Here is a 55,547-nt window from a genome sequence, read left to right on the forward strand (position 1 = left end):
CGCCCCCCCCACACCCCCCCCCATAAAAACCCCCGCCCCGGGGCGCGCGGGGCGCGGCTTCAGTCACGCCTCGACAATTACTTGTTGACGGCGTCGCTCAGGCCTTTGGCCGGTACGAACTTGACGACTTTCTTGGCCGCGATTTCGATGGCTTTGCCAGTCGAAGGGTTACGGCCGGTACGGGCAGGACGCTCGGAGACTTTCAGTTTGCCGATGCCTGGGAGGGTGATTTCGGCACCGTTCTCCAGTTGGTCGGCGACGATCTGTCCCAGTTGCTCCAGCGCGTTGCGCGCGGTGGATTTCGGCGCGTCGATGGCTTCGGCGATGTCGGCAATCAGTTGGTCTTTGGTCAATGCCATGGTGGTGTTCCTTCCCTATCAAATCAGAGGTATGCAGTGTGTTTCGTCGCTATCGGGCCTGCACGGACACGCCGGCCAGCCTCGCCAATCGCGAATGTAGATGCGCAAATCGGCGTTTGGTTCGACACGAGGCGAGCGAACTGCCAGCAATGCGCCACCCCAAGGGGCGCAAGACCGCGCCACGCTAACACAGGCCAGGGCAAATATCCGCTTGCTGCGTTGTTTTTATTGAGGATTTTCGGGAGCTTAGGCAAATGGCGCGAGTTTTTGCGCAAAAAACGCACAAGACCTGCCGGTAATGCCATTGGCATCTTCATCGGCGCCCACCTGCGTTAAACTGGACGACTTTGCCGCGCGGCTCTTCACCGCCCATCATTTTCAGAGAATTCCATGCCAATCCGTCATTGCATCGTTCACCTGATCGACAAGAAGCCCGATGGCAGCCCCGCCGTGCTCCATGCGCGGGACACCGAACTGGCTGCATCGGACGCCATCGAAAACCTGCTGGCCGACCTCAACGACAGCTACAACGCCAAACAGGGCAAAGCCTGGGGATTCTTCCACGGCGAGTCGGGCGCTTATCCACTGAGCGGCTGGCTCACCCAGTACCAGAACCAGGAGCAGGACTTCACTGCCTTCAGCCGCATGGCGGTGGAGCACCTGCAGAAGCTGATGGAGGAGTCCAACCTCTCCACCGGTGGCCACGTCCTGTTCGCCCATTACCAGCAGGGCATGACCGAGTACCTGGTCATCGCACTGCTGCACCACAGCGAAGGCGTGGCGGTGAATGCCGAGCTGGACGTGACCCCCTCGCGACACCTGGACCTGGGTCAATTGCACCTCGCTGCCCGCATCAACCTGTCGGAATGGAAGAACAACGCCCATTCGCGACAATACATCTCGTTCATCAAGGGCAAGAACGGCAAGAAGGTATCGGATTACTTCCGTGACTTCATCGGCTGTCAGGAAGGCGTCGACGGCCCTGGCGAGACCCGCACGCTGCTCAAGGCCTTCAGCGACTTCGTCGAAAGCGAAGACCTGCCCGAAGAGGCCGCGCGGGAGAAGACCCAGACACTGGTGGACTATGCGACCAGCCAGACCAAGCAGGGCGAGCCGATCACCCTCGAAGAACTGTCGAGCCTGATCGACGAAGACCGCCCCAAGGCGTTCTTCGATCACATTCGCAACAAGGACTACGGCCTGTCGCCGGAAATCCCGGCGGACAAGCGCACCCTGAACCAGTTCCGCCGCTTCACCGGCCGCGCCGAAGGGCTGTCGATCAGTTTCGAGGCGCATCTGCTCGGGTCGAAGATCGAATACGACGAAGAAGCCGGCACCCTGGTGATCAAGGGCCTGCCGACCCAGTTGATCGATCAGCTCAAGCGTCGCAAGGATTGAGCGCGCTATCGAGGTGAGTCACACCATGGGAGGCCACTAGCGCCTCCTTGGCCGACTTGCGCAACTTCTTCACCAGCCGCTCCTGACGCAGCGCCTGGCCCTTGTCCGGCCACCGCTCGACGTACACCAGCGCCTGCGCCGGGCTGGTCTTGAAATAGCGCGCGCCCTGCCCCTTGCAGTGCTTCAGGAAGCGGCGCTGCGGGTCGTCGCTGATACCGCAGTACAGCGAGCCATTGGCTGCCCGCACCAGGTACAGGTACCAGGGCTTGGTCTCCCCAGCAGGAATTGCATCACTCGCCACAACCATCGTCCGTGTCACTAGTGTCGAGAGCCCATGAATGTCGAGGGCTCAACCATGTTCAAGAAATCGACGACGCTGCTGTTCGTCGCCACGCTGATGACGATTCGGGCTGCCGAAGCCGCACTGGGACCAGAGACGGCGGCGCAGATGCAGTACCATTACGACACCACTGCGAGCGACTGCGGCGGCCCGGCCGAGCCTGCCCACCACTGTTCGGGCCTGTTGCTGCGCGCCACCAAACCCTCGCCCAACTACCACACCTGGCATCATAGCCCGAACAGTCGCGAAAAAGGCGGCGTCTCCTTCACCTATCTGCGCGCCGATCTGCCCATCACGGCACTGGCCGCCGACGCCCGCAGCGGCTTCAGCCTGCATCCGCACATGGAGCGCCCGCGCGGTTCGCTCGCCTACCAGGTGCTGTGCAACTGGCCTACCGATGGCGACACCTGGACACGTGATCGCCAGGGCTGCGGGGACAACAGCACCACAACAGACAACGAGCGCTTCTGTCACGAGCAGGGCATCGACACGGCCCAGGCCTGGATCGAACACTTCCGTCGCACCGGCGACTACAAGCAGCAATGCGCCTTCGATGGCCGCCAGACCCGCGGCAACGAGCGCGCTGACAGCTTCGCACAGGCCTTGGCGGTCCAGCGGCAATACGCCAGTGAACTGCCATTTCCCTGGAACGAAGTCATTGTGCAGGCCTGGGACGAAGAGCAGTCGCAGCACCTGCCCATCCAATCGTTTTTCCATGTCGAGGGATTGAGTGGCGCCTTGGAGCAGGCACAGGCGGATCAGAAGGACTGGTACGCCACGTATGGCACCTATGTGCCGATCATTCGCCTGAAACTCCCCAATGACGCCGAGGAAAAAGCGCGGTTCAGCTATCACCCCGAGGAGCAGGCCGTGCCCGCCTCGTGAGCGTCGATCACTGCCCCTGGAACGCGCGCAGGCCACTCAAGGCCTGCGCCCGGACCTTGTTGCGCAGCAGCGGCGTCCAGCCCAGCAGGAGGCCGGGCGTGCCGAGTGCCTGGCGCGACCAGCGCCACAAATCGAAGTGATCCTCGTGCCGGCAGATCAGGCCGTCGCGAATCACGAAACGTGCCTGGATATCGTTCGTCACCTGCCGCCCGCTCGGGCCGAACAGGTAGGTCGCCACCCAGTGCGCGCTACCACCCTGGGCATCGGCACGCACGGTGTCGAACACCAGCGAAAAATCCTTGGCCCGGCGCGTGAGCATCCGCCACATGTCGCCGACGTCCTGGCCGTGCAGCGTGCCGAATGCCGGATCGCTGAACATGATGTCATCGCTGTAGCAGGCCACCATGGCCTCGGCGTCGAGGCGCTCGAAGGCCTGGTAGAAACGGGTGATCAGATCACTGTGGGCATCGGTCATGGCGCAGGTCCGTGGACGGAATCGATGGCGTCACGATAATCCGCACAGCGTCCGCGCGCCATGTTCATTTGCCGGCTGAATGAACGGCCGGGCTGCGCAGGCTCAATCAGCAGTGCGTTCGCTGGTCACCTGCACATGCAAGGCCCTTCCGGCTCCCAGTCCGAAGACGATCGCCCCCAGGCCCAGCACGGCGAAGATCCAGCCGATCGCCGCCCAGCCACCGGTCAGGTCATGCACCAGCCCAACGGCCAACGGCCCCAGCGACGCCAGGGTGTAACCGACGCCCTGGGCCATGCTCGACAGGTTCGCCGCCACGTGCGAGTCCTTCGAGCGCAGGACGATCAAGGTCAAGGCCAGGGCGAAGGTTCCGCCCTGCCCCAGCCCCAGCAGCACCGCCCAACCCCACAGTCCTGAAACTGGCGCATAGAGGCAACCGAACAGGCCGCACAGGGTGGTCAGCATCACTACCACGATCATCAGGCGCTGGTCCTTGCCCCGGGTGGCCAGCCAGGGTGCACCGAGGGAACTGATCAACTGCACCAGCACCGATCCGGACAGCACCAGGCCTGCCTCGGTCGGACTAAGCCCTCGGCCGATGAGGATCGAGGGCAGCCAGCCGAACACGATGTAGGCCAGCGACGACTGCAAGCCCATGTACAGCGTGACTTGCCAGGCCAGCGGGTCACACCACAGTCCCCGCACTCGATAGGTCGCCCGGTGCGCGCCATGGCCGTGGCGCGCCTGAGGCGACCACACCAGCATCGCCAGTAGCGCCGGTAGCGCCCAGATACCCAGCCCCCACGCCCAGCTGTCGCCCAGCGCACGGCTCAGCGGCACGGTGCTGCCTGCCGCCATGGCCGCGCCGAGGCACAACGCCATGGTGTAGACGCCGGTGAGTGTGCCGGCATGGGCGGGAAAGTCGCGCTTGACGATACCTGGCAGCAATACACCGATGATGCCGATACTGGCCCCGGCGATGACGCTGCCGAAAAACACCCCGCCAACCCCGAGGGTGCTGCGTACCAGCATGCCCAGCGCCAGGATCACAAGCACTCCGAGAATCACCCGCTCACTGCCCAGGCGCCGCGCCAGCACCGGCGCCAGCGGGGCGAAGAGCCCCAGGCACAGCACCGGCAACGTGGTCAGCAATCCGGCTGCCGAGCCGCTCAGGCCCAGTCCTGCCGACACCTCGCTCAGCACGGGCGCCATGCTCGACAGCGCTGGACGCAGATTGAGCGCCACCATCACCAGGCCCAATAGCAGCAGCCAGGGCCGGCCAGCCTGAGTCAGCTGGTTCTGGACTTGCTGATCGTCCGCCTCGGCATCGATCAGCCATTCAGGTTCACGGGTGGATGCACCCGACATGGATCGTTCGGACATGGAAATTCTCGTTCTCAAGAGGCGATGAGCTGGCGGCTGAGCCGTTTGGCGCCAGGGGTGTCGCGGCGTTCGATGGCATCGAGTATCTGCCCATGCAGTTCGAACACCGCCTGGCAGCGCGGGGTGGTGGACAGGTTGTGCTGCAAGGCCGCCGCCACCACCGCGGAGAAGTAGCGGTAGAGCTCGCTGAGCGCGGGATTGTGGGCGGCGTCCACCAACCGCTGGTGAAACACCAGGTCACGCTGGACGTAGGCGTGGATGTCGCCCTGATAGTGCGCGGCGCTCTGCGCCAGCGCCGCGCGCAGGCTCAGCAGGTCGTCTTCGGTCCGCCGCTGTGCGGCCAGGCCAATGGCTTCGGCCTCGAGAATATGCCGAGTCTCGCGGGCGTGCTCGACGCTGCAGGCCGCCATCGCCTGAACCGCCAGCAATGGATCCTGAAGTGCGCGCAGGTAACTACCGTCACCCTGGCGGACCTCCACCAGGCCGGCGAAAGCCAGCACGCGTATCGCCTCACGCACGGTATTGCGGCTGATGCCCAGTTCGCTGGCCAGCTCGGGCTCGGTCGGCAGGCGCTGGCCAACGCTCCAGCGCTCCTGCCGAATGAGGTCGCGCATCCGGTCCACCGCAAGCTCCACCAAGGACCGCCGTACCAGTTCGACAGGTGTGCCACTCATCCAGTCACCCAATCATCCGATGAATTTTTTAGTTTAGCGCATTCACCTCACTCACCCCAACTGACGTTTCTGCCAGTTGAGCCAGGGCATGACGTCCACGCATGCTCGATCGGAAACCTCTCGGAGCGTATAGCGATGTATCTGCCACTGATCCGACTCATGGCAGCCGTGCTGTTGGTTGCCTGTAGCGCCGCACAGGCCCAGGCTGGGCAGGAAAAAACCCTGATCATCGGTATCGACGGGGTGCAACTCAGCCAGTACGAGCGGCTAGGTCCTGATGCCAACCTGCACCGCCTCAGCTACGCCAAGGCCTATGCCGGCGGCGTCATCGGCAAGCCCACGCAACAGCCGACGCTCAGTGGCCCCAGCTGGATCACGCTGCTGACCGGTGTCTGGGCCGACAAGCACGGGGTGATGTCGAACGATGCACAGTGGCGACTGGACCCCCGCTACCCCAGCGTGCTGAAGCGCCTGCGCCAGGCACGGCCCGACGCGCACATCGCCAGCGTGGTCAATTGGTCGCCGATCAACAGCGCCTTTCTGGCCGATGAAGTCGCAGCCTTCGACGTCGTCGAAAGCGGGCTGTCGGATGATCGCGTCGTCGAGCGCGTCACCGCGATCCTGTCCTCGACGCCCGCGGACCTCACCTTCGCCCATCTCGACGAACCCGACTCCGTGGCCCATGAATACTGCTTCGGCGACGCTTATCAGACTGCACTGGCCAATAGCGATAGACGCCTGGGAATGCTTCTGGACCAGGTTCAGGCGCGCCAGCAGCGATTACCGAAAGAGCGCTGGCTGGTCCTGTTGACCACCGATCACGGTCGTGACCCGGCTGGCTGTGGGCACGGCGGTCAATCCGAGTCGGAGAAAACGGTATTCATCGCCGCCAATCAAAGCCTGAACGCTGAGCTGACCGACCCTCGTCCGCCAGCGGACAACCCAGGCCCGAATGGCCTCTACGGCTACGCTGCGCAGACGTCCTTGGCGCCGACGGTGCTGCGCCACATGAACCTGGAGCCACGGCGGGCCTGGCTGCTGGAGGGCTCGCCACTGCTCGGCGCCACCGGCGTGCGCAAGCTGCGGGTCGATGAGGCCAGCCACCAGTTGCGCTGGTTCAGCGAGGCCAGCACCCGCGTGCAGATCTTCAGAAACGGTCGACGGGTGGCCCAGCCGGAGGCCGCAAGACAGGTCTGGACAGACCCTGACACCATGGCTGGGGTCAACGACTATGTGGTGGAGCTGGATGACACCCCGGTAGCGGTACGCAACGCGGCCGCGCCATCCGAGCGGGCGAAAACACCATCGGACGACGCTGGTCGATGAAAAAACCCCGCCAAGGCGGGGTTCGCTTCATGCGCCGTGCCCGTCAGGGCAATGCGTCGAGCAGCGCCTGGTTCATTTCCGGCGTGCCGATGGTGATACGCAGGAACTGGGCGATGCGCGCCTGTTTGAAGTGACGCACGATCACGCCCTGCTCGCGTAGACGTGCCGCCAGTTGTGCAGCGTCATGCTGCGGATGACGGGCGAAGATGAAGTTGGCCGCCGAGGGCAGCACCTCGAAACCTCGCTGGCTCAGTTGTTCGATCAACGCCTCGCGGCTGTCTATCACCTGGCGACAGGTCTGTTGGAAGTACTCGTGATCGTCGAAGGCGGCCGCCGCGCCGGCGATCGCCATGCGGTCCAGCGGGTAGGAGTTGAAACTGTTCTTGATCCGCTCCAGCGCCTCGATGAGGTCCGGGTGCCCGACCGCCAGACCGACCCGCAAGCCGGCCAGCGAGCGCGACTTGGACAGCGTCTGGGTCACCAGCAGGTTGTCGTAGCGCCCCACCAGGGCGATGGCCGTTTCGCCACCGAAGTCGATGTAGGCCTCATCGATCACCACCACCGAGTCGGGGTTGGCCTGGAGCAATTGCTCGATCGCCGGCAGTCCCAGCAGGCAGCCGGTCGGCGCATTGGGGTTGGGCAGGATGATCCCGGCATTGGCACGCTGGTAGTCACCGACGCGAACCTGGAAGCCCTCGTCCAACGGCACGGTCTCGAACGGGATGCCGTAGAGCCCGCAATAGACCGGATAGAAGCTGTAGCTGATGTCCGGGAACAGCAACGGACCTTCATGCTGGAACAGGCCGTGGAAGATGTGCGCCAGCACCTCGTCCGAGCCATTGCCGACGAAGACCTGCTGCGCAGTGACGCCATAGTAGTCGGCGACCGCCTGCTTGAGCCGGTCACCGTTGGGGTCGGGATACAGCCGCAAGTCGTCGTTGAGCGCCTCGCGCATGGCCAGCAGGGCCTTGGGCGAAGGGCCATAGGGGTTCTCGTTGGTATTGAGTTTCACCAGACGCGCCAGCTTGGGTTGCTCACCGGGTACGTAAGGCACCAGATCCTTGACGAACGGGCTCCAGAAACGGCTCATGTTCACTCCCCTTGCTTGTCGAGAATACGGTATTCGGCACTGCGCGCGTGGGCGGTCAGCGACTCGCCACGGGCCAGCACCGAGGCCGTGCGGCCCAGCTCGGAAGCGCCCTGCTCGGAGCAGAAGATGATCGACGAACGCTTCTGGAAATCGTACACGCCCAGAGGCGAGGAAAAGCGCGCGGTACCCGAGGTCGGCAGTACGTGGTTGGGGCCGGCACAGTAGTCGCCCAGCGCCTCGCTGGTGTGGCGCCCCATGAAGATGGCGCCGGCGTGGCGGATCTGCCCGAGCCAGGCCTGCGGGTCGGCGACCGACAATTCCAGGTGCTCGGGGGCGATGCGATTGGCCACCTCGATGGCCTGCTGCATGTCGCGCACTTGAATCAGCGCGCCCCGACCGTTGATCGACTTGGCGATGATCTCGGCACGTTCCATCGTCGGCAATAGTTTGTCGATGCTCGCAGCCACGCGCTCGAGGAACTCGGCATCCGGACTGACCAGAATGGCCTGGGCGTCCTCATCGTGCTCGGCCTGGGAAAACAGGTCCATGGCGATCCAGTCCGGATCGCTCAAACCGTCGCACACCACGAGTATCTCCGAGGGGCCGGCGATCATGTCGATCCCGACCTGGCCGAAGACATGGCGCTTGGCCGTAGCAACGTAGATGTTGCCGGGACCGACGATCTTGTCCACCTGCGGCACGCTCTCGGTACCGTAGGCCAACGCCGCGACCGCCTGGGCGCCACCCACGGTGAACACGCGGTCGACACCGGCGATGCAGGCCGCGGCCAGCACCAGTTCGTTGATTTCGCCACGGGGGGTCGGCACCACCATCACCACTTCGCCGACGCCGGCGACCTTGGCCGGAATGGCGTTCATCAGCACGGATGACGGGTAAGACGCCTTGCCGCCCGGGACATACAGGCCGGCGCGGTCCAGCGGTGTGACCTTCTGTCCCAGTACCGTGCCGTCGGCCTCGGTGTACTGCCAAGAATCCTGCTTCTGTCGCTCGTGGTAGGCCCGTACACGGCCGGCTGCGGTCTCCAGCGCCTCGCGCTGGGCCGGGCTGATGCGCGTCAAGGCCAGCTCGAGGCGCTGGCGATCGAGGATCAACTCATCGATGGAGGTGGCCGTCACGCCGTCGAAGCGCTGGGTGAACTCGACCAGCGCCGCATCGCCGCGCTCGCGCACGGCCTTGATGATATCCAGCACCCGCTGGTTGACCGCCTCGTCGGACACGCTTTCCCAGCTCAGCAGATGATCCAGATGGCGCGCGAAGTCCGGATCAGCGGCGTTGAGACGGGCTATTGCAGTGGACAGGGTCATGGCGAGGGCCTCGTTATGAATGACGGATGCTCAGGCGCCCTAGGCTAGCAGTCCATCCGCGCGGGCACCTGAGAAAGTGGTCGGAACGCGCGAGGACCGGCGCGACAGCGGAGGTCGCGCGCAGAAGTCAGCCGCGGTGTCGGGATTCGACAGCCTGGCGCAGGGTGTCGATCAGATGCTGGATGCGGGCGTGCTGCATTTTCATCGACGCCTTGTTCACCACCAGGCGCGAGCTGATCGTCGCGATCAGCTCCTGGGGCTCCAGGCCATTGGCGCGCAGGGTGTTGCCGGTGTCCACCACGTCGATGATCTTGTCGGCGAGGTTGATCAGCGGTGCCAGCTCCATCGAGCCGTACAGCTTGATGATGTCGACCTGACGCCCCTGCTCGGCGTAGTAACGCTTGGCGACGTTGACGAACTTGGTGGCCACCCGCAGACGCCCCTTGGGTTCGGCAGCGCCGACCACGCCGGCGGTCATCAGCTTGCACTGGGCGATCTGCAGGTCCAGCGGCTCGTAGAGCCCCTGACCGCCGTATTCCATCAGCACGTCCTTGCCGGCCACGCCCAGATCGGCAGCGCCGTGCTCGACGTAGGTCGGCACATCGGTAGCGCGCACGATCAGCAGGCGCACGTCATCCTGCGTGGTGGGAATGATCAGCTTGCGGCTCTTGTCCGGGTTCTCGGTCGGCACGATGCCGGCTTCTGCCAGCAATGGCAGGGTATCGTCGAGAATACGGCCCTTTGAAAGCGCGATGGTCAACATTGCAACGTTAGTCCTCAAGCAGCGACTGGCGACCGGGTCCATGACCCGATCGTGTTCGATTCGGCAGGCACTTCCCTGTGCCGATCACTTGCAGAGGGCGACTCAGCCCGGCACTCGGCGGATCTTGGCGCCCAGCATCTGCAGCTTCTCTTCGATGCACTCGTAGCCGCGGTCGATGTGGTAGATCCGATCGATCAGGGTATCGCCCTCGGCGACCAGCGCCGACAGCACCAGGCTCGCCGACGCACGCAGATCGGTGGCCATCACCGGCGCACCCTTGAGCGCAGTGACGCCCGTGACGATGGCAGTGTTGCCTTCGACCTGGATCTGCGCACCCATGCGGTGCATTTCATAGACGTGCATGAAACGGTTTTCGAAGATGGTCTCGATCACCGCACCGGTGCCCTCGGCAACGGCGTTCAGGGAAATGAACTGCGCCTGCATGTCGGTAGGGAATGCAGGATAAGGCGCGGTACGCAGGTTCACGGCCTTGGGCCGCTTGCCATGCATGTCCAGCTCGATCCAGTCGTCGCCGGTGGTGACCTCGGCCCCGGATTCCTTGAGCTTCTCCAGCACCGCTTCGAGAATGGTCGGATCGGTGTCCTTGACCTTGACCCGGCCGCCAGTCACTGCGGCGGCGACCAGGTAGGTACCGGTCTCGATACGGTCGGGCATCACGCGGTAGGTGGCCGAGTGCAGACGCTCCACGCCATCGATGGTGATGGTGTCGGTGCCGGCGCCGTGAATCTTCGCACCCATGGCGATCAGGAAGTTGGCCAGGTCGACCACTTCCGGCTCACGGGCGGCGTTCTGCAGCACGCTGCGGCCTTTGGCCAGGGCAGCGGCCATCATGATGTTCTCGGTACCGGTCACGCTCACGGTGTCGAAGAAGAAGTGCGCACCGCGCAGGCCGCCTTCTGGCGCCTTGGCCTTGATGTAGCCGCCCTCCACCTCGATGTTCGCGCCCATGGCCTCCAGCCCGCGAATGTGCAGGTCGACAGGACGCGAGCCGATGGCGCAACCGCCCGGCAGCGCGACCTCGGCTTCGCCGAAGCGGGCGACCATCGGCCCCAGCACCAGGATCGAGGCGCGCATTGTCTTGACCAGCTCATAGGGCGCGACCAGCGTCTTGATGGTGCGCGGGTCGATCTCCACGGCCAGCTTCTCGTCGATCACAGGCTCGATGCCCATGCGACCGAACAGCTCGATCATGGTGGTGATGTCGTGCAGGTGCGGCAAGTTGCCGACGGTGACAGGGCCATCGGCCAGCAGGGTCGCCGCCAGGATGGGCAACGCCGCATTCTTGGCCCCGGAAATGCGAATCTCGCCATCGAGACGCGCGCCACCAGTAATAATCAGTTTGTCCATTTCAATCTCGCCGCCAACGTTGGCTCAGGTGCGCTCAGCCCAGGCTGCGCTGCTGAAGAATTTCATCGTTACCGCATGGATGCTGCCGTTGGCGATCCACGGATTCAGGTGAGCATAGATCGCCTGCTGGCGCTTGACCGGGCTCTGGCCGGCCAGCTCGTCGCTGATCACGTTCAATTGGAAGTTGCAGCCTTCACCCTCGACTTCGACACGGGTTCCCGGCAGTTTCTCTTCAAGAAAGCTCTTAACTTCTACGGCCTGCATGCTCAACCTCAATCGGCGCCCAACGCGCGCGGGTCGGCCATGATACAAAAAAGCCCCTCGCCTGCGAAGCCCATACATGGACGCGCTGACCGAGGGGCCCTATCCCATCGCACGGCACTCAGCCGGCCAATACCGCGTCCAGGTCGTAGACTTGGGCAATTTCCTGCATGCCGGCGGGCATGCCACGCACTTCGCAGACCTTGCCGCCGCCCTGCCCGTCACGGATGAAGGCCAGCAGCAGGGACAGCCCTACGCTGCTGGACTTGCTCACCCGAGAACAATCGAGCACCAGACGAGGCCCCTCACTGGCGGCGATCAGCGCCTTGCCCTGCTTGCGCAGGGCCGGTCCGCTGCGATAGTCCAGTACCCCGGACAGGCACAAGGTACCCGGTTCGGCCATGCTCACCGAGGCATCAGTCATTTGACCGCCTTCTCGGGCGAGGCATCGGCGGTCTGCTTGGCCTTGGCCACTTCACCGGCCCAGCCATCGATGGTCCGGTCCAAGTCATTGCCGTTGCGCTGCATGGCGTCGGCGAACTGGTCGCGGAACAGCTTGCCGATATTGATGCCGTTGACGATGACGTTGCGCACCTTCCAGTCGCCGCTGATGTTTTCCAGGGTGTACTGCACGGGATAGACCGCGCCGTTGTTGCCGGATACCTTCATGCCGACCGTGGCACGTTCGCCGTCGTCGGGCCGGGCGGGGTCCACGCTGATGCCCTGGTTGTCGTAGTCCAGCAGTGCATTACCGTAGAACTGGAACAGGCTGCGCTTGAAATTTTCCTGGAAGCGCTGCATCTGCGCAGGGGTGGCCTTGCGCGAGTACTTCACGGTCATGATGCTTTTGGAAACGCCCTCGGCATCCACGACCGGTCCCAGAATACGATTGAGGGCGTCGTAGAATGCCTGGGGGTTGGCCTTGTACTGTGCCCGATTGGCCTTGAGGTCGGTCAGTAGCTCGGTGGTGGTGCTCTGCACCACATCGCGCGGGGATTGGCCCGGCGCTGCCTGACTCATCAGAGGCAGGGCAGCCAACACGACCAGCAGACCGCGTCGCAGAATCGAAATCATGGGAACTCCTCAATTAGCGGGTTGGGCTTCCTTGGGTTCCTTGCCAACGGTGTTGAGCAGGAACTTGCCAATCAGATCTTCGAGCACCAGGGCCGACTGGGTGTCATGGATGGTACTGCCTTCCTTGAGCACCTTGTCCTCACCGCCAACACTGATGCCCACGTATTTCTCGCCCAGCAGCCCGGCGGTCAGGATGGATGCGGTGGAATCGGTCGGCAGGTTGTCGACCGACTTGTCCAGTTGCAGCGTGACTCGACCGGTGAACGAGTCGCGATCCAGATCGATGGCCGTGACCTTGCCGATGGTCACACCGGCCATGCTCACCTTGGCTCTGACAGTCAAACCGGCGATATTGTCGAAGTAGGCGTAAACTTTATAGGTATCGCTGCTCGGGCTCGCGGACAACCCGCTGACGCGCAGGGCCAGCAGCAGCAGCGCCAGGATTCCGGCCAGAAGGAACAGGCCGACACCGATTTCCAGGGTGCGGTTTTGCATCAGAAATCTCCAAACATCAAGGCGGTCAGAATAAAGTCCAGACCCAGGACTGCCAGCGAGGCATAGACCACGGTCCTGGTGGTGGCACGACTGATCCCTTCTGAGGTGGGCTCGCAGTCATACCCTTGGAACACGGCGATCCAGGTGACGACGAAGGCGAACACCAGGCTCTTGATCAGGCCGTTGACGACGTCATCGCTGAACGAAACGCTGTTCTGCATGTTGGCCCAGAACGAGCCTTCGTAGACCCCGAGCCAATCCACGGCGACCCACGAGCCACCCCAGATGCCGACCACGCTGAAGATCAGCGCCAGCAGCGGCAGCGAGATGAAACCTGCCCAGAGGCGCGGGGCCGCGATGTACTTGAGGGGGTCCACGCCGATCATTTCCAGGCTGGACAGCTGCTCGGTGGATTTCATATTGCCGATTTCGGCAGTCAGCGCCGAGCCTGCACGTCCGGCGAACAGCAGCGCCGTGACCACTGGTCCGAGCTCGCGCAGCAGGGTCAGGGCGACCATCTGACCGACGGCCTGCTCCGAACCGTACTTGGCCAGGATGCTGTAGCCCTGAAGCGCCAGCACCATGCCAATGAACATGCCGGACACGACGATGATGGCCAGCGACAGCACGCCGACCGAATAGAGCTGGCGAGTCAGCAGTTGAAAGCCGCCGCCGATGCCGCCTCGTCCGACCAGGGCATGGAACAGGAACAGACATGAACGCCCCAGCACTGCCAGCACGTCGATAGCCGCCCGACCGAACAGGCGGATGCGTTCCACTATGGATTTTCTACGCATCAGCGCGCCCCCAGCAAATCGGCGCGATAATCAGGCGCGGAGAAGTGGAAAGGCACCGGACCGTCCGGATCACCATTCATGAATTGGCGGATACGCGGGTTGTCCGAGCCCAGCAGTTCTTCAGGAGTGCCCTGCCCCAGAACCTGGCCGTCCCCGACCACGTACAGATAGTCGGCGATGCTCGCCGTCTCGGCCAAGTCGTGGGACACCACGATGCTGGTGATCCCCAGGGCGTCGTTGAGCAAGCGGATCAGGCGCACCAGGACACCCATGGCGATCGGGTCCTGGCCCACGAAAGGCTCGTCGTACATCAGGATCTGCGGATCCAGCGCGATCGCCCGAGCCAGCGCCACGCGACGCTTCATGCCACCGGACAGTTCGTCGGGCATGAGCTCGAGGGCACCACGCAACCCCACGGCCTGGAGCTTCATCAGCACGATGTCGCGAATCATCTCGTCGGGCAGGTCGGTGTGCACGCGCAACGGGAAGGCCACGTTCTCGAACACATCCAGATCGGTGAACAGGGCGCCGCTCTGGAACAGCACGCCCATCTGTTTGCGCGCATCGAAAAGGTCGCTGCGCGACAGTGCCGGCAGGTTTTTCCCGGCCACCCACACTTCACCGCTGGCCGGGCGCAACTGCGCACCCATCAGCCGCAGCAGCGTGGTCTTGCCACACCCGGAAGGTCCCATGATCCCCGTCACCTTGCCGCGAGGGATACGGATGTCGACATCGCTGAAAATGCTGCGCGAACCGCGTTTGAAGGTGACGCCCTTCAACTCGACCGCGTAGGCGCTATCCGAACTCATCTAGACTCCTTGCTAGGCGGCCTGAGCATCATGGACGCCGGCCCTCTTGCAGAAGACACGTGCGCCAGCGGCCCAAGCCAAACAGCCGCGGACTATAGCACCGCGCTAAAAGCTCCCCAAGGCCCTTTCCCAGGCCATTCAGCCGCCGTACAGCCAGCGCTGCCCTCTCCTACGACAACGGAAGGATGAGGGTTTCTCACATTGTCGCTATAATCGACGCCTTTCCCTCTGACATCGTTCTAGACATGAGCCAATCCAGCGAGCTGATCCATTCCGCACAGCGCACCCTGAGCCTGGAAATCGAAGCCGTTCAAGGCCTGCGCGCCCGCATCGACGACCAGTTCGTCAAGGCGTGCGAATTGATCCTCGGCAGCAAGGGACGCGTCGTGGTGGTCGGCATGGGCAAGTCCGGTCACATCGGCAACAAGATCGCCGCGACGCTGGCCAGTACCGGCACCCCCTCGTTCTTCGTGCACCCGGCCGAGGCCAGCCACGGCGACATGGGCATGATCACCCGGGACGACATCATTCTGGCGCTGTCCAACTCCGGCAGCACCGCTGAAATCGTCACCCTGCTGCCTTTGATCAAGCGCCTGGGCATCCGGTTGATCAGCCTGACCGGCAAGACCGAATCGGCCCTGGCACTGGCGGCCGACGTCAACCTGGACGCCAGCGTCGGACAGGAAGCCTGCCCGTTGAACCTGGCACCCACCTCGTCCACCACGGCGGCCCTGGTGCTGGGCGATGCGCTGGCCATCGCCCTGCTCGAAGCGCGCGGCTTCACCGCCGAGGACTTCGCGTTCTCCCACCCAGGCGGCGCCTTGGGTCGTCGCTTGCTGCTCAAGGTGGAAGATGTCATGCACAAGGGCGACGAACTGCCTCAGGTACAGCGCGGCACGCTGCTCAAGGACGCGCTGCTGGAGATGTCGCGCAAGGGCCTGGGCATGACCGTGGTGATGGAGTCCGATGGCCGTCTGGCCGGGGTCTTCACCGACGGCGACCTGCGTCGCAGCCTGGACCGCAGCATCGATGTCCACCGCACACTGATCGACGAAGTGATGACGGTGCACGGCAAGACTGCGCGGGCCGAGATGCTCGCGGCCGAAGCGCTCAAGATCATGGAAGACCACAAGATCAGCGCGCTGGTGGTGGTGGACGAACAGAATCGTCCGACGGGCGCCCTGAACATGCACGACCTGCTGCGTGCCGGAGTGATGTGAATGAACCAGGACCTGATGCAACGCGGCAAGGCCATCAAGCTGGCGGTTTTCGATGTGGATGGCGTGCTCACCGATGGCCGTCTGTACTTCCTCGAAGACGGCAGTGAATTCAAGACCTTCAACACCCTGGACGGTCACGGTATCAAGATGCTCATGGCATCGGGCGTCACCACCGCCATCATCAGCGGCCGGAAAACCCCCGTGGTCGAGCGTCGTGCCCGCAACCTGGGGATACCCCACCTGTTCCAGGGGCGCGAAGACAAGCTGGTGGTGCTCGATGGATTGCTGGCCGAACTCGGGTTGCACCATGAACAGGTGGCCTACCTGGGTGACGACCTGCCCGACCTGCCGGTGATCCGCCGAGTCGGCCTGGGCATGGCGGTGGCCAACGCCGCCCGCTTCGTACGCGAACACGCCCATGGCGTCACCCAGGCTCGCGGCGGCGAAGGTGCCGCTCGCGAGTTCTGCGAACTGATCATGCAGGCCCAGGGGACCCTGGACGCTGCCAATGCTCACTACCTGTAGTCGTAGGCCCAGACATGCTCAGCAAGAAAATCCGCAACGCCATCGTGCTGATGGCCATCGCCGCCGTGCTGGTGGCTGTCGGCTATTGGAACATCAGCCCCGAAAGTTTCCTCGACGAGCCCGAGGCGCAGGTCGATGCGAATGCCATCGACTACTACGCGATCAACGCGCATAGCGTACAGTTCCTGCCCGACGGCGGCCTGCAGTACGACATGACCGCCGACAAGGTCGAGCACCTCAAGGCCAGCGAGGTCACCCTGGTGACCACGCCGGACCTGCACATTTTCCGCGGCACCCAGTTCCCCTGGCACGTGCAGAGCGTGCGAGCCGAGGTCAACCCGGACGGTACCGAGGTCGAATTGATCGACAACGTGCGCATCGCCCGCACCGACGAGAAGCAGCGCGACATGCTCATCACCAGCAGCCGCATGACAGTGTTCCCACAGAAGCAATATGCGCAGACCGAGCAAGCCGTTAGAATCGACGGCGCCGGTGGCACGACCACGGGCGTGGGAATGAAAGCGTATTTGGAAGACGGCAGGATGGACCTGCTGTCCAACGTAAGAGGACAGTATGAGGCTCGTTAAAACCCTCCCCCTTTTGCTCAGCCTGAGCGCAGCATTGGGAAGCGCGAGCGCCCTGGCCCTGCCGAACGACCGTGACCAGCCTATCCGCATCCAGGCGGACAACGCGCATCTGGACGACAAGCAGGGCGTTGCCACCTATACCGGCGACGTGATCATCACCCAGGGCTCCATGATGATCAAAGGCAACACCGTGACCATGACCCGCGCGCCCTCCGGCGACATCGACGTCGTCACTTCGGTGGGCAACCTGGCCTATTTCGAGCAGCAGCAGTCCCCTGCCAAGCCCGACAAGATGAAAGGCTGGGCCGTCACCATCCAGTACCAGGCGCAGAAGGACATGGTGATCCTGACTGACCGCGCCAAGGTGGAGAACGAAGGCAACACCACCGAGGGCGAGAAGATCGTCTACAACACCAAGACCCAGGTGGCCACCGCAGGTCGTGGCGGCAAGGTCACTCAGCCTCGCCAGCGTATCGACATGGTGATCCAACCCAAGAAAAAGGCCGAATAGATGGCAACCCTCAAAGCTCAGCACCTGGCCAAGAGCTACAAGGGCCGCCAGGTCGTGCGCGACGTGAGCCTGTCCATCGACAGCGGGCAGATCGTCGGCCTGCTCGGCCCCAACGGCGCCGGCAAGACCACCTGCTTCTACATGATCGTGGGCCTGGTGCAAGCCGACCAGGGCCGTGTGCTCATCGACACCCATGACGTCAGCCACCAGCCCATGCATGGTCGTGCGCAGGCGGGCATCGGCTACCTGCCGCAGGAGGCTTCGATCTTCCGCAAGCTGTCGGTGGCCGACAACATCATGGCCATCCTCGAAACCCGCAAGGACCTGGACCGGGACGGCCGCCGCCAGGAATTGGAGAGCCTGCTGCAGGAATTCCACATCAGCCACATCCGCGACAACTTGGGCATGAGCCTGTCCGGCGGCGAGCGACGTCGCGTCGAAATCGCCCGGGCACTGGCGACTTCGCCGAAGTTCATCCTTCTGGACGAACCCTTCGCGGGTGTCGACCCCATTTCCGTGGGCGACATCAAGCAGATCATCCATCACTTGAAGGCCAAGGGCATCGGCGTGCTGATCACGGACCACAACGTTCGTGAAACCCTGGATATCTGCGAAACGGCCTACATCGTCAATGATGGTCAGCTGATTGCCGAGGGCGACGCGGAAACTATCCTGGCCAACCAACTGGTCAAGGAAGTCTACCTGGGTCATGAGTTCCGCCTGTGACGGTGGAATCGGCCTGGAGCACTGTAAAAAGCCGTTGACATGGGCTTAAGTGTTACAGTGCTCTAGGCAAACGCTACAATTTCAGGCATATAACTTGCTTAAGATTTGGCGCTCCGGCGCCGTGTAGTGGATGGCGCATGCGCGCCGGCGAACAAGGTATTAAGCCCCAGCCATGAAACCATCGCTCGTCCTAAAAATGGGCCAGCAACTGACGATGACCCCGCAGTTGCAACAGGCCATTCGTCTGCTCCAGCTTTCCACCCTGGATCTCCAGCAGGAAATCCAGGAAGCGCTGGAATCCAACCCGATGCTCGAGCGCCAGGAAGAAGGCGACGACTTCGACAACAGCGATCCGATGGCCGAGAACGGCGACAGCAAGCCGGTTGCCGAACCTCAGGACACCAGCTTCCAGGAAAGCGCCGGCAGCGGTGAATCATCCGAAGAGGGCGAGTGGAGCGAACGCATCCCCAGCGAGCTGCCAGTCGACACGGCCTGGGAAGACATCTACCAGACCAGCGCCAGCAGCCTGCCAAGCAACGACGACGACGAGTGGGATTTCACCACGCGCACCTCGGTTGGCGAGAGCCTGCAGAGCCACCTGCTCTGGCAGCTCAACCTCGCCCCGATGTCGGACACCGACCGACTCATCGCCGTCACCCTCATCGACAGCATCAATGCGCAGGGCTACCTCGAAGACAGCCTCGAAGAAATCTGCGTAGGGTTCGACGCCGAACTGGACATCGAACTGGATGAGGTGGAGGCCGTCCTGCACCGCATCCAGCAGTTCGAACCGGCGGGTGTCGGTGCCCGCACGCTGGGCGAGTGCCTGCTGCTGCAGTTACGACAATTGCCGGCCAGCACACCGAAAATGGCCGAGGCTCAACGCCTGGTCACCGACTACATCGATCTGCTCGGCAGCCGTGACTACAGCCAGCTGATGCGCCGCATGAAGCTCAAGGAAGATGAACTGCGCCAGGTCATCGAACTGGTGCAGAGCCTCAACCCGCGCCCTGGCTCGCAGATCGAGTCCAGCGAGCCGGAGTACGTGGTGCCCGACGTCATCGTGCGCAAGGACAGCGATCGCTGGCTGGTCGAGCTGAACCAGGAGGCGGTTCCGCGACTGCGGGTCAATGCCCAGTACGCAGGATTCGTGCGCCGCGCCGACACCAGCGCCGACAACACCTTCATGCGCAACCAGTTGCAGGAGGCCCGCTGGTTCATCAAGAGCCTGCAAAGCCGCAATGAAACGCTGATGAAGGTCGCCACGCAAATCGTCGAGCATCAGCGCGGCTTCCTCGACCATGGTGACGAAGCCATGAAACCCCTGGTGCTCCATGACATCGCCGAGGCGGTGGGCATGCACGAATCGACCATCTCGCGGGTCACGACCCAGAAATACATGCATACGCCCCGTGGCATCTATGAGTTGAAATACTTTTTCTCGAGCCACGTGAGTACTGCCGAAGGCGGCGAATGTTCGTCCACGGCGATCCGCGCAATCATCAAGAAACTGGTTGCGACGGAAAATCAGAAAAAGCCATTGAGTGACAGCAAGATCGCTGGTTTACTGGAGGCACAAGGCATCCAGGTTGCTCGTCGCACCGTCGCCAAGTACCGCGAGTCGCTGGGCATTGCACCGTCCAGCGAGCGCAAGCGACTGATGTGACGCCGGATGTGCCACAGCGTTTCAGTGGCAGGTGCAATACCTGCCTCTTTATGCACGGCAACGAAAGGAGAGGCTGTATGCAACCCAACATCAGTGGACACCATGTAGAAGTGACCGAACCGCTGCGCAACTATGTGCTCGAGAAGCTGGGCCGCCTTGAGGGTCATTTCGACAAGATCACCAACGTGCAGGTCATTCTGAAGGTCGAGAAACTGCAGCAGAAGGTCGAAGCCACCCTGCAGATTCCAGGTGGTGAAGTGGTGGCCAACGCCGAACATGAAGACATGTATGCAGCGATAGACGCCTTGGCCGACAAGCTCGACCGCCAACTGAAAAAACACAAGGAAAAACAGCAAAGCCTGCTGCAAGGTGCAGGCGCTCGCTGATCCCCCTCATTCATGACACGACTAGAATCCATCCTGACCCCCGGCCGTTCCCTGGTGAACGTGCCGGGCGGCAGCAAGAAGCGCGTCCTGGAAACGGTCGCCACCCTCATTGCCGCTCAAGTGCCCGAGCTGAAGATGCAGGACGTCTTCGAAAAGCTTCTCGCACGCGAGAGACTGGGTTCGACCGGTTTTGGTAACGGTATCGCCATTCCGCACTGTCGCCTGGAAGGCTGCACCCAGCCGGTCAGTGCCCTGCTGCACCTGAGCTCGCCAATCGACTACGACGCCATCGATGGCGCGCCGGTCGATCTGCTGTTCGTTCTGCTGGTGCCCGAAGCGGCTACGGACGGTCATCTCAAATTGTTGAGTCAGATTGCGGGCATGCTCGATCGCAAGGACGTTCGCGATCGCCTTCGCGCCGCCGATAGCAACGAAGCCCTCTATCAAGTCGTCCTGAACGCCCAGAACGAGCTCTAGAACATGCGACTGATCATCGTCAGCGGCCGATCCGGCTCCGGCAAGAGCACCGCGCTCGATGTATTGGAGGACAGCGGCTACTACTGCATCGATAACCTGCCAGCGGGGCTCTTGCCCCAATTGGCCGAAAGCGCCCTCATCAACACGGAGCTGTCGCAGCCCAAGGTCGCGGTGTCCATCGACGCACGCAATCTGCCAAGCCACTTGTCGCGCTTCCCCGAACTGCTCGATGAGGCCCGCGCCCGACACATCCAGTGCGATGTGGTCTATCTCGACGCCGATGAAGATACGCTGTTGAAGCGTTTTTCCGAAACACGTCGTCGTCACCCCTTGACCAACCCCAACCGGTCGCTCGCCGAGGCGATTCGCTTCGAGACCGAATTGCTTGGCCCTATCGCAGACCTGGCCGACCTCAAGATCGACACCACCCGCCTGAACCTGTACCAGCTGCGCGATGCGATCAAGTTGCGCCTGCTGAGCCAGCCTGAGCCTGGCACCGCCTTCCTGGTGGAGTCCTTCGGTTTCAAGCGCGGTATGCCAGTGGACGCCGACCTGGTGTTCGACGTACGCTGCCTGCCCAATCCCTACTGGAAGCCTGAGTTGCGTGAGCACTCCGGCCTCGAACAGCCGGTCATTGACTACCTGGCAGCACAGCCGGACGTCGAAGACATGTATCAGGACATCTCCAGCTACCTGCTCAAATGGCTGCCGCGCTTCGCTGCAAGCAATCGGGCCTATGTGACCATCGCCATCGGGTGTACCGGGGGGCATCACCGCTCGGTCTATCTCACCGAACGCCTTGGTCGACAGCTGCAGAGCACCTTGAAAAACGTCCAGGTCCGCCACCGCGACCTCTAACACACAGGATCCACCCGACGATGCCCGCCCGTGAAATCACCATCATCAACAAGCTGGGCCTGCATGCCCGGGCGGCCGCCAAGTTCGTCGGTGTGGCAGGAAAGTTTCCCTGCCAGGTCCGTATTGGTCGTGCGCCTGACAAAATGGTGGACGGCAAGAGCATCATGGCGGTGATGATGCTGGCGGCGGGCAAAGGTACTCCGGTGCACCTGAGCACCGAGGGCGAACAGGACGAACAGGCCCTGCAAGCCCTGGTGGAGCTGATCGAGAACTTCTTCGACGAGGGCGAATGATCCCGAGATCCTCAGCAGACCTCAGGACATCGCCGTATCCATCACCATCATCAGGCAGAAGCCGATGCACAGCCCCAGGCTGGCAAGACGGTGATTGCCGTTGCTGCGCGACTCCGGAATGATTTCCTGGGTCACCACCAGCAGCATCGCGCCTGCGGCGCAAGCCAAGCCCAGTGGCAGCAACAACTGTGCGACATTCACCAGCCAGGCGCAGATCAGGGCCGCCAACGGCTCGACCAGCCCCGACGCGGCGCCGATCAGGAAAGCCTTGAACCGGTGCATGCCGGCTCCGGCCAGAACCAGCGCGATGACCAGCCCCTCGGGCACGTCCTGAAGGGCGATGCCCATGGCCAGGCTGTCGGCGTCGGGCATGCCGCCCCCGGCTGACACGCCGATCGCCATGCCTTCGGGAATGTTGTGCGCGATGATCGCCGCCACGAACAACCAGACCCGCGCAGCGACCACCGGCTGCCCGTCCTGCACCATCAAGGCTTCAGGTGAGGCCCTGCCGACACGCAGGTCGATCAGGAACAGGCAAAACGCCCCTGCCAGCAACCCTGCGCTGACCAGCGCGCCAGCCCCCCACGGCGTGAAACCGATGGCCTGGGCGGCATCCAGCCCCGGGATGATCAGCGAGAATGCCGTCGCCGCCAGCATCACCCCGGCGCCAAAGCCCAGAAGGGTATCGGCGACCGTCACCGGCATGTTGCGGATCACCAGCACCGGCACCGCTCCCAGTGCGGTGCCCAGGGCGCACAAGGCGCCCCCCTCCAGCGCCCGCAGCATGCGTGGCTCCAGATCGAGCCAGGCGATGCCACGGGCCACCAGCAACGCCGTGCCGACCAGCATGAGTAGCGTCCCGAGCGCCAGGCGGAACAGGCGCACGCTACTGACGGACATCACCTGCGAGCGCATAGGGGCCGGCTCACTTGATGGCATCTAGGTAACGACGTTCCACTTCCGCCCAGTCGATGACGTTGTAGAAGGCGCCAATGTACTCCGGCCGGCGGTTCTGGTATTTGAGGTAGTAGGCATGCTCCCACACATCCAGACCCAACACGGGTGTGTTGCCGTGCATCAGCGGGCTGTCCTGGTTACCGCTGCTCTCCACGACCAAGGTCTTTTGCGGGGTCACGCTCAGCCATGCCCAGCCGCTGCCAAAACGGCTGAGCGCCGCCTTGGTGAACGCCTCCTTGAAAGCGTCGAAGCCGCCCAGTTGGGCCTGGATGGCCTCTGCCAGCTGGCCCGAGGGCTGACCGCCCCCGCTTGGGGACATCACTTTCCAGAACAGACTGTGATTGGCGTGCCCGCCCCCCTGGTTGACCACCGCACCCTGGAGCTTTTCGGGGAGCTGCTTGACCTCGCCGACCAGCTTCTCCACCGGCCATTCGGCCCACTCGGTGCCCTCGATCGCAGCATTGAGGTTGTTGATGTAGGTCTGGTGGTGCTTGCTGTGGTGAATTTCCATGGTCTGGGCGTCGATGTGCGGTTCCAGCGCATCGTAGGCGTAGGGCAGATCAGGCAAGGTATGGGGCATGTCAATGGATTCCATAGGCAGGTGGGCGTGAGAAGGTGTCCGGACGGACGGCGAGCTCACTCGCCTGGACTGCCTGCCGCTGGAGCAGGCGCTCGGTACGAGGGTACTGGCCGTATTCGCCGATGAAGTTCAGCAGCTCGGTGTAGGTGCGCCCACTGTGGCGCAACGCCGCTTCACGCAGCGGCGCGGCCAGGCGCGAGTCCTGACTGGCCTGCAGCAGTCGCTGATGAGCGGCACACAGGTAGTCGGCGCTTTCATGGGGCTGGTTCAGCCGCAGGTGCAGGTCGGCCAGGTTGTGATGAGCGATGACGAAGACCGCCACCGCCTGGTCGACGTCATGCCAGCGCTCGAACAGCACCTGCGCGAGGGCCAGGGCCTGCAGGTAATGCTCCCGGGCGTCGATCAGCTCGCCTCGCTCGAACAACTGGTTGGCGATGTCCGTGGTGCGCTTGAAGTGTTGCATGACGTCTCTCCTGGTGAGGACCGCGGCTCAGATGCCGCCTGCAGTCAGTTTCTCCGGATCCAGCAAGGACTCCAGTTGGTCGCGTGACAGGTCGGTGTGCTCGAGGGCCACATCGATGATCGGCCGCCCCTGCTTGTAGGCGGTCTTGGCGATCTCGGCGGCCTTCAGATAACCGATGATCGGGTTCAGGGCGGTGACCAGGATCGGATTGCGGGACAGCGCTTCCTTGAGCTTGGGCTCGTTGACCTTGAACGTGGCGATGGCCTTGTCGGCCAACAGGCGGCTGACGTTGGCCATCAGTTCGATGCTCTCCAGCAGGTTGCGGGCGATCACCGGGAGCATCACGTTGAGTTCGAAGTTGCCCGACTGGCCGGCGACGGCGATGGTGGCGTCGTTGCCGATCACCTGCGCAGCGACCATGGCGGTGGCTTCGGGAATCACCGGGTTGACCTTGCCGGGCATGATCGAGGAGCCAGGCTGCAAGCCTTCGAGCTCGATCTCGCCCAGCCCGGCCAGAGGCCCGGAGTTCATCCAGCGCAGATCGTTGGCGATCTTCATCAGCGCGACGGCCGTGGTCTTGAGCTGACCGGACAAGGCCACGGCGGTGTCCTGCGAGCCAATCAGCGCGAACAGATTCGCCCCCGGGGTGAAGGCGATGCCGGTGAGACCGCCCAGCGCCTTGGCGAAGCCTGCCGCGAAATGGGGATGGGCGTTGATCCCGGTACCGACCGCCGTGCCGCCTTGCGCCAGCGCCTGCAGCGCTGGCAAGCAGGCCTCCAGCTGGGCGTGGGCACCGCGGATCTGTGCGGCCCAACCGCCCAGCACCTGGCTCATGCGCACCGGCATGGCATCCATCAGGTGCGTACGGCCGGTCTTGACGAAGCGGTGTACCTGCTCGGCCTTGTGCTCGATCGTCTGGGCCAGATGCTCAAGTGCCGGCAACAGCTGCTCGTGCAGGGCCAGGGCAGCGCTCACATGGATGGTGGTCGGGATGATGTCGTTGCTGCTCTGCCCACAGTTGACGTGGTCGTTGGCATTGACCTGGTCGCCCAACACTCGACTGGCAAGGGTGGCGATCACCTCGTTGGCGTTCATGTTGGAACTGGTGCCGGAACCGGTCTGGAACACGTCCACCGGGAAATGCTCGATGAAATCGCCGTCCAGCAGTTGCTCGACAGCCTGGACGATGGCGGCCCCCTGCGGCTCGCTCAACTGGCCCAACTCGACGTTGGCTTTGGCAGCCGCCGCCTTGGCCAGCAGCAAGGCGCGGATGAACTGCAGCGGCATGCGCTGGCCACTGACCGGGAAGTTATCGACCGCGCGCTGGGTCTGGGCGCCATACAGGGCCTGAACCGGCACCTGCAACTCGCCCATGCTGTCACGTTCGATACGGGTATCACTCATCGTCGAATCCTTGCATCAGTTCATCGGGAGAAATCGAAGGCAGCAGCACGCAATTGGCCAACTGCAACGCATAGGGCTGCCAGCGCTGATTGCCGTCGCGGCGGTCGAGATTGCGCAGGTCCAGCAGGGGTCGCCAGGCCTGGTCCAGGCAATGGCAGCGCCAATGCCACGGCAGCATGCGATCGCAGGCGGTGTCGAGCAGCAGGCGCAGGGAGGTCAGTGCCACGGTCCAGGCGCTGGTCTCGGTACAGCACACCAGATAGCGGCCCTCGGCGAGGTAATGCTCGACCAGACGCGGCTCGTCCGGGTCCAGCGCGCAGCGGATGCGCCGGCTGAGCCAGCGCCAGTTTTCCAGGTAGGGAAGCTCGTGGAGAACGGTTTTCATGAACATCATCGCCGGAGTAGCCAGGTAATGATATTCATTATTAATTGATAAATAGAATCACTTCAAGCCTATTCGTAGTGACAAAAAACCCGGCACGCGGGCCGGGTTCTTCGTTACTGCGCAAGTCGCCGGTGGTCAGCTGCCGGCGACGGTCATGCGCTCGATCAGCACCGAACCGGTCTGGATGTTGCTTCTTTTCTCGATATCGCTGCCAATTGCGACGATTTGCTGGAACATATCTTTCATGTTGCCAGCGATCGTCACTTCCTGAACCGCAAACTGGATCTCACCGTTTTCGACCCAGTAACCCGCTGCGCCGCGGGAGTAATCGCCGGTCACCATGTTCAACCCATGCCCCATCAGTTCGGTCACCAGCAGGCCACGCCCCATGCTGCGGATCAGCTCCGCCTGGTCTTGCGTGCCATGGGTGACGAACAGGTTGTGCACGCCGCCCGCGTTGGCCGTGCTCGGCAGTTGCAGTTTACGGCCGGAGTAAGTGCCGAGGATGTAGGACACCAGCTCACCCTTCTCCACGAACGGTTTCGCGTAGGTGGCCAGGCCGTCGCCATCGAACGTGGCGCTGCCAAGGGCACGCGGGATGTGCGGGCGCTCGTCGAGCGTCAGCCAGGTGGGAAAGAGGCGCTGACCGAGAGCGCCTTCGAGGAAAGAAGACTTGCGGTACAGATTGCCTCCGGAAATCGCCGACAGGAAGCTGCCGAACAGTCCGCCTGCCAACTCCGCCGCGAACAGCACTGGCACCTCGCAGGTGGGCACCGGACGCGCGCCCAGGCGCCCTATCGCACGCTGGGCCGCGCGTTGGCCGATGCTGCGCGGGTCGGCCAGCAGTGGCCCTTGACGATTGACGTCGTACCAGTAGTCGCGCTGCATCTGCCCTTGGCTTTCGGCGATCATCACGCAGCTCAGGCTGTGGCGAGTGGAGGCATAGCCGCCCACGAAGCCGTGGCTGTTGCCATAGACCCGAACGCCCTGATGGGTGTTGAGGCTGGTGCCATCGGCGTTGACGATGCGCTTGTCGGTGTCGAACGCAGCCGCCTCGCATTCCAGAGCCAGCTCGATGGCGCGCTCGGGCGCGATGTCCCAGTCGTGGTAGAGGTCCAGATCAGGCATGTCGCGCGCCATAAGGGCGGCATCGGCCAGGCCGGAGCAGGCATCCTCGGAGGTATGCCGGGCGATCGCCAGGGCAGCGGCGACCGTTTCGCGGATGGCATCGGCGCCACTGGCCGAGGTGCTCGCCGAACCTTTGCGCTGGCCGACGTACAGGGTGATGCCGAAGCCCTGGTCCCGGTTGAATTCGACCGTTTCCACCTCGCGCTGACGCACGCTGGTCGACAGGCCCTGCTCCAGGGAGACCGCCACCTCGCAGGCGCTGGCACCCTGGCGCCGAGCTTCGGCGACGATCGCCTCCACCTGTTCCTGCAACGCCGGCAGGTCCTGGGGGCCTATGCTCTGGACTGCACTCATGCTGTTCTCCACTCAAATTCTGCGTTCGGCGAGGGCCGTAGCACGACCGGACCGGACAAAGCGGTCCCCGACTGGTTATTATGGCGGCGATTTCCTGCGGACTGCCACCATGGTTGATTCATACGACGACGCCTTCGACGGCGAAAAAAGCAAGACCCAGATCAAGCGCGAACTGCATGCGCTGGTCGAACTCGGCGAACGCCTCACCACGCTCAAGCCCGACACCCTCGCCCGCCTGCCACTCACCGACGAGCTGCGCAAGGCCCTGGAAGAGGCGTCCCGGCACACGGCCCATGGTGCTCGCAAACGCCACATGTCGTTCGTCGGCAAGCTGATGCGCGTACAGGACGTGGACGCGATCCAGGCGCTGCTGGAGCAGATCGACAGTTCCACACGCCAGTACAACGAGCGTTTTCATGGGCTCGAGCGCTGGCGCGATCGGCTGATCGACGGCAACGACGAAGACCTCGAGCGCTTCGTCGGCGAATTCCCGGAAACCGATCGCCAGCACCTGCGCTCGCTGGTGCGTCATGCGCAGCACGAAAAGGCCAGGAACAAGCCCCCTGCCGCCGCGCGCAAGGTGTTCAAGTACATCCGCGACCTCGACGAGCTGCAGCGCGGACTGCGCTGAAGCGCGGCCGGGGCTGCTGCGCGCAGCGGCCCCTGCAGCGGTCAAGCGCCGGTCCCGCCCACGGTGATGGCGTCGAGTTTGAGGGTCGGCTGGCCCACACCGACCGGCACCGACTGTCCATCCTTGCCGCAGGTGCCCACGCCGCTGTCCAGTGCCAGGTCGTTACCCACCATGGACACCCGGCTCATCGCCTCCGGACCATTGCCGATCAGGGTCGCCCCCTTGACCGGTGCGGTGATCCTGCCGTCCTCGATGAGGTACGCCTCGCTGGTGGAAAACACGAACTTGCCGCTGGTGATATCCACCTGCCCGCCGCCCAGGTTGGCGCAATAGATGCCCTTCTTCACCGAGGCGATGATTTCCTGCGGATCGCTCTGGCCTGCGCGCATGTAGGTGTTGGTCATGCGCGGCATGGGCAGGTGCGCGTAGGATTCGCGCCGGCCGTTGCCGGTGACCGCCATGCCCATCAGACGCGCATTGAGCTTGTCCTGCATGTAGCCTTTGAGAATACCGTTCTCGATCAGGGTGGTGCACTCGGTGGGCGTACCTTCGTCGTCGACGCTGAGCGAACCTCGACGGTCCTGCAACGTGCCGTCATCGACGATGGTGCAAAACTTGGACGCCACCTGCTCACCGATGCGCCCACTGTAGGCCGAGCTGCCCTTGCGGTTGAAATCGCCTTCCAGCCCGTGGCCGACCGCTTCGTGCAGCAGCACCCCCGACCAGCCCGGACCGAGGACCACTGGCAAGGTGCCCGCCGGCGCCGGTTGCGCTTCGAGGTTGACCAGTGCCTGGCGCAGCGCCTCGCGGGCATAGCCCATGACGCGTTCCTCGGTGAAATAGCGATAGTCGGTACGCCCGCCACCGCCCTGGCCACCGCGCTCGCGGCGACCGTTGTGCTCGACGATGACGCTGACGTTGAAACGCACCAGCGGTCGAACATCCGCTGCCAGGCTGCCATCGGCGGCGGCCACCAGGATGCGCTCCCAGACCCCGGCCATGCTCACGCTGACCTGCTGGATGCGCGTGTCCAGGGCGCGCGTGGCAGCATCGACGCGCTTGAGCAGCTCGACCTTTTCAGCCCGGCTGAGCACGTCCAGCGGGTTGCCCGGGGCATACAGCGCGGTGACATCCTGCGAGTGGAACGCCTGCACGGTGCCGTTCTGACCTGCTCGCGAGATCGACCGTGCGGCCCGTGCCGCCGAGGTCAGGGCCGGGAGGTCGATCGCGTTGCTGTAGGCGAAACCGGTCTTCTCACCGGACAGAGCACGCACGCCGACGCCTTGGTCGAGATTGAAACTGCCTTCCTTGACGATACCGTCTTCCAGAGCCCAGGTTTCCGAGATCTGCCCCTGAAAGTACAGGTCGGCCGCATCGATGCCAGGCCCGGCCAGCTCACCCAGCACAGCCTGCAAGCTGTCGAGGGTCAGTCCGCCTGGCGCCAGCAGCTGATCGCTGACGGTCGATAACATCTGGCTCATAGTCACTCCGAGGTGTACGCAGGGCGCATGGCGTCCTGCGGAAAAAAGCGCCGGTGCGAAGCGACCGGCATACGCGCCCTGATGGACGCCTGTTGTTCGGGGTCGCGATCGGCGAGCAGCACCGCCTCGCCCTTGGACCGTTCGGCCAGTATCCGCCCCCACGGGTCGACGATCGCCGCATGACCGTGGGTCTCGCGCTCTCCAGGGTGCACTCCACCCTGCGCGGCCGCCAGCACATAGCACTGGGTTTCGATCGCCCTGGCGCGAATCAGCACTTCCCAGTGCGCTGCGCCCGTCACCGCAGTGAAGGCTGCCGGCGCGCTGATCAGTTCGGCGCCGGCTTCGCGCAGGGCGCTGTAGAGCTCCGGGAAACGCAGGTCGTAGCACACCGTCAGACCCAGCTTCCCCACAGGTGTATCAGCCACCACCACCTTGGCACCGTGGGCGTAATCGTCCGATTCGCGATACCGTCCGCGATTGTCGGCCACGTCCACATCGAACAGGTGCAACTTGTCGTAGCGGGCGACCTGTTCACCGTGATCGTCGACCAGCAGCGAACAGGCACGTGCCTTGGCCTGCGGTGCATCGGCCGGGGGCAGTGGCAAAGTACCTGCCACGATCCACAACCTGAGGTCGCGGGCGGTGTTTTTCAACCATGGCAGGATCGGTCCCTGCCCCAGGGCCTCGGCACGACCGATCGCAGCGGCGTCACGCCGACCCATGGCCGCAAAGTTCTCCGGCAGCACGGCCAGGCGCGCGCCATCGGCAGCGGCCTGCTCCAGCAGGGCCCGCGCCCGCTGCAGGTTGGCCGGAATGTCATCCTGGCTGACCATCTGGATAACCGCTGGCTTCATGGGGGCTCCCTGATTACTTGTCGAAAGGCTTCACAAAGGTAATCTTAGGCTCTTTGACCGGACCCTGAACGCGATAATGCACGCTGGCGAACCGCGCGACCCTGTCGCCGATCAGTCGGTCGACCAGAAACAGCGCACCGCCCACTGCAGGAGCGCCGACGATGAGCGCCGCCAGCGGCAGGTTGTTGGTCACCGGCAGGCTCACCTGCAAGTTGGCGTCGATGCGGTCGCGCACCAGGTCGAGAGTACCGTCGAGTTCGAAATTGCTCGACGGCCCCGTGACCGCGATGGGCTTGCGAGTGACGTATACGCCTTCGCTGGCCACCAGCAGCCCCTTGACCCGGTCGTAGGCCAGTCCCTTGCCGAACAGGTCGGAGAAGTCCAGGCGCAGGCGACGACCGATGGAGTTGAAGTTGAGCAGGCCGAAGACGCGAAGGGCCTGGGCCCCGCCCTCGACTTCGACGAATTGCCCGGTACGCAGTGCGGCATCGAGACTCCCGGAAAAGCGTTTGAGACTGACGGAGGCGGGGGAACCGGGCCAGCGGCCATCCACGTCCATGCGGAAGCTGCGGCTGGTCACGGTGGGGGCGAAGCCCCAGGCCTTGAGCACATCACCAAGATTGGCGCCTTGCACGCGGCCTTTGTACCAACTGGCGCTGCCTGCGGACGCTGCGTCCCAGCCTGCGCTGCCATCGACGCGCAAGCCCTTGAGGTCGAGGTCGATATCGTTGATGGCGACACCGCGCGAGGAAGGACGCAGCTTCAGCGCCACGCGGCCGAACAGGTCGTCGCCGCGATAGAGCCTGTCGATGCTCAGGTCCAGCAGGGGCGTCTTGCGCGGATCGAACGAAGCCAATGGGTCGGGGGCGTCGTCGGCGTTCTCCTGCTCGGGATTGGCGGGCGGCAGGCGCAGTGTCTGCAACGTGACCACCAAGGGTGCTGCCTTGGCGTCAGGAATGCGCGCATTGCCCATCACCTCGCGGCTGTCCACGCGCAGGTCCCAGGCGCTGGCGACCCGCCCCAGGCGCACGACGGCCTGGTTGAGCACGGTGCCGAAGGCGCTGAGCCGACCGATGCTCAGGTCGACGCTCTGCACGGTCTGTCGGGCGCTGCCGCCGGGATCCTGGCCCGCGTACTTGCCCATTTGCTGCTGCCAGGGTTCGAGGTCCAGCGACTCCAGCCGACCGCGCACGCGCAGGCCCTGGCCGCTGGGCACACTGGCGCTCGCGCCACCGAGCACCAATTCGCCGCGCCCCTGTTCAGGCTTGTCCAGCGTAGTGGCGTAGGCCAGTTGCGCGAGGTCGGCGTAACGCGCCTCGAAACGTCGCTCCTGGCCTTGCAGAGTCATGCCGAAGCTGCTGTCGCGCACGGTGGTCATCGCCTTGCCGAACGGTGCTGGCAGGTCGATGATCAGGCCCTTGAGCGATGAATCGATGTCCAGGCGGTTGTCGCGGCTGCCCAATTTCAATTGCAACTGGAATGGCAGATCGCCCGAGGCCGGCAGCGGTTGCTTGACCTGCAGCCAATCGGTCAGCGACTGCAGCGCCACCTGACCGGAAGCCTGGATGCGGGTCTGGATCTGTCCGTCCTGACCCTCGGCGAAGATCTGCGCAGTGACAGGCTTGCCGAACGCCTGGAGGGTGATGTCCTTGCCGCTCAAGCCTTTGTCCAGGTCGAAGTTGAAATCACCCTTCAGACGGCTGAGTTCGAGCGCGGGGGGTTCCACTTTCAGACGCGCATCGCGGGTGGCGAAGTCGACCTTCACCTTGGGCCGCTGGCCGTGCTCCAGCGGGATGTCGAGCTTGAGCTTGCCACGCAGCGGCCCCTCGCCCTCCCAGCCGGCGAAGATTTCACCGGTGCCGATGGGCGCCTGCTTGAGAATCTTCAGGCCATCACCCAGGCTGCCGTCGAAGGTGCCGTCCAGGTACAGGTGGCTGTGCTGATCGCCCTGGACCGGGGGAATATCGACCTGCACATCGCTGACCTTCGTGCCCAGCAGCAGCCCCTTGTCGGCCTGGATGTGCACGCCATTGTCCTGGATGCGTACCTTGCCCTGGACCTGCTGCACCTGGGGCCAGCCCGGCTGGAAGTCCAGGGTGGCATCGTGTACGTCGAAGAACAGGCTGATGCTGCGAGAGTGGGCCGGGGCATCGTGATTGAGCGAACCCTGGTACTGGAAGTAGCCTTCGTCGACCTTGCCCTTGACGATGGCACTGCGCAGCCATTCATCCAGGGCCGGACTGAGCACCTGCGGCAGATACTTGGCGGTGTAGCGCCCGTCGCCGTCGGTCAGGCCGACGCGCAGGTCCATGTAGTCGGCCTGCTGCTCGTGAAACCTGAAGCGGATGAGAAAGTCCGCAGCGATGTTGCCTTCCTCGCCCAGTACCTTGATGTAGGGCGCGATCAGGGTGAAGCCGTCGCCGTCCAGCGCCCAGGTGAGCTGCGCATTGGCTTTGCGGTAGTGCCAGGGCTTGGCGAAGATCGGGGACAGGTGCAGCATGAAGGCGTCGCTGTCCAGGCGCAGTTCGCCATGGCCCAGATCGCCCTCGATGCTGCCGCTGACGTTTCCGGCGGCCGGCGCGCCGTGATAGGCGTCGAAGCCGACGTTGTCCAGGTTGGCGGCGAACGCCAGCCGCTGGTCGCCCTCGGCCTGCGGCTTGACGTGCAGGCGCACGTTGCGCAGCGAGCCGGTGACGTTCAGGGCATCGACCACGGTCATGAGCTTGTCGGGCAGGGGCGCCAGCGCTTCGATCACCGGGGTGAGCGGCGTGAGGTCGAGCCGGTCGGCCTGGACTTGCCATGTCTCGTCCGCAGCCTCCTTGCCAGGCACCTGACGCGCCTGGACGCGACTCTCCCAACGCGCCTGGCCGATGCTCGCCGCCAGCGAGTCCACCATCGCTTCGTAACCCTGTGTCCCCTCCCGCACCCAGGCTGACAACGCCACATTTTCCAGCGTGATGGTCTTGCGCTCGGCGTAGGCGCCTCGGAGCGTGGGCGCATTCACGCGGGCCACGCCGCGCTGCAGTTTTCCTTGCTGCCAATCGATCCACACCTCACCGCCGCCATGCAGGCGCTCGGCATGCCACTGCCCCAGCAGACTCGGTGGCAGCCATTGCGCCCAGTCGCTCTGCGGCAGGCTCAGATAGCCCTGGTAGCTACCCTCGCGCCAGGTCTGGGGCTGGGCGCGGCTGTTGAGGCTCAGCGCCAAGGGTTGACCGTCCGGCAGGGTAGCCTGCAGTTCGATCTGCTGTCGCGATGGATTGGCCTTCAGGCCCAGGCTGACGTAGGTCAGGGTGAGCGGCTCACGGCCCTGGGGCTGGAGCGTGACCTGACTGTCGAAGACATCGATTCGCCCCAGTTGGCGCAACTGGCGCAGCACCTTGGCGGCATCGAACGGCTCGTCGTCCTTCTTCGGCAGGCCTTGCAGGGTCCACTCGCCCTGCGCGTCCTGACGCACGATCAGTTGCAGGCCAGCGAACTGGATATGTGCCAGGCGCAGTTCGCGGGCCTTGAGGCTGGCCCAGAGGTCAGGGACCAGCTTCACCTCGTCCAGGCGCAACGCAGCGGCACCATCGCCCAGTTGCAGGTCGCTGACCCGCAGTACCGGCGCAAGGCCGCTCCACCGCCCTTCCAGGGCGCCGATGTGCACTGGGATACCCAATGCCTGCTCGGCCTTGTCCTGAACCTCGGCACGGTATTCGGCGACCAGAGGTGCCAGTTGCCGCCCGATGCTCACATACAGCGCTACCAGCACGGTCAGCAATGCGCACAGGCCAAGGCCCCAACGGGTGGCGCCCAGGGCCCGGTTCAGACGTCCCATGACCAAGGCCCTCCGAGTCGTCCATCAACTATGGTCGCTGGCGGCGTTTTCGCAAAGGGCTCGGGGTGATCAGCGCGAGTCAGAGCAGCACCACATCGTATTGTTCCTGGGAATACATGGACTCGACCTGAAAGCGAATGGTTCGCCCGATGAACGCTTCCAGCTCGGCGACGTTGCCCGATTCCTCGTCCAGCAGCCGATCGACCACTTTCTGGTTGGCCAGCACGCGATAGCCCTCGGCCTGGTAGGCACGGGCCTCACGGAGGATTTCACGGAAGATTTCGTAGCAAATGGTCTCGGGCGTCTTCAGCTTGCCGCGGCCCTGACAGGCCATGCAGGGCTCGCACAGCACCTGTTCGAGACTTTCGCGGGTGCGCTTGCGGGTCATCTGCACCAGGCCCAGCTCGGTGATGCCGATGATGTTGGTCTTGGCGTGATCGCGCTCGAGCTGCTTTTCCAGGGTACGCAGCACCTGGCGGCGGTGATCCTCGTCTTCCATGTCGATGAAGTCGATGATGATGATGCCCCCGATGTTGCGCAGGCGCAGTTGCCGGGCGATCGCCGTGGCGGCTTCGAGGTTGGTCTTGAAGATGGTCTCTTCGAGGTTGCGATGACCGACGAAGGCGCCGGTATTGACGTCGATGGTGGTCATCGCCTCGGCCGGGTCGACCACCAGGTAGCCGCCGGACTTGAGCGGCACCTTGCGCTCCAGGGCGCGCTGGATCTCGTCCTCGACACCGTAGAGATCGAAGATCGGCCGCTCGCCGGGATAGTGCTCGAGCCGGTCGGCGATCTCGGGCATGAGCTCTTCGACGAACTGGGTGGTTTTCTGGAAGGTCTCCCTGGAGTCGATACGGATCTTCTCGATCTTCGGGTGCACCAGATCGCGCAGGGTGCGCAGAGCCAGACCGAGGTCTTCGTAGATGACCGTGGGTGCGCCGCAGCTCTGCATCTGGCTGGCGATCTGTTCCCAGAGCCGACGCAGGTAGCGGATGTCCTGGAGAATGTCTTCGGCGCGGGCGCCCTCGGCTGCCGTGCGCAGGATGAAGCCGCCGGCGTCCTTGAGGTTTTCCTGGTTCATCGAATCGCTGACCACTTGCTTGAGTCGGTCTCGCTCGGCCTCGTCCTCGATCTTCAGGGAAATGCCGACGTGGCTGCTGCGCGGCATGTACACCAGGTAGCGCGAGGGAATCGACAGCTGGGTGGTGAGCCGCGCGCCCTTGGTGCCGATCGGGTCTTTGGTGACCTGCACGACCAGGGCCTGACCTTCGTGCACCAAGGCGGTGATGGTCTCGACGGCCGAGCCTTCGCGCTGGGAAATTTCCGAGGCATGGATGAAGGCGGCGCGCTCCAGACCGATGTCGACGAATGCCGCCTGCATGCCAGGTAACACGCGTACCACCTTGCCTTTGTAGATGTTGCCGACGATGCCCCGGCGCTGGGTGCGCTCGACATGCACCTCCTGCAGAACGCCGTTTTCCACCACTGCCACGCGTGACTCCATCGGGGTGATGTTGATCAGGATCTCTTCACTCATGGCAGTTCTCGTCAAAGGTCTTGGCTAATGATGGATGGCTGGCGCGCGTCTGGCCAGCGTCAAGCGGTTTCCTCGTGCTGCCAGCAGGGGATGGCGAACTGTTCGAGCAGCTCGGCGGTCTCGCTCAGGGGCAGGCCCACCACCGCCGAATAGCTGCCGGCGATGGCACTGACGAACACCGCGCCCAGCCCCTGGATGGCGTAGCCGCCCGCCTTGTCGAGCGGCTCGCCGCTGGCCCAGTAGCGCCAGGCTTCATCGAACGAGATGGCACGAAAGCGCACCTGGGTCGCGACGCACAGGCTCGACGAGCGTTGGCCGTCGGTGACGGCGACGCCGGTGAGCACCTGATGCTCGCGCCCGGACAGATCGCCGAGCATGGCCAATGCATGCTCGCGGTCGGTGGGTTTGCCAAGAATGGTGCCGTCGAGCACCACGGCGGTATCGGCCCCGAGCACCACGCCCGGGCCTTGCAACGCCGCGAAGCCGGCCGCGGCCTTGGCCAGCGCCAGGCGCTCGACGTAGGCCTGGGGCGTCTCGCTGGGCAACGGTGTCTCGTCGACGGGGGCGTCGATGGGGGTGAAGCGCACGCCGATCTGCGCCAGCAGTTCACGGCGGCGCGGCGAGCCCGAGGCCAGGTACAGTGCGGTCATGTGGACGTTTCCCTGTCAGTGCGGCGCGTCAGTGGATGTGCAGGCGTCGGCGCAGGTCGCGCAGGGCGAAGCTGATCCAGGGCCAGAGCAAGGCGCTGATCACCGCCGACCAGACCAGCGCCAGGGTCGGCAAACGGTTGCCGGTCAGGGCACTGAGCCACAGCTGGAGCAACTGGGCGATGCCGAAGACCACCAGGATCACCAGGCTCTGCTGCCAGACGGGGAACATGCGCAGGCGCTGTTGCAGTGACAGCACCAGGAAGGTGATCAGGGTGAGGATCAGTGCGTTCTGCCCCAGCAGCGTGCCGTACAGCACGTCTTCGGCCAGGCCCAGGACGAACGCGGTGGTCATGCCGACCTTGCTCGGCACCGCCAGGGTCCAGAACGCCAGCAACAACGCCAGCCACATGGGGCGGAACACCTCCATGAACTGCGGCATCGGGGTGACGCTGAGCAACAGGCCGATGACGAAGGTCAGCCAGATGACCCAGCCATTTCTGCTACGGGTGCTGGCCATCATTCGCTCCGTGGCTGGGCCGGCGCGGCGGCCGGGTGAGAGGTGGAACTGCCGTGGGCGGGCGTCGAGGCACCGGAGGCGTTCGGCGCGTGGGCTGGCGCCTCGCCGGCGGATGCCGGGTTCTGCCCGGCCGGGGTAGCTGGATGGCCGTCCTTGGCGCCCTGGCGGTCAGCTTCTTCCTGGGCGATGGCGGCGTCGGTGGCGCGCTGCTCCGGGGTACGCCGGTCGCTGAACACCAGCAGCATGTAGCGGCTGCGGTTGAGCGCGGCGGTGGGAATGGCGCGCACGATGGCGAAAGGCTGGCCGGAGTCGTGGATCACCTCGTTGACCGTGGCCACCGGGTACCCTGCGGGGAAGCGCTGGCCCATGCCCGAGCTCACCAGCAGGTCACCTTCCTTGATGTCGGCCGTGTCGGCGACGTGACGCAGCTCCAGGCGCTCCGGATTGCCGGTGCCGCTGGCGATGGCGCGCAGGCCATTGCGATTGACCTGCACGGGGATGCTGTGGGTGGTATCGGTGAGCAGCAGCACGCGCGAGGTGTAGGGCATCAGCTCGACCACCTGGCCCATCAGGCCGCGGGCATCGAGCACCGGCTGACCCAGGAACACGCCGTCGCGCTCGCCCTTGTTGATGAGAATGCGGTGGGTGAACGGGTTGGGGTCGACGCCGATCAGCTCGGCCACCTCGACCTTCTCGTTGACCAGCGCGGAGGAATTGAGCAGCTCGCGCAGCCGCACGTTCTGTTCGGTGAGCGCGGCCAGCTTCTGCAAGCGCCCCTGCAGCAGCAGCGCTTCGGTCTTGAGCTTCTCGTTCTCGGCGATCAGCTCGGTGCGGCTGCCGAACTGTCCGGCCACGCCCTGCCACACACGTTGGGGCAGGTCGGTGACCCAGTACGACTCCATCAGCACCAGGCCCATCTGGCTGCGCACGGGCTTGAGCACGTCGAAGCGCGAGTCGACCACCATCAGCGCGACCGACATCACCACCAGGACGAGCAGACGAACGCCCAGCGAAGGGCCCTTGGAGAAAAGCGGTTTAATGGGCCGTTCCTCGTGGACGACGATTCAGGCGGTCATTGCACTGCGCAATGCAGCCACCTGCCTGCAGGTTGACGGAAAAGACGCCCGAGGGACGTCAGCGCAGCACATACAGGTAGCACTGTGCGTGCCACCTGTAAACCGGGCGATCGTTCAGCGCGCGGTCAGCAGCGCCGGGATCACTCGCTGGAGAGCAGGTCCATGGCGTGCTTGTCCATCATCTCCAGCGCACGACCACCGCCACGGGCCACGCAGGTCAGCGGGTCTTCGGCGACGATCACCGGCAGGCCGGTTTCCTGGGCCAGCAGCTTGTCGAGGTCGCGCAGCAGTGCACCACCGCCGGTCAGCACCAGGCCGCGCTCGGCGATGTCCGAGGCCAGCTCCGGTGGCGATTGCTCCAGGGCACTCTTGACCGCCTGGACGATGGTCGCCAGGGACTCCTGCAGCGCTTCGAGCACCTCGCTGGAGTTGAGCGTGAACGCACGCGGCACGCCTTCTGCCAGGTTGCGGCCGCGCACGTCGACTTCACGCACCTCGCCGCCTGGGTAGGCGGTGCCGATTTCCTGCTTGATGCGCTCGGCGGTGGACTCGCCGATCAGGCTGCCGTAGTTGCGCCGCACGTAGGTCACGATGGCTTCGTCGAAGCGATCACCGCCGACGCGTACGGACTCGGCGTAGACCACGCCGTTGAGCGAGATCAGCGCGATCTCGGTGGTGCCGCCACCGATGTCAACGACCATCGAGCCGCGGGCCTCTTCGACCGGCAGGCCGGCACCGATGGCCGCCGCCATGGGCTCCTCGATGAGGAAGACTTCGCGCGCGCCGGCGCCCAGGGCCGACTCGCGGATGGCACGGCGCTCGACCTGGGTCGATTTGCACGGCACGCAGATCAGCACACGCGGGCTGGGCTGCAGGAAGCTGTTCTCGTGAACCTTGTTGATGAAGTACTGCAGCATCTTCTCGCAGACGCTGAAGTCGGCGATCACACCGTCCTTCATCGGACGGATGGCGGCGATGTTGCCGGGAGTGCGCCCCAGCATGCGCTTGGCTTCGGTACCGACGGCCACGACGCTTTTCTGGTTGCCGTGGGTACGGATGGCAACAACCGAGGGTTCATTCAGGACGATACCGCGCTCACGCACGTAAATAAGGGTGTTGGCAGTACCCAGGTCGATGGACAGATCGCTGGAAAACATGCCACGCAGTTTCTTGAACATGGGAAAGTGACCCTGGGGAAAGCGTGGGTAAAAAAGTGCGGCAAACTCTAACAATGGCGGGGATTTTGGGCAAGGAGCCAATATGGTAAATTGGCAGTTTTTCCGAGCAAGCCAGCCGATGATCGCGGCCGTATGACCGCCAGAATCCCGGCATGTTCCTCAATACGGACACATTCTGTTTCCGTTTTTCCTGGAGATCCCCATGGCGCTTGAACGCTGTGACGTGGAAAAGATCGCCCATCTGGCCCGCCTGGGCCTCAATGAAGGCGAACTGCCACGCATTACCGACGCCCTGAACAGTATTCTCGGGCTCGTCGACCAGATGCAAGCGGTCGACACCTCAGGCATCGAGCCCCTTGCCCACCCGCTCGAGGCCACCCAGCGCCTGCGTCCCGACCAGGTCACCGAAGGCAACCAGCGCGACCGCTACCAAGCCGTGGCGCCGTCGACCGAGAACGGTCTGTACCTGGTTCCGAAAGTCATCGAGTAAGGGATAGAGCCTGCCATGCATCAACTCACTCTGGCCGAGATCGCCCGCGGACTCGCCGACAAGTCGTTTTCCTCCGAAGAGCTGACCACCGCCCTGCTGGCGCGCATCGAGCGCCTCGACCCCCAGCTCAACAGCTTCATCAGCGTCACCCGCGAACAGGCCCTGAAACAGGCTCGCCACGCCGACCAGCGGCGTGCTCAGGGTGAAGACGGCGTGCTGCTGGGCGCCCCCATCGCCCACAAGGACCTGTTCTGCACCCAGGGCGTGCGCACCAGCTGCGGCTCGAAGATGCTCGACACCTTCACCGCGCCCTACGACGCCACCGTGGTCGCACGCCTGGCCGAGGCCGGCATGGTCAGCCTGGGCAAGACCAACATGGACGAGTTCGCCATGGGCTCGGCCAACGAGTCGAGCCACTATGGCGCGGTGAAGAACCCGTGGAGCCTCGAACACGTGCCCGGTGGCTCGTCGGGCGGCTCGGCAGCGGCCGTGGCCGCGCGCCTGCTGCCAGCGGCCACCGGCACCGACACCGGGGGCTCGATCCGCCAGCCGGCCGCCCTGACCAGCCTCACCGGCCTCAAGCCTACCTATGGCCGGGTCTCGCGCTGGGGCATGATCGCCTACGCCTCCAGCCTCGACCAGGGCGGGCCGATGGCGCGTACCGCCGAAGACTGCGCCCTGTTGCTGCAAGGCATGGCGGGTTTCGACCCGAAAGATTCCACCAGCGTCGACGAGCCGGTACCGGACTACCGCGCCGGCCTCGACGCCCCGCTCCAGGGGCTGCGCATCGGCCTGCCGAAGGAATACTTCGGTTCCGGGCTCGACCCGCGCATCGGTGAGCTCGTGCAGGCCAGCGTCAAGGCCCTCGAGCAACTGGGCGCGGTGGTCAAGGAGATCAGCCTGCCGAACATGCAGCATGCCATCCCGGCCTACTACGTCATCGCCCCGGCCGAAGCGTCCTCGAACCTGTCGCGCTTCGACGGCGTGCGCTTCGGCCATCGCTGCGCCGACCCCAAGGACCTCACCGACCTGTACAAGCGTTCACGTGGCGAAGGCTTCGGCAGCGAAGTGCAGCGACGCATCATGGTGGGCACCTACGCCCTGTCGGCCGGTTACTACGACGCCTACTACGTCAAGGCGCAGCAGATCCGCCGCCTGATCAAGAACGACTTCATGGCCGCCTTCGAACAGGTCGACGTGATTCTCGGCCCGACCACGCCGAACCTGGCCTGGAAACTCGGCGCCAAGAGCGACGACCCGGTCGCCGCCTATCTCGAGGACGTCTACACCATCACCGCCAACCTGGCGGGCCTGCCGGGCCTGTCGATGCCGGCCGGCTTCGTCGACGGCCTGCCGGTGGGCGTGCAACTGCTGGCCCCGTATTTCCAGGAAGGCCGTCTGCTCAACGTCGCGCACCGTTACCAGCAAGTCACCGACTGGCACACCCGCGCCCCCAACGGCTTCTGAGGAATTCACACATGCAATGGGAAGTTGTGATCGGGCTGGAGATTCACACCCAGCTCGCCACCGCGTCGAAGATCTTCTCCGGCAGCGCCACCACCTTCGGTTCCGAGCCGAACACCCAGGCCAGCCTGGTCGACCTGGGCATGCCCGGGGTCTTGCCGGTGCTCAATCAGGAGGCCGTGCGCATGGCCTGCATGTTCGGCCTGGCGATCGACGCCCAGATCGGGCCGCGCAACGTGTTCGCGCGCAAGAACTACTTCTACCCCGATCTGCCCAAGGGTTACCAGATCAGCCAGATGGAGCTGCCGATCGTCGGCAAGGGCCACCTGGACATCGCCCTGGAGGATGGCACGGTCAAGCGCATCGGCGTGACCCGCGCGCACCTGGAGGAAGATGCCGGCAAGAGCCTGCATGAAGACTTCAACGGCGCCACCGGCATCGACCTGAACCGCGCCGGTACCCCGCTGCTGGAGATCGTCTCCGAACCGGACATGCGCAGCGCCAAGGAGGCCGTGGCCTACGTCAAGGCGATCCACGCACTGGTGCGCTACCTGGGCATCTGCGACGGCAACATGGCCGAAGGCTCGCTGCGCTGCGACTGCAACGTGTCGGTGCGGCCCAAGGGCCAGGTCGAGTTCGGCACCCGCTGCGAGATCAAGAACGTCAACTCGTTCCGCTTCATCGAGAAGGCGATCAACCACGAGATCCAGCGCCAGATCGAGCTGATCGAGGACGGTGGCAAGGTGGTTCAGGAAACCCGCCTGTACGATCCCAACAAGGACCAGACCCGCTCCATGCGCAGCAAGGAGGAAGCCAACGACTACCGTTACTTCCCCGACCCCGACCTGCTGCCGGTGGTCATCGAGCCGAGCTTCCTGGACACCGTGCGTGCCGGCCTGCCGGAACTGCCGCAACAGAAGGTCGAGCGCTTCCAGCAGCAGTACGGCCTGTCGGCCTACGATGCCAACGTGCTGGCCGCCAGCCGCGAACAGGCGGACTACTTCGAGGACGTGGCGAAGATCGGCGGCGACGCCAAGCTGGCCGCCAACTGGGTGATGGTCGAGCTGGGCAGCCTGCTGAACAAGCTGGGCGTGGAGATCGACCAGTCGCCGGTCAGCGCCGAACGGCTGGGCGGGATGTTGCAGCGCATTCGCGACAACACCATCAGCGGCAAGATCGCCAAGACCGTCTTCGAGGCCATGGCCGCCGGTGAAGGCGATGCGGACAGCATCATCGACAGCAAGGGGTTGAAGCAGGTCACCGATACCGGCGCGATCGAGCGCATGCTCGACGATGTGCTGGCGGCCAACGCCGAACAGGTCGAGCAGTACCGCGCCGCCGACGAGGCCAAGCGCGGCAAGATGTTCGGCTTCTTCGTCGGCCAGGCCATGAAGGCCTCCAAGGGCAAGGCCAACCCCGGGCAGGTGAACCAACTGCTCAAGGCCAAGCTCGAAGGCTGACTTCATGGGAGCGGCGACTCGCCGCTCCCATGAGCCTGCGCCGCTTCTGTCAGCTCGGAGCCCTCGATCGACCCATGCGTTTCGCGACATCCCTCACTGCCCTCGCCCTGCTCGGCGGTTGCGCCAACCAGGCGGTCGACCCACGCGGCTACGACGAAACCGGCGCGGCCTCCTATTACGGTGCACGCCATCAAGGTAACCGCACCGCCAGCGGCGAAGTCTTCGACCAGCACGGCCTGACCGCCGCCCACCGCACCCTGGCGTTCGGCAGTCGGGTGCTGGTGACCAACCTGGCCAACCAGCGCAGCGTCGTGGTGCGCATCAACGATCGCGGCCCGCATACCCGTGGCCGACTCATCGACCTGTCACGCGCTGGTGCAGAAAAAATCGGCATGCTGCGTAGCGGAACGGCGCGCGTCCGGGTACAAGGGCTGAGCGACTGACCTCACGGGAGCCTTGCCATCTTCGACCTCGCCACCCTTCCGACCTTCAGCCTCCTGCAACTGGCAGCGGGCCTCGTGTTGCTGGTGCTCGGTGCCGAGCAACTGCTGCGCATGGCCCTGCGGCTGGCAGCGCGCCTGCGTGTCAGGCCATTGATCATCGGCCTGAGCCTGGTGGCCTTCGGCAGTACCGCGCCGCAGCTCACGGTCAGCCTGCAGGCCGCCTATCAGGGCGCGCCCGACGTGGCGGTCGGCAGCGTGATCGGCAGCAACATCTTCAATGTGCTGGTGATCCTCGGCCTGGCCGCCCTGATCGTGCCGCTGCGCGTGTCGCGCCAGCTGGTGCGCCTGGACATTCCGCTGATGATCGCGGCCAGCGCGCTGGTGTTCCTGCTGGCCACCAATGGCGAACTGGGTCGCTGGGAGGGTGCGTTGTTATTGCTGGGCATGCTGGGCTACCTGGGCATGGTCTGGCACCAGTCGCGTCACTATGCGCGCACCTACCCAGCGCCCACTGCTGCCTACCGCAGCGCTGCGCGCTTCTGGAGCACGACGCTGCTGCAGGTGTTCAGTGGGCTGGCGCTGCTGAGCCTGGGGGGGCACCTGTTGTTGCTGGCGGCCGTGGAAGTGGCCACCGACCTGGGTCTGTCGGAACGGATCATCGGCCTGACGGTGGTGGCGGTGTGCACGTCGTTGCCGGAGTTGGCGGCGGCGTTGCTTGCCGCCTTGCGCGGCGAACGCGAGATCGCCGTGGGCACGGTGATCGGCAGCAACCTGTTCAACCTGTTCGGGGTGCTGGGGCTGACCGCCCTGGTCACCCCTGAGCCGCTGTCGATCTCGCCGAACGCCCTGGACTTCGACCTGCCGGTGATGCTCGGCGTCGCGGCCTTGAGCCTGCCGGTGTTCTACTCGGGCTATCGCATCACCCGCGCGGAGGGTCTGGTGTTCCTGGCGCTATACCTGGCCTATGGGCTGCATGTGGTGGCCTTCACCACCGGCATGCCGCTGGCCGAGCGCCTGGAGCGGATGATGCTGCTGTACGTGCTGCCGGTGCTGGCGGTGGTACTGATCTACACCACCGTGCGTGCCTGGCGCCGGCAACACTGACGGTGCCCGTCAGGCTTTGGCCTGGCGGGCCTTCTTCAAGCGAAACGCCACCCACAGCGCGACGATCCACAGCGGGATCAGCATCACCGAAATGCGCACCGGTGGCGTCAGGTACATCACCACCAGTATCAGCACGATGAAGGCCAGGCACAGGTAGTTGGTCAGCGGATGCCCCAGGCTGCGGTAGAACGGCACCACACCGGCCGCCAGCTTGGCCTTGCGGAACTTCAGGTGGGTGATGCTGATGCTCGCCCAGTTGATCACCAGCGCCGACACCGCCAGCGCCATCAGCAGACCGAAGGCCTCGCCCGGCATCAGGTAGTTGATGAGCACGCACAAGCCGGTGGCCAGCGCCGAGACGCCCAGCGCCACCAGCGGCACGCCGCGACGGTTGACCTTGAGCAACTGGCGCGGTGCATCGCCCTGGCTCGCCAGGCCGAACAGCATGCGGCTGTTGGCGTAGACGCAGCTGTTGTACACCGACAGCGCCGCCGTGAGCACCACGACGTTGAGCACGGTGGCGACCACGTCGCTGTCCAGGGCATGGAAGATCATCACGAACGGGCTACCGCCCTGCACCACCTTCTGCCAGGGGTACAAGGCCAGGAGCACCGCCAGGGCGCCGATATAGAAGATGAGGATGCGATACACCACCTGGTTGGTCGCCTTGGGGATGCTGCGGCGCGGATCATCCGCTTCGGCCGCCGTGATGCCGACCAGTTCCAGGCCGCCGAAGGAAAACATGATGACGGCCAGGGCCATGACCAGTCCGGTGACACCGTGAGGGAAGAAACCACCGTACTGCCACAGGTTGGCCACGCTGGCTTCAGGGCCGCCATGGCCACTGGCGAGCAGCCAGGCGCCGAAGCCGATCATGCTGACGATGGCGACGACCTTGACCAGTGCGAACCAGAACTCCAGCTCGCCATAGACCTTGACCTGGGTGAGGTTGATGGCATTGATCACCACGAAGAAGAGGGCTGCCGTGGCCCAGGTCGGGAAATCGGGCCACCAGTACTGCACATAGATGCCCACGGCGGTCAGCTCGGCCATGCCCACCAGCACGTAGACCACCCAGTAGTTCCACCCCGAGACGAAACCGGCGAACTCGCTCCAGTAATGGTGGGCGAAGTGGCTGAAGCTGCCGGCCACCGGCTCCTCGACCACCATCTCGCCCAGCTGGCGCATGATCAAGAAGGCCATCAGCCCGGCGATGGCATAACCCAGCAGCACCGAGGGGCCTGCCAACTGGATGGTCTGGGCGATTCCCAGGAACAGGCCGGTGCCGATCGCCCCGCCCAGCGCGATCAGCTGGATGTGGCGGTTCTTCAGCCCGCGTTGCAACCCGTCGGGTGTGCTCTGGTCTTGCATGAAGTGTCCTTTGGTAGCGCAGATGAGGGTGTTCGTAAGGCGGTGCGGCTAGATCCATCCGCCCCACTGCAGCAGGAACAGGCCGATGTTGGTGGTGACGGCGGCCATGAGCGTGGTGATGACGATGATCGACGCCGCCAGTTCGTGGTTGCCATTGGCCGCGCGGGCCATGACGTAGCTGGCCGCGGCCGTCGGGCTGCCGATATAGAGGAACAGGATGCCCAGCTCTGCCCCACGGAAGCCGCAGAGCCAGGCACCGAGCGTGCCCAGCAGCGGCAGCCAGAGCATCTTCACCAGGCTGGCGTCCACCGCCAGCCGGCCGCTGTCGCGCAGGGCGGCCAGCGACAAGGTGCCACCGATGCAGATCAGCGCCAGAGGCAAACTCATCTGCGCCAGATAGTCACCGGAAGTGAGCAGCCAGTTGGGCACCGGCACCTTGGCGTAGGCCATGGGGGCTGCGACCAGCACGCTGATGATCAGCGGATTGCTCAGGATGCTCTTGCACAGGCTCCACGGATCGGACTTCAGGCTGGGGCTGTACACCGCCAGCACGACGCTCGACAGCGAGTTGTACAGCAGGATCACCAGCCCGGCCAGCACCGCACCGAGGGAAATGCCGTAGTCGCCATAGAGGCTGGCGGCTAGCGCCAGGCCGATCACGCCGTTGTTGCCGCGAAACGCCCCTTGGGTGTAGATGCCGCGGTCCGGCGGTGCGCAGCGCCAGATCGCCACGCCCCAGGACAAGACGAAGCCCACCAGCGTGGAGAGGATGAAATAGCCGATGACCCCTGGCTTGACCGCGGCGGACAGGTCGGCGTGATAGATGCCGAGGAACAGCAGGGCCGGCATGCAGACATTGAACACCAGCGACGAAGCGACCCGGATGAAGTTGTCGTCGATCAGGTGGATGCGTCGCAGCAATACGCCCAGAAACAGCATGGCGAAAACCGGGGCCGTGATGTTCAGCGTCTGGATGAAAAGAGCGAGCATTGCGCGCGATCCTGAGGGGTGGCCGTTCGAGCGCCCATGATACGTCAGTGGCAAGCGGTTGCGTTGACCTTGCAGGCCGCCACCGCGCAGCAATGGCGATCGGTGCGGGAAATGGCGGCTATGGCCTGGACCAGCGGCGCGTGTTCGTCACGCCGCTGTGCGAGGCATCAGCGGCGAACCGGACGCTTCTGCAGCTTGCGTTGCAGCGTGCGACGGTGCATGCCCAGGGCCCGTGCCGTGGCCGAAATGTTGCCTTCATGCTCGGCCAGCACGCGCTGGATATGCTCCCATTGCAGGCGGTCGACGGACATGGGATTTTCCGGCACCAAGGTGTCCAGGTCGGCATGCTCGGACAACAGTGCGGCCAGCACATCGTCGGCGTCGGCCGGCTTGCACAGGTAATTGCAGGCACCTCGCTTGATCGCCTCCACGGCCGTGGCGATGCTGGAGTACCCGGTGAGGATCAGCACGCGCATCTCCGGGTCCAGTTCCAGCAGCTTGGGCAGCAGCACCAGGCCCGAATCACCTTCCATCTTCAGGTCGAGGGTGGCGTAGTCCGGCAGGTCCTGCTGGGCCAGGATCAGGCCGTCCTCGGCGCTGGAGGCGGTGCTGACGCGAAAGCCGCGGCGGCTCATGGCCCGGGCCATCACGCGGGTGAAGGTGGTGTCGTCGTCCACCAGCAGCAGGTGCGGCAGCTCTTCGCCTTCGATCGGGTTGTCGTCGCTCATCGTTCGTCTCCTCGCGTGCCATGGGGCAGGCGCAGCTCGGTCAGGGTGCCGCCCTCTTCATGGCTGTAGAGTTTGACCGAGCCTCCTGCGCGAGTCACGCTGGCCTTGCTCAGGAACAGGCCGAGGCCGAAGCCTTTGCCCTTGGTGGTAATGAAAGGTTTGCCGATGGCCTCGGCAATGGCCACGGGCACGCCGGGGCCATGATCGCGGATGCTGATCAGGATGTCCTGATCGTCCCAGTCCAGGCGCACTTCCAGATCGTCCGGACAGGCGTCGGCGGCGTTGTTCAACAGGTTGAGCAGGGCCTGGGTCAGATCCGGCGGCGGCGTCAGCGAGGGCACCTGGCCGTCGCGCAGGCGCTGGAAGCGGTAGCTGGCCTCGGGGCGCATCAGGTGCCAGCGATTGAGCGCTTCGTCCAGCCAGGCGCTGACCTCCTGCTCGGGCACGTTCATGCGGCGGTTGGCCTCGGCGGCGCGCACCAGTTGCTGAAGGGTCTGCTTGCACAGCTTGACCTGATCCTGAAGCACCACCAGGTCTTCCTGCAACTGCGGGTCGCTGTGGTCCTGGCGCATCTCGTTGATCAGCACGCTCATGGTCGCCAGCGGCGTGCCCAGTTCGTGGGCGGCGCCGGCGGCCTGGGTGGCGACCGCCAGCAGTTGCTCGTCGCGCAGGCTGTCTTCGCGGCGCTCGGCGCGCAGCTGTTCCTGGCGGCGCAGCTCCTCGGCCATGCGCGCGGCGAAGAAGGTGATCACGGCCGCCGCCAGGGCGATGCTCAGCCACATGCCGTACACCTGCATGGTGTCGCGTGCCAGCGGCAGCGTCTCCAGCGGGTAGAACTGCACCAACAGCAGGCTGTAGGCCGCCAGCGCGATACCCGACAGCAGCAGCGAGTAGATCCAGGGCAAGGTCACGGCGGCGATCGCCAGCGGCACCAGGTAGTAGGACACGAAGGGGTTGGTCGAGCCGCCGGAGTAGTAGAGCAAGGCACTGTGGATCAACAGGTCGCAGGCCAGTTGCAGGGCGTATTCCAGTTCGGTGACCGGCAGGCTCAGGCGCAGCCGCAGCGCGGTGAAGGCGCACAGCAGCGAGGACAGCGCCAGGGTCGCCGCCAGCGACAGCCATGGCAGCGGCAGCAATTCGGTCCAGTAGGCCACCCCGACCGAGCCGGCCTGCGCGGCCAGCACCAGAATGCGGATGATGGTCAGGCGCCAGAGGTTCTGACGGGTGGCGGACATCGGATGTGCGGGGGCGAGCATGAGCTCTCCTGATGAGTGCTCCAGGACTGTGCGGCGAAGTATACCGAAGCCGGGCTGCCCCCTGCAGCTGTGCGGCAAAGCGCCACAGGTGCCGGTGATGCCACAGGTTGACACACACCCGTGCTGGCCATGTTGAACCCAGTGCAGGCTTTCCAGTCTCAACGGCCATGCGCGACTCGATGTCGCGCGCTTTCCATTGAAGGAGTGACACATGCAGATTTCCCGTTGCGGCGCCGCGTTTGCCCTGTCCTGTGGAGTGCTCGCCAGCCTGCCCGTCCTGGCCGAGAACGCGCCGCGGTACAACCAGGTCTCGCTGCGCGCCGAAGTCAGCAAGGAAGTGGCGCGCGACCTGATGGTGGTGACCCTCTACAGCGAGGCCCAGGACAACGACCCGGGCAAGCTCGCCAAGCAGATCACCGAGACCATGAACAAGGCGGTGCAGCAGGCTCGCGAAGTCAAGGACGTGAAGATCAGCCAGGGCAGCCGCAACAGCTATCCGATCTACGACAACAAGGGGCAGAAGATCACCGGCTGGCGCGAACGTGCCGAACTGCGCCTGGAAAGCGCCGACTTCCCGGCCTTGTCCAAGCTGACCGGCGACCTGCTGCAAGACTTGAAAATGGGCGGCATGGACTTCTCCATCGCACCGGCCACGCGCAAGGCCAGCGAGGACGAGTTGCTCAAGGACGCGGTGAACGCCTTCAAGGCTCGCGCACAGCTGGCGACCGAAGCGCTGGGTGGCAGTGGCTACAAGGTCGTCAACCTCAACCTGAACAGCAGCGGCTACCCGCGGCCCTACCTGCGCAGCGCGCCCATGGCAATGAAAGCCATGGCTGCCGACGCGGCCACCCCTTCGCCGGATGTGGAGGCGGGCACCAGCGAGGTGAGCATGAATGCCGACGGCTTGATCGAAGTGCAGATGCCCTGACGCTGACACACGCCAGGCGATCACTCAATCGGGGCCGCGTTGCGGCCCCGAAATCCATGCGCGCATCGAACAGACGCCTGATCGAGCGCTGCAACGGCTACTCATACGAATATTCCTACGCACTAAAAACAGGCGTCTGACATCCTTTTTCTTCTAGAAATATACAGAAAAAGGTGTGTTTTTTTGTTGCGCAAACGTTCAACCTCCGAAAAAGTTACAGCAATGCGACATCCATGTACGCTCGTGCCACATTTGCCAGACCGGCCATCCTGTTGAGTGTTGCAATGGGTACACCCCCTGCATAAGTATCCGCAGGTCGGCTCACGAGGCCGCCTCAACTCAAAAAATGACAACAATGAGGCCACCATGCTCAAACACGCAGTCATTCCGTTTCTGGTAGGCGCAGGCCTGCTGGCCGGTGCAGCGCCTTCGGCGCTGGCCGCAACCAACCTGGTGTTCTGCTCCGAAGGCAGCCCTGCCGGCTTCGACCCCGGCCAATACACCACCGGAACCGATTTCGACGCCTCGGCCGAGCCCCTGTTCAACCGACTGACCCAGTTCGAGCGAGGCAGCACGGCGGTCATTCCGGGCCTGGCGACCCGCTGGGACATTTCCGACGACAACAAGACCTACACCTTCCATCTGCGTGAAGGGGTCAAGTTCCATACCACCGAGTACTTCAAGCCGACGCGCGAATTCAACGCCGATGACGTGCTGTTCACCTTCAACCGCATGCTCGACAAGGACATGCCGTTCCGCAAGGCGTCCCCCACCGAGTTCCCCTTCTTCACCGACATGGGCATGGACAAGAACATCGCCACGCTGGAAAAGCTCGACGATCACACCGTGAGGTTCACTCTCAATACGGTCGACGCCGCCTTCATCCAGAACCTGGCCATGAGCTTCGCCTCGATCCAGTCCGCCGAATATGCGGCGCAGTTGCTCAAGCAAGGTCGGCCCCAAGACATCAATCAGAAGCCCATCGGCACCGGTCCCTTCGTGTTCAGCCGCTACCAGAAGGACGCGCAGATCCGCTTCAAGGGCAACAAGGACTACTGGAAGCCCGAGGATGTGAAGATCGACAATCTGATTTTCGCCATCACCACCGATGCGTCGGTGCGAATGCAGAAGCTCAAGAAGAACGAGTGCCAGGTGACCCTGTTCCCCCGCCCGGCGGATCTGGAGGTGCTCAAGGCCGACAAGACGTTGCAGATGCCCGAGCAGGCCGGCTTCAACCTCGGCTACATCGCCTACAACGTGATGGACAAGATCAAGGGCAGCAATGAGCCCAACCCCATGGCCCAACTCAAGGTCCGCCAGGCCCTGGACATGGCGGTGGACAAGAAACGGATCATCGAATCGGTGTACCAGGGTGCCGGCCAACTGGCGGTCAACGCCATTCCGCCCACCCAGTGGTCCTACGACACCAGCATCAAGGACGCCCCGTTCGATCCGGAAAAGGCCCGGCAACTGCTCAAGGAAGCCGGCGTCAAGGAAGGTACCGAGATCACGCTGTGGGCCATGCCGGTGCAGCGCCCCTACAACCCCAACGCCAAGTTGATGGCTGAAATGCTGCAATCGGACTGGGCCAAGATCGGCATCAAGGCCAAGATCGTCACCTATGAATGGGGCGAATACATCAAGCGCTCCAAGGGCGGCGAGAACGGCGCCATGCTGATCGGCTGGAGCGGCGACAACGGCGATCCGGACAACTGGTTCGGCACCCTGTTCGGCTGCGATGCCCTGGAAGGCAACAACTTCTCCAAGTGGTGCTACAAGCCGTACGACGACATCGTCAAGCAGGCCAAGGCCACCACCGACCAGGCCAAACGTACCGAGCTGTACATGCAGGCCCAGCACATCCTCAAGGAGCAGCTGCCGCTCACGCCCATCGCCCACTCCACCGTCTACCAGCCCATGAGCGCCAAGGTGAAGGATTTCAAGATCAGTCCATTCGCCTTGAACAGCTTCTATGGCGTGAGCGTGGACGAGTGACGCAGCGCTCGCCCCGTCCTGGCACGGGGCGAGCGGCCTGAGGCGCCACCGCGCGCACCACCACTCACCCTTCATTCGATTCGCCGCTCCTGGCCCGCATTGGCCAGGACCGGGTCGCTGTTGCCGTTCGCCCGGCATAAAGCGGCGCAAAGACAAGGATGCACCGATGAGAACAGCCAATGCCATGCGCCGTACCACACTGCTCGCCACTGCGCTGGGCCTGATGACCCAGGCCGCCGTCAGCCAGGCCAACAACCTGGTGTTCTGCTCCGAGGGCAGTCCGGCAGGCTTCGACACGGCCCAGTACACCTCGGCCACCGACAACGACGCCGCCGAGCCGATCTACAACCGCCTGGTGGAGTTCGAGCGCGGCGGTACCGCCGTGCAACCGGGGCTGGCCACCGACTGGAACGTGTCCGACGACGGCCTGACCTATACCTTCCACCTGCGCTCGGGGGTCAAGTTCCACAGCAACAAGGACTTCAAGCCGACCCGCGACTTCAACGCCGATGACGTGCTGTTCACCTTCAACCGCATGCTCGACAAGGACATGCCGTTTCGCAAGGCCTACCCCACCGAGTTCCCTTACTTCATCAGCATGGGGCTGGACAAGAACATCGCCCGCGTGGAGAAAAGCGACCCGCTGACGGTGGTGTTCACCCTCAACAAGGTCGATGCCGCGTTCCTCCAGAACACCGCCATGGCCTTCGCCTCGATCCTGTCGGCCGAATATGCCGAGCACCTGCTGGCCCGCGGCAAACCCAGCGACATCAACCAGCAGCCCATCGGCACCGGCCCGTTCGTGTTCCAGCGCTACCAGAAGGACGCGCAGATCCGCTTCAAGGGCAACCCGCAGTACTGGGCGCCGGACCGGGTCAAGCTGGACAACCTGGTGTTCTCGATCAACATCGATCCCTCGGTGCGCATCCAGAAACTGCGCCGTGGCGAGTGCCAGGTGACCCTGCACCCGCGTCCGGCTGACCTGGCCACCCTCAAGCAGGACGCCAAGCTCCAGGTGCTTTCCCAGCCCGGGTTCAACCTGGGCTACATCGCCTACAACATCAAGCACCCGCCCTTCGACCGGCTGGAAGTCCGCCAGGCGATGGACATGGCGGTGAACAAGCAAGCGATCATCGACGCGGTGTACCAGGACGCCGGCCAGATTGCGGTCAACGCCCTGCCGCCGACGCAATGGTCCTACGACACCAGCCTCCGGGATGCGCCCTACGATCCGGCCAAGGCCAAGCGATTGCTGGAGCAGGCCGGCGTCAAGCCCGGCACCGAGATCACCCTGTGGGCCATGCCCGTGCAGCGCCCCTACAACCCCAACGCCAAGCTGATGGCGCAGATGCTGCAGTCCGACTGGGGTGCGCTGGGCTTCAAGGTGCGCATCGTCAGCTACGAATGGGGCGAATACCTCAAGCGCATGAAGAATGGCGAGCACGACGTCGCCCTGATCGGCTGGACCGGCGACAACGGCGACCCCGATAACTGGCTGGGGACCCTGTTCAGTTGCGAGGCCATCGGCAGCAACAACTACTCGCAGTGGTGCGACCAGCCCTATGACGCGCTGGTCAAGCAGGCCAAGCGGGTCACCGACCGCGAGCAGCGTACAGCGCTCTACCAGCAGGCCCAACGCCGCCTCAAGGAACAGGTACCGATCACCCCGGTGGCGCACTCGACGGTCAACCAGCCGCTGAGCGTACGGGTCAAGGATTTCAAGGTCAGCCCGTTCGGTCGCAACGTCTTCTCCGAGGTTGGCATCGACTGATTTCGCTGCGCCACACCGGGCTCGCTGGCCATGCCGGCAGGTCCGCGCAGCCCGAATCTGCCCGGCAACCGTGGGCAGGCAACCGCAGTACCCCGTCACCGTGAACAGACCGGCCCCGAGGTCGGCTAATAACTAGAAAAGAAAGGAGCTTTCAATGTCGAGTCGAACCAGAACCACTGCACTGGCCTTGTCCGTCGGCGCCTTCTGCGCCTTCGCCCAGGCCGAACCCGCCAGCCAGGCGTTCATGCCCATCACGCTCAAGTCCGCCAGCGAGCAGGACCAGGCCACGGGCTTCTTCGAAGGCCAGAGCCTGGGCGGCAGTACCCGCAACTGGTACGCCCACGAACGCGCCGCGCGCGGCCCGCTGTGGCGCTACTACAAGAGCGACGGCACCCGCCACGACACCCACAGCCGCGAGAACTGGGTGCAGGGCACCATTCTCAACTACAGCTCCGGCTTCACCCAGGGCACCGTGGGCTTCGCCACCGAGGTGGCCGCCTACAACGCCGTGGCCCTGCAACGCAGCCGCTCGGCGATCGCCGGCCCCAACAACCGCACCCTGACCCACAGCGACGGCGACCCCGTCGGGCAGTGGAGCAAGGCCGGGCTGGCCAACGTCAAGGCGCGCATCTCCAACACCACGCTGACCGTCGGGCGCCAGTCGCTGGACACGCCGATGATCGCCTACATCGGCAACCGCGCGCTGCCATCGAGCTTCGAAGGGGTGGCGCTGCACAGCGCCGAGTTCGACAACCTGACCTTCGATTTTGGCACCTTCGACCGCGTTTCGCCGCGTACCGAGCAGAGTCTGAGCAAGTTTCGCAGCGAATACGGCGCCGCCGGCGTCGAGACCGACCGCGCCAGCACCGCCGGCCTGAGCTACCAGCCCTTCAAGAGCCTGACCACCAGCCTCTACGCCACGCGGGTGGACGACTTCTGGAACCAGTACTACTTCGGCGCCAGCCATGTGCTGGGCGACAGCGACGTGCTGAGCCTGAACACCGGCCTGAACTACTACAAGACGGTCGACACTGGCAGCAAGAAGATGGGCGAAATCGACAACGACACCTATAGCCTGTCGCTCGGCCTGACCCACCAGGCCCACACCCTCACCGCTTCCTGGCAGCAGGTCAACGGCAACGAGTACTTCGACTACCTGCATGAAACCAACGGCATCTACCTGGCCAACTCCCTGCTGTCGGACTTCAACGGCCCGAACGAGAAGTCCCTGCAGATCGCCTACGTGCTGAACATGGCGCAATACGGCGTGCCGGGCCTGAAGTTCAACCTGTACAACGCCCGCGGCTGGGGCATCGACGGCACCCACTACCGCGGCACCGCCTACGACGTGCGCGGCATGGATGGCGAGACCCACTACGAGTGGGGCATCGGCACCAGCTACGCAGTGCAGAGCGGCCCGTTGAAGGACACCGCGATCCGCGCCACCTATACCGCCCACCGCGCCAGCCAGGGCCAGGCCGATGGCAGCCTGGACGAATTCCGTCTGGTGACCACCATTCCGTTCAACATTCTCTGAGCCGTTTCCCCCAAGCCCCGGACCCGCGGGGCAAGGGGGTCTACGCTGAACCCATACGCAGGGAGGTTCCATGCATTCGCTACCGCTACGCGCTGCCCTGGCAGCGATCATCCTGGGCGCCGCCGGTCAACTGGCGGCCAAGCCGCTGGTGGTCTGCACCGAAGCGAGCCCCGAAGGCTTCGACATCGTCCAGTACACCACGGCGGTGACGGCCGATGCGTCGGCCGAGACGGTGTTCAATCGCCTGGTCGACTTCAAGCCCGGCACCACCGACGTCGAGCCGGCACTGGCCGAGCGCTGGGAGATCAGCCCGGATGGGCTGACCTACACCTTCCACCTGCGCGAAGGCGTCAAGTTCCACAGCACCGACTACTTCACCCCCACCCGCGAGTTCAATGCCGATGACGTGCTGTGGAGCCTGAACCGTCAGTTCGACCCCAAGCACCCGTGGCACGACAAGACCAGCGTCGGCTACCCCTATTTCGAAAGCATGGCCTTCAGGGACCTGCTCAAGTCGGTGGCCAAGACCGACGAGCACACCGTGGTCATCACCCTCACCCGGCCCGAGGCACCGTTCCTGCGAGACCTGGCCATGGCCTTCATGTCCATCTACTCGGCCGAATACGGTGACCAGCTGCTCAAGGCTGGCAAGACCGCCGAGCTCAACAGCAAGCCCATCGGCACCGGGCCGTTCGTGTTCGAGCGCTACAGCAAGGACGCCAGTGTGCGCTTCAAGGCCAACCCCGATTACTTCCGCGGCAAGCCGCCGAGCGAGAAGCTGATCTTCGCCATCGCCATCGCCACCGACAACAACGTGCGCGTGCAGAAGCTGCGCGCCAACGAGTGCCAGGTGGCGCTGTATCCCAAGCCTGATGACGTGCCGGGCATCAAGGCCGATCCGCACCTGAAGGTGGCCGAGATCGCGGC

57 protein-coding genes (1 of these 57 running past the window's edge) are annotated in these 55,547 nt (G+C 64.2%); 24 read left to right on the forward strand and 33 right to left on the reverse strand.

The features are described 5' to 3' along the window. Positions 1-77: 77 nt before the first annotated feature. Positions 78-359 (reverse strand): HU family DNA-binding protein, encoded by a 282-nt coding sequence (locus IAE34_RS11910; protein ID WP_200139159.1) that lies wholly within the window; start codon positions 357-359, stop codon positions 78-80. 390 nt (positions 360-749) lie between these two features. Here IAE34_RS11910 and yejK point away from each other — a divergent pair, with 390 nt between their 5' ends. After that, a complete protein-coding gene (gene yejK, locus IAE34_RS11915) occupies positions 750-1,757 on the forward strand; it encodes a nucleoid-associated protein YejK (RefSeq protein WP_200139160.1) in 1,008 nt (335 codons plus the stop codon). Here yejK and IAE34_RS11920 read toward each other — a convergent pair. Continuing rightward, positions 1,738-2,058 (reverse strand): GIY-YIG nuclease family protein, encoded by a 321-nt coding sequence (locus IAE34_RS11920; protein WP_442793224.1) that lies wholly within the window; start codon positions 2,056-2,058, stop codon positions 1,738-1,740. The two genes, yejK and IAE34_RS11920, sit on opposite strands and share 20 nt — an antisense overlap. Before the next feature lie 54 nt (positions 2,059-2,112). Here IAE34_RS11920 and IAE34_RS11925 point away from each other — a divergent pair, with 54 nt between their 5' ends. Then, entirely contained in the window at positions 2,113-2,982 is an 870-nt protein-coding gene (locus tag IAE34_RS11925) for a hypothetical protein (RefSeq protein WP_200139162.1), read from the forward strand. A gap of 7 nt (positions 2,983-2,989) precedes the next feature. On the opposite strand, the gene IAE34_RS11930 is transcribed toward IAE34_RS11925, so the two are convergent. From IAE34_RS11930 to IAE34_RS11940, 3 genes are all read right to left on the reverse strand, one after another. Beyond that, on the reverse strand, positions 2,990-3,457 hold the full coding sequence (locus IAE34_RS11930; RefSeq protein ID WP_200139163.1) for a nuclear transport factor 2 family protein: 468 nt from the start codon (positions 3,455-3,457) through the stop codon (positions 2,990-2,992). A gap of 102 nt (positions 3,458-3,559) precedes the next feature. Further along, positions 3,560-4,837 (reverse strand): CynX/NimT family MFS transporter, encoded by a 1,278-nt coding sequence (locus tag IAE34_RS11935; protein ID WP_233631110.1) that lies wholly within the window; start codon positions 4,835-4,837, stop codon positions 3,560-3,562. Positions 4,838-4,851: 14 nt separating this feature from the next. Next, a complete protein-coding gene (locus tag IAE34_RS11940) occupies positions 4,852-5,511 on the reverse strand; it encodes a FadR/GntR family transcriptional regulator (protein ID WP_200139164.1) in 660 nt (219 codons plus the stop codon). 135 nt (positions 5,512-5,646) lie between these two features. On the opposite strand from IAE34_RS11940, the gene IAE34_RS11945 reads away from it, so the two are divergent. Beyond that, the gene (locus tag IAE34_RS11945; RefSeq protein WP_200139165.1) at positions 5,647-6,837 is read left to right on the forward strand and encodes an alkaline phosphatase family protein; all 1,191 of its coding nucleotides are present in this window, start codon (positions 5,647-5,649) and stop codon (positions 6,835-6,837) included. Positions 6,838-6,880: 43 nt separating this feature from the next. On the opposite strand, the gene hisC is transcribed toward IAE34_RS11945, so the two are convergent. From hisC to IAE34_RS11995, 10 genes are all read right to left on the reverse strand, one after another. After that, on the reverse strand, positions 6,881-7,927 hold the full coding sequence (gene hisC, locus IAE34_RS11950) for a histidinol-phosphate transaminase (RefSeq protein ID WP_200139166.1): 1,047 nt from the start codon (positions 7,925-7,927) through the stop codon (positions 6,881-6,883). Positions 7,928-7,929: 2 nt separating this feature from the next. Then, a complete protein-coding gene (gene hisD / locus IAE34_RS11955; RefSeq protein WP_200139167.1) occupies positions 7,930-9,252 on the reverse strand; it encodes a histidinol dehydrogenase in 1,323 nt (440 codons plus the stop codon). 127 nt (positions 9,253-9,379) lie between these two features. After that, positions 9,380-10,015 (reverse strand): ATP phosphoribosyltransferase, encoded by a 636-nt coding sequence (hisG, locus tag IAE34_RS11960; protein WP_200139168.1) that lies wholly within the window; start codon positions 10,013-10,015, stop codon positions 9,380-9,382. 102 nt (positions 10,016-10,117) lie between these two features. Next, positions 10,118-11,383 (reverse strand): UDP-N-acetylglucosamine 1-carboxyvinyltransferase, encoded by a 1,266-nt coding sequence (gene murA / locus IAE34_RS11965; protein ID WP_200139169.1) that lies wholly within the window; start codon positions 11,381-11,383, stop codon positions 10,118-10,120. Between the two features lie 24 nt (positions 11,384-11,407). Further along, the gene (locus IAE34_RS11970; protein WP_028689666.1) at positions 11,408-11,647 is read right to left on the reverse strand and encodes a BolA family protein; all 240 of its coding nucleotides are present in this window, start codon (positions 11,645-11,647) and stop codon (positions 11,408-11,410) included. Positions 11,648-11,765: 118 nt separating this feature from the next. Continuing rightward, a complete protein-coding gene (locus tag IAE34_RS11975; protein ID WP_200139170.1) occupies positions 11,766-12,068 on the reverse strand; it encodes an STAS domain-containing protein in 303 nt (100 codons plus the stop codon). Beyond that, positions 12,065-12,718, reverse strand: coding sequence for an MlaC/ttg2D family ABC transporter substrate-binding protein (locus IAE34_RS11980; RefSeq protein WP_200139171.1), 654 nt, complete (start codon positions 12,716-12,718; stop codon positions 12,065-12,067). Before IAE34_RS11980 ends, IAE34_RS11975 begins: the two co-directional genes overlap by 4 nt. A gap of 9 nt (positions 12,719-12,727) precedes the next feature. After that, complete coding sequence (mlaD, locus tag IAE34_RS11985) at positions 12,728-13,213, reverse strand: outer membrane lipid asymmetry maintenance protein MlaD (protein WP_200139172.1); 486 nt, start codon at positions 13,211-13,213, stop codon at positions 12,728-12,730. Next, the gene (mlaE, locus tag IAE34_RS11990; RefSeq protein ID WP_200139173.1) at positions 13,213-14,010 is read right to left on the reverse strand and encodes a lipid asymmetry maintenance ABC transporter permease subunit MlaE; all 798 of its coding nucleotides are present in this window, start codon (positions 14,008-14,010) and stop codon (positions 13,213-13,215) included. The genes mlaD and mlaE overlap by 1 nt, the downstream gene beginning before the upstream one ends. Then, positions 14,010-14,819 carry an ATP-binding cassette domain-containing protein gene (locus IAE34_RS11995; protein ID WP_200139174.1) on the reverse strand — a complete coding sequence of 270 codons (810 nt, stop codon included), beginning with the start codon at positions 14,817-14,819 and terminating at the stop codon, positions 14,010-14,012. Before IAE34_RS11995 ends, mlaE begins: the two co-directional genes overlap by 1 nt. Positions 14,820-15,064: 245 nt before the next feature. Between IAE34_RS11995 and IAE34_RS12000 the strand changes: the two genes are divergently transcribed. From IAE34_RS12000 to IAE34_RS12045, 10 genes are all read left to right on the forward strand, one after another. Then, the gene (locus IAE34_RS12000) at positions 15,065-16,039 is read left to right on the forward strand and encodes a KpsF/GutQ family sugar-phosphate isomerase (protein WP_200139175.1); all 975 of its coding nucleotides are present in this window, start codon (positions 15,065-15,067) and stop codon (positions 16,037-16,039) included. Then, positions 16,040-16,564 carry a KdsC family phosphatase gene (locus IAE34_RS12005; protein WP_200139176.1) on the forward strand — a complete coding sequence of 175 codons (525 nt, stop codon included), beginning with the start codon at positions 16,040-16,042 and terminating at the stop codon, positions 16,562-16,564. 14 nt (positions 16,565-16,578) lie between these two features. Then, a complete protein-coding gene (gene lptC / locus IAE34_RS12010) occupies positions 16,579-17,151 on the forward strand; it encodes an LPS export ABC transporter periplasmic protein LptC (protein WP_200139177.1) in 573 nt (190 codons plus the stop codon). Further along, complete coding sequence (gene lptA, locus IAE34_RS12015; protein WP_200139178.1) at positions 17,138-17,662, forward strand: lipopolysaccharide transport periplasmic protein LptA; 525 nt, start codon at positions 17,138-17,140, stop codon at positions 17,660-17,662. Before lptC ends, lptA begins: the two co-directional genes overlap by 14 nt. Beyond that, entirely contained in the window at positions 17,663-18,388 is a 726-nt protein-coding gene (gene lptB / locus IAE34_RS12020) for an LPS export ABC transporter ATP-binding protein (protein ID WP_200139179.1), read from the forward strand. A 172-nt stretch (positions 18,389-18,560) separates the two neighbouring features. Beyond that, positions 18,561-20,054: an RNA polymerase factor sigma-54 gene (locus tag IAE34_RS12025; protein ID WP_200139180.1), complete on the forward strand. Its 1,494-nt coding sequence runs from the start codon at positions 18,561-18,563 to the stop codon at positions 20,052-20,054. A 77-nt stretch (positions 20,055-20,131) separates the two neighbouring features. Further along, entirely contained in the window at positions 20,132-20,440 is a 309-nt protein-coding gene (gene hpf / locus IAE34_RS12030; RefSeq protein ID WP_200139181.1) for a ribosome hibernation-promoting factor, HPF/YfiA family, read from the forward strand. A 12-nt stretch (positions 20,441-20,452) separates the two neighbouring features. Further along, entirely contained in the window at positions 20,453-20,917 is a 465-nt protein-coding gene (ptsN, locus tag IAE34_RS12035; protein WP_200139182.1) for a PTS IIA-like nitrogen regulatory protein PtsN, read from the forward strand. A gap of 3 nt (positions 20,918-20,920) precedes the next feature. Beyond that, complete coding sequence (gene rapZ / locus IAE34_RS12040; protein WP_200139183.1) at positions 20,921-21,775, forward strand: RNase adapter RapZ; 855 nt, start codon at positions 20,921-20,923, stop codon at positions 21,773-21,775. Between the two features lie 20 nt (positions 21,776-21,795). Beyond that, positions 21,796-22,068: an HPr family phosphocarrier protein gene (locus IAE34_RS12045; protein ID WP_200139184.1), complete on the forward strand. Its 273-nt coding sequence runs from the start codon at positions 21,796-21,798 to the stop codon at positions 22,066-22,068. A 21-nt stretch (positions 22,069-22,089) separates the two neighbouring features. Here IAE34_RS12045 and IAE34_RS12050 read toward each other — a convergent pair whose 3' ends face one another. From IAE34_RS12050 to pmbA, 6 genes are all read right to left on the reverse strand, one after another. Further along, on the reverse strand, positions 22,090-22,983 hold the full coding sequence (locus tag IAE34_RS12050; RefSeq protein WP_200139185.1) for a ZIP family metal transporter: 894 nt from the start codon (positions 22,981-22,983) through the stop codon (positions 22,090-22,092). 10 nt (positions 22,984-22,993) lie between these two features. Continuing rightward, complete coding sequence (locus IAE34_RS12055) at positions 22,994-23,605, reverse strand: superoxide dismutase (protein WP_200139186.1); 612 nt, start codon at positions 23,603-23,605, stop codon at positions 22,994-22,996. 1 nt (position 23,606) lies between these two features. After that, positions 23,607-24,068: a hypothetical protein gene (locus IAE34_RS12060; RefSeq protein ID WP_200139187.1), complete on the reverse strand. Its 462-nt coding sequence runs from the start codon at positions 24,066-24,068 to the stop codon at positions 23,607-23,609. Between the two features lie 27 nt (positions 24,069-24,095). Further along, a complete protein-coding gene (locus IAE34_RS12065; protein WP_200139188.1) occupies positions 24,096-25,472 on the reverse strand; it encodes a class II fumarate hydratase in 1,377 nt (458 codons plus the stop codon). Further along, positions 25,465-25,866, reverse strand: coding sequence for a FagA protein (locus IAE34_RS12070; RefSeq protein ID WP_080754701.1), 402 nt, complete (start codon positions 25,864-25,866; stop codon positions 25,465-25,467). Before IAE34_RS12070 ends, IAE34_RS12065 begins: the two co-directional genes overlap by 8 nt. A gap of 126 nt (positions 25,867-25,992) precedes the next feature. Beyond that, complete coding sequence (gene pmbA / locus IAE34_RS12075; RefSeq protein WP_200139189.1) at positions 25,993-27,339, reverse strand: metalloprotease PmbA; 1,347 nt, start codon at positions 27,337-27,339, stop codon at positions 25,993-25,995. 109 nt (positions 27,340-27,448) lie between these two features. On the opposite strand from pmbA, the gene yjgA reads away from it, so the two are divergent. Further along, positions 27,449-27,970, forward strand: a complete 522-nt coding sequence (yjgA, locus tag IAE34_RS12080; RefSeq protein WP_200139190.1) for a ribosome biogenesis factor YjgA — start codon at positions 27,449-27,451, stop codon at positions 27,968-27,970. Positions 27,971-28,011: 41 nt separating this feature from the next. On the opposite strand, the gene tldD is transcribed toward yjgA, so the two are convergent. The 8 genes from tldD to mreB form a co-directional block, all read right to left on the reverse strand. Next, entirely contained in the window at positions 28,012-29,451 is a 1,440-nt protein-coding gene (tldD, locus tag IAE34_RS12085) for a metalloprotease TldD (RefSeq protein WP_200139191.1), read from the reverse strand. 2 nt (positions 29,452-29,453) lie between these two features. Further along, positions 29,454-30,305, reverse strand: a complete 852-nt coding sequence (locus IAE34_RS12090; protein WP_200139192.1) for a carbon-nitrogen hydrolase family protein — start codon at positions 30,303-30,305, stop codon at positions 29,454-29,456. A 13-nt stretch (positions 30,306-30,318) separates the two neighbouring features. Further along, on the reverse strand, positions 30,319-34,125 hold the full coding sequence (locus IAE34_RS12095) for a YhdP family protein (RefSeq protein ID WP_200139193.1): 3,807 nt from the start codon (positions 34,123-34,125) through the stop codon (positions 30,319-30,321). A gap of 79 nt (positions 34,126-34,204) precedes the next feature. Beyond that, a complete protein-coding gene (rng, locus tag IAE34_RS12100; RefSeq protein ID WP_200139194.1) occupies positions 34,205-35,662 on the reverse strand; it encodes a ribonuclease G in 1,458 nt (485 codons plus the stop codon). 59 nt (positions 35,663-35,721) lie between these two features. Further along, positions 35,722-36,312 (reverse strand): Maf family protein, encoded by a 591-nt coding sequence (locus IAE34_RS12105; protein ID WP_200139195.1) that lies wholly within the window; start codon positions 36,310-36,312, stop codon positions 35,722-35,724. Between the two features lie 28 nt (positions 36,313-36,340). Further along, positions 36,341-36,829: a rod shape-determining protein MreD gene (gene mreD, locus IAE34_RS12110; RefSeq protein ID WP_200139196.1), complete on the reverse strand. Its 489-nt coding sequence runs from the start codon at positions 36,827-36,829 to the stop codon at positions 36,341-36,343. Next, positions 36,829-37,809 carry a rod shape-determining protein MreC gene (mreC, locus tag IAE34_RS12115; RefSeq protein WP_233631111.1) on the reverse strand — a complete coding sequence of 327 codons (981 nt, stop codon included), beginning with the start codon at positions 37,807-37,809 and terminating at the stop codon, positions 36,829-36,831. Before mreC ends, mreD begins: the two co-directional genes overlap by 1 nt. 236 nt (positions 37,810-38,045) lie before the next feature. Further along, positions 38,046-39,083 (reverse strand): rod shape-determining protein MreB, encoded by a 1,038-nt coding sequence (mreB, locus tag IAE34_RS12120; RefSeq protein ID WP_200139197.1) that lies wholly within the window; start codon positions 39,081-39,083, stop codon positions 38,046-38,048. A 202-nt stretch (positions 39,084-39,285) separates the two neighbouring features. Here mreB and gatC point away from each other — a divergent pair, with 202 nt between their 5' ends. The 5 genes from gatC (at position 39,286) to IAE34_RS12145 (ending at position 44,044) form a co-directional block, all read left to right on the forward strand. Next, the gene (gene gatC / locus IAE34_RS12125; RefSeq protein WP_200139198.1) at positions 39,286-39,573 is read left to right on the forward strand and encodes an Asp-tRNA(Asn)/Glu-tRNA(Gln) amidotransferase subunit GatC; all 288 of its coding nucleotides are present in this window, start codon (positions 39,286-39,288) and stop codon (positions 39,571-39,573) included. A gap of 15 nt (positions 39,574-39,588) precedes the next feature. Further along, positions 39,589-41,040, forward strand: coding sequence for an Asp-tRNA(Asn)/Glu-tRNA(Gln) amidotransferase subunit GatA (gatA, locus tag IAE34_RS12130; protein WP_200139199.1), 1,452 nt, complete (start codon positions 39,589-39,591; stop codon positions 41,038-41,040). Between the two features lie 11 nt (positions 41,041-41,051). Then, on the forward strand, positions 41,052-42,497 hold the full coding sequence (gene gatB, locus IAE34_RS12135; RefSeq protein ID WP_200139200.1) for an Asp-tRNA(Asn)/Glu-tRNA(Gln) amidotransferase subunit GatB: 1,446 nt from the start codon (positions 41,052-41,054) through the stop codon (positions 42,495-42,497). A gap of 74 nt (positions 42,498-42,571) precedes the next feature. After that, positions 42,572-42,940, forward strand: a complete 369-nt coding sequence (locus tag IAE34_RS12140) for a septal ring lytic transglycosylase RlpA family protein (protein WP_200139201.1) — start codon at positions 42,572-42,574, stop codon at positions 42,938-42,940. Positions 42,941-43,018: 78 nt separating this feature from the next. Continuing rightward, a complete protein-coding gene (locus IAE34_RS12145) occupies positions 43,019-44,044 on the forward strand; it encodes a calcium/sodium antiporter (RefSeq protein WP_442793226.1) in 1,026 nt (341 codons plus the stop codon). Between the two features lie 9 nt (positions 44,045-44,053). Here IAE34_RS12145 and IAE34_RS12150 read toward each other — a convergent pair whose 3' ends face one another. The 4 genes from IAE34_RS12150 to IAE34_RS12165 all read right to left on the reverse strand — a co-directional run bounded on the left by IAE34_RS12150 (position 44,054) and on the right by IAE34_RS12165 (position 48,389). Further along, positions 44,054-45,415, reverse strand: a complete 1,362-nt coding sequence (locus IAE34_RS12150; RefSeq protein ID WP_200139202.1) for an amino acid permease — start codon at positions 45,413-45,415, stop codon at positions 44,054-44,056. A gap of 48 nt (positions 45,416-45,463) precedes the next feature. After that, on the reverse strand, positions 45,464-46,405 hold the full coding sequence (locus IAE34_RS12155) for an AEC family transporter (RefSeq protein WP_200139203.1): 942 nt from the start codon (positions 46,403-46,405) through the stop codon (positions 45,464-45,466). A 167-nt stretch (positions 46,406-46,572) separates the two neighbouring features. Beyond that, on the reverse strand, positions 46,573-47,133 hold the full coding sequence (locus tag IAE34_RS12160; protein ID WP_200139204.1) for a response regulator transcription factor: 561 nt from the start codon (positions 47,131-47,133) through the stop codon (positions 46,573-46,575). Continuing rightward, complete coding sequence (locus IAE34_RS12165; RefSeq protein ID WP_200139205.1) at positions 47,130-48,389, reverse strand: ATP-binding protein; 1,260 nt, start codon at positions 48,387-48,389, stop codon at positions 47,130-47,132. The genes IAE34_RS12160 and IAE34_RS12165 overlap by 4 nt, the downstream gene beginning before the upstream one ends. 211 nt (positions 48,390-48,600) lie before the next feature. Between IAE34_RS12165 and IAE34_RS12170 the strand changes: the two genes are divergently transcribed. The 5 genes from IAE34_RS12170 to IAE34_RS12190 form a co-directional block, all read left to right on the forward strand. Then, positions 48,601-49,317: an SIMPL domain-containing protein gene (locus IAE34_RS12170; protein ID WP_200139206.1), complete on the forward strand. Its 717-nt coding sequence runs from the start codon at positions 48,601-48,603 to the stop codon at positions 49,315-49,317. 366 nt (positions 49,318-49,683) lie between these two features. Continuing rightward, positions 49,684-51,312: an ABC transporter substrate-binding protein gene (locus tag IAE34_RS12175; protein ID WP_200139207.1), complete on the forward strand. Its 1,629-nt coding sequence runs from the start codon at positions 49,684-49,686 to the stop codon at positions 51,310-51,312. A gap of 184 nt (positions 51,313-51,496) precedes the next feature. Beyond that, positions 51,497-53,083, forward strand: coding sequence for an ABC transporter substrate-binding protein (locus IAE34_RS12180; protein ID WP_200139332.1), 1,587 nt, complete (start codon positions 51,497-51,499; stop codon positions 53,081-53,083). Positions 53,084-53,237: 154 nt separating this feature from the next. After that, entirely contained in the window at positions 53,238-54,620 is a 1,383-nt protein-coding gene (locus IAE34_RS12185; protein WP_200139208.1) for an OprD family porin, read from the forward strand. Positions 54,621-54,690: 70 nt separating this feature from the next. Then, positions 54,691-55,547 carry the 5' portion of an ABC transporter substrate-binding protein gene (locus IAE34_RS12190; protein WP_200139209.1) on the forward strand. 745 nt of this gene lie beyond the right edge of the window, so only the first 857 of its 1,602 coding nucleotides appear in the window; the start codon lies at positions 54,691-54,693; the stop codon falls past the right edge of the window.

The organism is Pseudomonas sp. S30, assembly GCF_016518545.1.
Classification (GTDB): Bacteria; Pseudomonadota; Gammaproteobacteria; order Pseudomonadales; family Pseudomonadaceae; genus Aquipseudomonas.

Bases quoted from the DNA above. Each gene is read 5' to 3' on its own strand.
- IAE34_RS11910 (WP_200139159.1), bottom strand. From the start codon at position 359: ATGGCATTGACCAAAGACCAACTGATTGCCGACATCGCCGAAGCCATC.
- yejK (WP_200139160.1), top strand. From the start codon at position 750: ATGCCAATCCGTCATTGCATCGTTCACCTGATCGACAAGAAGCCCGAT.
- IAE34_RS11925 (WP_200139162.1), top strand. From the start codon at position 2,113: ATGTTCAAGAAATCGACGACGCTGCTGTTCGTCGCCACGCTGATGACG.
- IAE34_RS11930 (WP_200139163.1), bottom strand. From the start codon at position 3,457: ATGACCGATGCCCACAGTGATCTGATCACCCGTTTCTACCAGGCCTTC.
- IAE34_RS11935 (WP_233631110.1), bottom strand. From the start codon at position 4,837: ATGTCCGAACGATCCATGTCGGGTGCATCCACCCGTGAACCTGAATGG.
- IAE34_RS11940 (WP_200139164.1), bottom strand. From the start codon at position 5,511: ATGAGTGGCACACCTGTCGAACTGGTACGGCGGTCCTTGGTGGAGCTT.
- IAE34_RS11945 (WP_200139165.1), top strand. From the start codon at position 5,647: ATGTATCTGCCACTGATCCGACTCATGGCAGCCGTGCTGTTGGTTGCC.
- hisC (WP_200139166.1), bottom strand. From the start codon at position 7,927: ATGAGCCGTTTCTGGAGCCCGTTCGTCAAGGATCTGGTGCCTTACGTA.
- hisD (WP_200139167.1), bottom strand. From the start codon at position 9,252: ATGACCCTGTCCACTGCAATAGCCCGTCTCAACGCCGCTGATCCGGAC.
- hisG (WP_200139168.1), bottom strand. From the start codon at position 10,015: ATGTTGACCATCGCGCTTTCAAAGGGCCGTATTCTCGACGATACCCTG.
- murA (WP_200139169.1), bottom strand. From the start codon at position 11,383: ATGGACAAACTGATTATTACTGGTGGCGCGCGTCTCGATGGCGAGATT.
- IAE34_RS11970 (WP_028689666.1), bottom strand. From the start codon at position 11,647: ATGCAGGCCGTAGAAGTTAAGAGCTTTCTTGAAGAGAAACTGCCGGGA.
- IAE34_RS11975 (WP_200139170.1), bottom strand. From the start codon at position 12,068: ATGACTGATGCCTCGGTGAGCATGGCCGAACCGGGTACCTTGTGCCTG.
- IAE34_RS11980 (WP_200139171.1), bottom strand. From the start codon at position 12,718: ATGATTTCGATTCTGCGACGCGGTCTGCTGGTCGTGTTGGCTGCCCTG.
- mlaD (WP_200139172.1), bottom strand. From the start codon at position 13,213: ATGCAAAACCGCACCCTGGAAATCGGTGTCGGCCTGTTCCTTCTGGCC.
- mlaE (WP_200139173.1), bottom strand. From the start codon at position 14,010: ATGCGTAGAAAATCCATAGTGGAACGCATCCGCCTGTTCGGTCGGGCG.
- IAE34_RS11995 (WP_200139174.1), bottom strand. From the start codon at position 14,819: ATGAGTTCGGATAGCGCCTACGCGGTCGAGTTGAAGGGCGTCACCTTC.
- IAE34_RS12000 (WP_200139175.1), top strand. From the start codon at position 15,065: ATGAGCCAATCCAGCGAGCTGATCCATTCCGCACAGCGCACCCTGAGC.
- IAE34_RS12005 (WP_200139176.1), top strand. From the start codon at position 16,040: ATGAACCAGGACCTGATGCAACGCGGCAAGGCCATCAAGCTGGCGGTT.
- lptC (WP_200139177.1), top strand. From the start codon at position 16,579: ATGCTCAGCAAGAAAATCCGCAACGCCATCGTGCTGATGGCCATCGCC.
- lptA (WP_200139178.1), top strand. From the start codon at position 17,138: ATGAGGCTCGTTAAAACCCTCCCCCTTTTGCTCAGCCTGAGCGCAGCA.
- lptB (WP_200139179.1), top strand. From the start codon at position 17,663: ATGGCAACCCTCAAAGCTCAGCACCTGGCCAAGAGCTACAAGGGCCGC.
- IAE34_RS12025 (WP_200139180.1), top strand. From the start codon at position 18,561: ATGAAACCATCGCTCGTCCTAAAAATGGGCCAGCAACTGACGATGACC.
- hpf (WP_200139181.1), top strand. From the start codon at position 20,132: ATGCAACCCAACATCAGTGGACACCATGTAGAAGTGACCGAACCGCTG.
- ptsN (WP_200139182.1), top strand. From the start codon at position 20,453: ATGACACGACTAGAATCCATCCTGACCCCCGGCCGTTCCCTGGTGAAC.
- rapZ (WP_200139183.1), top strand. From the start codon at position 20,921: ATGCGACTGATCATCGTCAGCGGCCGATCCGGCTCCGGCAAGAGCACC.
- IAE34_RS12045 (WP_200139184.1), top strand. From the start codon at position 21,796: ATGCCCGCCCGTGAAATCACCATCATCAACAAGCTGGGCCTGCATGCC.
- IAE34_RS12050 (WP_200139185.1), bottom strand. From the start codon at position 22,983: ATGCGCTCGCAGGTGATGTCCGTCAGTAGCGTGCGCCTGTTCCGCCTG.
- IAE34_RS12055 (WP_200139186.1), bottom strand. From the start codon at position 23,605: ATGCCCCATACCTTGCCTGATCTGCCCTACGCCTACGATGCGCTGGAA.
- IAE34_RS12060 (WP_200139187.1), bottom strand. From the start codon at position 24,068: ATGCAACACTTCAAGCGCACCACGGACATCGCCAACCAGTTGTTCGAG.
- IAE34_RS12065 (WP_200139188.1), bottom strand. From the start codon at position 25,472: ATGAGTGATACCCGTATCGAACGTGACAGCATGGGCGAGTTGCAGGTG.
- IAE34_RS12070 (WP_080754701.1), bottom strand. From the start codon at position 25,866: ATGATGTTCATGAAAACCGTTCTCCACGAGCTTCCCTACCTGGAAAAC.
- pmbA (WP_200139189.1), bottom strand. From the start codon at position 27,339: ATGAGTGCAGTCCAGAGCATAGGCCCCCAGGACCTGCCGGCGTTGCAG.
- yjgA (WP_200139190.1), top strand. From the start codon at position 27,449: ATGGTTGATTCATACGACGACGCCTTCGACGGCGAAAAAAGCAAGACC.
- tldD (WP_200139191.1), bottom strand. From the start codon at position 29,451: ATGAGCCAGATGTTATCGACCGTCAGCGATCAGCTGCTGGCGCCAGGC.
- IAE34_RS12090 (WP_200139192.1), bottom strand. From the start codon at position 30,305: ATGAAGCCAGCGGTTATCCAGATGGTCAGCCAGGATGACATTCCGGCC.
- IAE34_RS12095 (WP_200139193.1), bottom strand. From the start codon at position 34,125: ATGGGACGTCTGAACCGGGCCCTGGGCGCCACCCGTTGGGGCCTTGGC.
- rng (WP_200139194.1), bottom strand. From the start codon at position 35,662: ATGAGTGAAGAGATCCTGATCAACATCACCCCGATGGAGTCACGCGTG.
- IAE34_RS12105 (WP_200139195.1), bottom strand. From the start codon at position 36,312: ATGACCGCACTGTACCTGGCCTCGGGCTCGCCGCGCCGCCGTGAACTG.
- mreD (WP_200139196.1), bottom strand. From the start codon at position 36,829: ATGGCCAGCACCCGTAGCAGAAATGGCTGGGTCATCTGGCTGACCTTC.
- mreC (WP_233631111.1), bottom strand. From the start codon at position 37,809: ATGTCGGTCGCGCTGATGGTGGTCGACTCGCGCTTCGACGTGCTCAAG.
- mreB (WP_200139197.1), bottom strand. From the start codon at position 39,083: ATGTTCAAGAAACTGCGTGGCATGTTTTCCAGCGATCTGTCCATCGAC.
- gatC (WP_200139198.1), top strand. From the start codon at position 39,286: ATGGCGCTTGAACGCTGTGACGTGGAAAAGATCGCCCATCTGGCCCGC.
- gatA (WP_200139199.1), top strand. From the start codon at position 39,589: ATGCATCAACTCACTCTGGCCGAGATCGCCCGCGGACTCGCCGACAAG.
- gatB (WP_200139200.1), top strand. From the start codon at position 41,052: ATGCAATGGGAAGTTGTGATCGGGCTGGAGATTCACACCCAGCTCGCC.
- IAE34_RS12140 (WP_200139201.1), top strand. From the start codon at position 42,572: ATGCGTTTCGCGACATCCCTCACTGCCCTCGCCCTGCTCGGCGGTTGC.
- IAE34_RS12150 (WP_200139202.1), bottom strand. From the start codon at position 45,415: ATGCAAGACCAGAGCACACCCGACGGGTTGCAACGCGGGCTGAAGAAC.
- IAE34_RS12155 (WP_200139203.1), bottom strand. From the start codon at position 46,405: ATGCTCGCTCTTTTCATCCAGACGCTGAACATCACGGCCCCGGTTTTC.
- IAE34_RS12160 (WP_200139204.1), bottom strand. From the start codon at position 47,133: ATGAGCGACGACAACCCGATCGAAGGCGAAGAGCTGCCGCACCTGCTG.
- IAE34_RS12165 (WP_200139205.1), bottom strand. From the start codon at position 48,389: ATGCTCGCCCCCGCACATCCGATGTCCGCCACCCGTCAGAACCTCTGG.
- IAE34_RS12170 (WP_200139206.1), top strand. From the start codon at position 48,601: ATGCAGATTTCCCGTTGCGGCGCCGCGTTTGCCCTGTCCTGTGGAGTG.
- IAE34_RS12175 (WP_200139207.1), top strand. From the start codon at position 49,684: ATGCTCAAACACGCAGTCATTCCGTTTCTGGTAGGCGCAGGCCTGCTG.
- IAE34_RS12180 (WP_200139332.1), top strand. From the start codon at position 51,497: ATGCGCCGTACCACACTGCTCGCCACTGCGCTGGGCCTGATGACCCAG.
- IAE34_RS12185 (WP_200139208.1), top strand. From the start codon at position 53,238: ATGTCGAGTCGAACCAGAACCACTGCACTGGCCTTGTCCGTCGGCGCC.